Source organism: Streptomyces thermodiastaticus (genome assembly GCF_014656135.1).
Lineage (GTDB): Bacteria > Actinomycetota > Actinomycetes > Streptomycetales > Streptomycetaceae > Streptomyces > Streptomyces thermodiastaticus.
The window spans coordinates 1-57,671 of record NZ_BNBV01000012.1; the positions used below are offsets into that span (position 1 = coordinate 1).

Below are 57,671 nucleotides of genomic sequence, written 5' to 3' on the forward strand. Positions count from 1 at the left end.
CACCTCCCTCAACGGCACGGGGGCCTCGTGCGTTGCGGACACAGATACCCTCACCCGATCGGTGACCACGTTGAAAAAGCTCATTGAAGATGAATAGATAAAAGGAGATTGTTGCGTGGATCGTCGCACTCGATACTTCATGCGTGATGAGAAATTCAGGACTCCCGAATTCATCGGTCCTGCGGATCTAGAGGTCCTAGGGGACTGGGTGACCGAGGACATCCAGCTTGTTCCATACGACATCCTGGAGGCGATCGATCTGGTAAGGCTGGCGCAGGCCAACCCTGATGCCGATCCGGAGGAGCTGAGCGGGAATGCCTTCGCTGCCACTATCGGCCCGCAGGGTGTGACGATCGAGAACCACTTCGTGGAGGACATGCAGGGTGAGTTTTCTCTGGGTACGGTACTGGATGTCTTGCTCGACTTCTGGGACTACTGCGTGCCGGGGCGTCCGCGATATGTCGCTCCTGCTTGGGAAAGATATGTAAAGGAGAGCGGCCGGGATCCGCTCGCAGGGCTTCGACAGGTCACAAACTGATTCTGTTGCTCGAAGATTCTGGGGGTGTTCTAGGTGAGCCGGCGTCCACGCGGGCGCCGGCTGCTGCCTGCTTGTCGTGTCAGGTAAGCAGGTTTGCCCGGGCGATACCCATCACCGAACACACGCCACGGAAAGGTTACACACCGTAAACATGTGTGGGTGTCTCTGAGTCGTTCGAGGGACACCGCAGCAGCCGCTGACGGCAACAAGGAGTGTGATGGCCCGGCTGCCGACCGGACCATCATGGTGCACCGGTCCGGCTACACCCACGTATCCAGCCACATCCTCGCCCGCCAGTCCTCGATCGGGATCGCGGTGCCGGTGTACAGCGGCCAGAAATAAATGAAGTTCCAGGCGATCAGCAGGACCAGGACGCCCGCGCCGGTGGCGCCTGCCACGCGGCGGGTGTCACCGGCGCCGGGCGGGCCGAGGAGCGCACCGATCAGCATGGCCACGGCCAGGCACAGGAACGGCACGAAGACCACGGCGTAGAAGAAGAAGATCGTGCGCTCCTGGTACAGGAACCAGGGCAGATACCCGGCCGCCACACCGCAGGCGATGGCGCCCGCCCGCCAGTCGCGGCGGAAGAACCACCGCCACAGCACGTACACCAGCGCCGCGCACGCCGCCCACCACAGCATCGGGGTGCCCAGCGCGAGGACCTCGCGGGCGCACTTGTCGCCGGCGTCGACCGGGCAGCCGTCCGTGCCGGGCGAGGGGGACTCGTAGAAGTACGACACCGGGCGGCCGTCGACGATCCAGCTCCACGGGTTGGACATGTAGGTGTGCGGCGAGGACAGGCCGACGTGGAACTCGTACACCTCGTGCTCGTAGTGCCACAGGCTGCGCAGCCAGTCCGGCAGGAAGGTCCAGTTCCCGCCCCGGCCCTCGGTGGCCGCCCAGTCGCGGAAGTAGCCGCCGGTGCCGTCGGCGGGGGAGAGGATCCAGCCCAGCCAGGACAGCAGGTACACGGCGAGCGCGACCGGGACCGTGGCCAGGAACGTGATCCCGGTGTCCCGCTTCAGCGCGGCCAGGTACGGCCGGTGGGCCCCCGCCACCCGGCGGGCGCCGGCGTCCCACAGCACGGCCATCACACAGAACGCGGCCAGGATGTACAGGCCGTTCCATTTGGTGCCGGCCGCCAGGCCCAGCAGCAGCCCGGCCGCCCACCGCCACGGCCGCCACCCCAGACGGGCGGTCTCCGCGACGTACGCGTCCGGCCGGAGCTGGCCGTCCGCGTCCACGGGCAGGGCGGCGGCCAGCCGCGCCCGGGAGCGGTCGCGGTCGATCAGCAGGCAGCCGAAGGCCGCCACCACGAAAAACATCAGCACTCCGTCGAGCAGCGAGGTGCGGCTCATCACGAAGTGCAGTCCGTCCACCGCCATCAGCGCGCCCGCCACACAGCCGAGGAACGTGGAGCGGAACAGGCGGCGGCCGATCCGGCACAGCAGCAGCACCGACAGCGTGCCGAGCAGCGCCGTCATGAAACGCCAGCCGAACGGGTCGAACCCGAACATCAGCTCGCCGAGACCGATCACGTATTTGCCGACCGGCGGGTGCACCACGTACGCCGCGTCGTGCGGCACGGGGACGTGCCCACCCGTGCTCAGGATCAGGTCGTTGGCGTTCTTGTCCCAGTTGACCTCGAAGCCGCGGTGGACGAGCGCCCAGGCGTCCTTGGCGTAGTACGTCTCGTCGAATATGACCGCCTTCGGGCTGCCCAGGTGCCAGAACCGCAGCACGCCGGCCAGCAGCGTCACCAGCAGCGGCCCGCCCCAGCCCGCCCAGCGGGCCAGCCGGTCGCCGAGCCGCTGCGGCAGGCCGAGGGCCGCCCACAGCCGCGGGCCCGGCTGCGCGTACGGCGGCACCAGCCGGCCGGCGAGGCCGGCGTCGCGTGCGGGCCCCGCCGCGACGGGCCGGTGGCCGAAGCGGCGCAGCCGCCCCTGCCACGACGGCCGCCGCTCGTGGGGGGCCAGGTCCTTCCGGGTGTCCGTGGAGGACGCGGTACTGGTCACCCGCGCCATGGTAGGGAACCGTGCTGTGCGAGTCCCGTGCTCCGCCCTCACCGGCCGGATGCGCGTCCGGCACCGGCCGTGCCGTAAGGCCCCGGACGGCTTGAGAGGATGAGGGACGTGACTGGAACCCTTGTCTTGGCGGGCACCCCCATCGGCGACGTCCAGGACGCGCCGCCCCGGCTCGCCGCGGAGCTGGCCGAGGCGGACGTGGTGGCCGCGGAGGACACCCGGCGGCTGAAGCGGCTCGCGCAGGCCCTCGGCGTCACCCCGCGCGGGCGCGTGGTGTCGTACTTCGAGGGCAACGAGTCCGCCCGCACCCCGGAGCTGGTCCAGGAGCTGCTGGGCGGGGCACGGGTGCTGCTGGTGACGGACGCGGGCATGCCGTCGGTGTCCGACCCCGGCTACCGGCTGGTCGCCGCGGCCGTGGCCGAGGACGTCCGGGTCACCGCCGTGCCCGGCCCGTCCGCGGTGCTCACCGCGCTGGCACTGTCCGGGCTGCCGGTCGACCGCTTCTGTTTCGAGGGGTTCCTGCCGCGCAAGGCGGGCGAGCGGCTCTCCCGGCTCAAGGAGATCGCCGAGGAGCGGCGCACGCTCGTCTTCTTCGAGTCCCCGCACCGCATCGAGGACACGCTCGCGGCGATGGCCGAGGTGTTCGGCGCCGGCCGGCGCGCCGCCGTGTGCCGCGAGCTGACCAAGACGTACGAGGAGGTACGGCGCGGCGGGCTCGGCGAGCTGACGGCCTGGGCCGCCGAAGGGGTCCGCGGCGAGATCACCGTGGTGGTCGAGGGCGCGCCCGAGAAGAAGCCCGAGGAGATCGACGCGGCCGAGCTGGTGCGGCGGGTCCGTGCCCGCGAGGAGGCCGGCGAACGCCGCAAGGAGGCCATCGCGGCGGTCGCGGCCGAGGCCGGGCTGCCGAAGCGGGAGGTCTTCGACGCGGTGGTGGCGGCCAAGCACGCGGGGTGAGGACCGGCGAGGTCGCTGGTCGTCCTGAGCCGGGCCGGGGCGTGCGCCAGGGGAGCGCGGCGTGATGCCTGAGCCGGCGGGTGGGGCGCTGTGCGGCCGCTGCGCGGCGCAGGCGCCGTGAAGGGGCTCACAGCTGCTCTGAGCAGGGCGTATCCCGTCTGAGCGGGCGCCCCAAGCGCGGGCAAAGCCCCGTTTCCGGACGGCAAAGCGGCAGCCGCCGTCCGGGGCGTCCGGGCAAGCACGGCCCAAATCGCCGCCAACACTCGACAGGTCGGCTGCGCCTGGCCCGGCGCGGTCGTCCACTGGAGCGCGGGGAGACGCACCGCCACCCCCATCTCCAGCGGCAACGTGAGGAGCCGGTATGAGCGAGATCACCGGACGGGCCGGTCACCGGCAGGCGGCGGACGCCGTCGTCGAGGAGTCCTACTCCTTCGCCTGCATGCGCTGCGGGCACGGATGGGAGCAGACCTTCCAGATAGAGCACTACACCGACGCCGACGGCAACGCGTTCGTGGTGTGGGTGGCCGACGGCCGTGTCGTGCCGTCGCCGCTGAGCCGGCCCGCCTGCCGCAATTGCGACGGCCACCTGGTGCGGATCATGCGCCCGGGCAGGGTGGCCCGCGCGCAGAGCCACCTGCACAGTCATCCGCACGAGGACGAGAACCGGTGGCAGCGCCCCGTGGCGTCCGCGGCGGACCCGGCGTCCAGGGCCGCGTCCGGCAAGGAGGCGACGGCCCGCGAGCCCGGGGAGCACCACCACTGGCACCTGTCGGACCTGCTGCATCCGTTCCACCGCAAGGCCGGCTGACCGGCAACGCCGACCGGATGGGGAGCCGTGCGGGAGCGGGCGGCGCCGGCGCCTTCCGTAGGATCGGGGGTATGCCTTCGAACGCCGACAAGGCCGACAAGAACGCGGCGCCCCCGCTCCCCGAGCCCCTGAGGACACCGGTCGCCGACTCCCACACCCACCTCGACATGCAGCTGGGCACCGTGGAGGAGCAGCTGGCCAAGGCGGCGTCGGTGGGCGTGACCACGGTCGTGCAGGTCGGATGCGACCTGGCCGGCTCGCGCTGGGCCGCCGAGACCGCGAAGGCGCACCCGAACGTCCACGCCGCGGTCGCCCTGCATCCCAACGAGGCACCGCGCATCGTCCACGGCGACCCCGACGGATGGTCCCGGCAGGGCGCCCGGGAGCCCGGCGGGACGGCGGCCCTGGACGAGGCGCTCGCCGAGATCGACCGGCTCGCCGCCCTGCCCGAGGTCAAGGGCGTGGGCGAGAGCGGCCTCGACTACTTCCGCACCGGCCCGGAGGGCATACAGGCCCAGGAGCAGTCCTTCCGCGCCCACATCGAGATCGCCAAACGGCACGGCAAGACCCTGGTCATCCACGACCGCGAGGCCCACGCCGACGTCCTGCGCATCCTGAAGGAGGAGGGCGCCCCCGAGCGCACGGTGTTCCACTGCTACTCCGGCGACGCGGAGATGGCCGAGGTGTGCGCCCGCGCCGGCTACTTCATGTCCTTCGCCGGGAACGTCACCTTCAAGAACGCGCAGAACCTGCGGGACGCGCTCGCCGTGGCCCCGCTGGAGCTGGTGCTGGTGGAGACCGACGCGCCGTTCCTGACCCCGGCACCGTTCCGCGGGCGGCCCAACGCGCCGTACCTGATCCCGGTCACCTTGCGCGCCATGGCCGAGGTGCGGGGGGTCGACGAGGACACGATGGCCGCGGCCCTGGCCGCCAACACGGCCCGCGCCTTCGGCTACTGACGCGGCACTCCGCGCCTTCGGCTGTGTGCCGGGGCGCCCATGACTGCTGACGGGCTCGCCCGGCGTTGCAGTACAGGCGCCGGGGGAACGCACCGGGCGGCCCCGGTGACCGGCCGAGGCGGTTCCTGCCGGGGCGGTCCCGGGCGGGCGGCGCCGCCCGCCCCCGTACCCTTGTGCCGTGAGCAGCCCCACCCCCGACGCCCTGCTGGGCCCCGCCGACGTCCGTGAGCTGGCGGCAGCCCTCGGCGTACGCCCCACCAAGCAGCGCGGCCAGAACTTCGTCATCGACGCGAACACCGTCCGCCGCATCGTCCGCACCGCCGATGTCCGCCCCGAGGACGTGGTCGTCGAGGTCGGGCCGGGGCTCGGCTCCCTCACTCTGGCCCTGCTGGAGGTCGCCGGCCACGTCACCGCCGTGGAGATCGACGGCGTGCTGGCGGCCGCGCTGCCCGCGACCGTGGCGGCGCGCATGCCCGGCCGCGCCGACCGGTTCGCGCTGGTCCACTCCGACGCCCTGCACGTCACCGAGTTGCCCGGCCCCGCCCCGACCGCGCTGGTCGCCAACCTGCCCTACAACGTCGCCGTGCCCGTGCTGCTGCACATGCTCGACACCTTCCCGAGCATCGAGCGCACCCTCGTCATGGTGCAGTCGGAGGTCGCCGACCGGCTGTCCGCCGCCCCCGGCTCCAAGGTGTACGGGGTGCCGTCGGTCAAGGCCGCCTGGTACGCCGATGTCAAGCGGGCCGGGGCCATCGGCCGCAACGTCTTCTGGCCCGCGCCGAACGTCGACAGCGGCCTGGTGTCGCTGGTGCGGCGCACCGAGCCGGTCAAGACCACGGCCACCAAGGACGAGGTCTTCGCCGTCGTCGACGCCGCCTTCGCGCAGCGCCGCAAGACCCTGCGCGCCGCGCTGGCCGGCTGGGCCGGGTCGGCGGCGGCCGCCGAGGCGGCGCTCGTGGCCGCCGGTGTCTCGCCGCAGGCGCGGGGCGAGGCGCTGACGGTGCAGGAGTTCGCGCGCATCGCAGAGCACGCGCCCATCGCGGAGCACAAGGAGCCCGGAAACCAGTGAGCGTCACCGTCCGTGTCCCGGCCAAGGTCAACGTCCAGCTCGCGGTGGGCGCCGCCCGCCCCGACGGCTTCCACGACCTGGCGAACGTCTTCCTGGCGGTCGGCCTGTACGACGAGGTCACCGTCACCGAGTCCGACGAGCTGCGCGTGACCTGCGAGGGCCCGGACGCCGGCCAGGTCCCGCTGGACCGGACGAACCTCGCCGCCCGCGCGGCGCTGAAGCTCGCCGAGCGCCACGGCCGCAGCCCCGCCGTGCACATCCACATCGCCAAGGACATCCCCGTGGCCGGCGGCATGGCGGGCGGCAGCGCGGACGGCGCGGGCGCCCTGGTGGCCTGCGACGCGCTGTGGGGCACCGGCGCCTCGCGCGAGGAGCTGCTGGACATCTGCGCCGAGCTGGGCAGCGACGTGCCGTTCAGCCTGGTCGGCGGGGCCGCGCTGGGCACCGGGCGCGGGGAGCGGCTGGAGCCGCTTCAGGTGGGCGGCACCTTCCACTGGGTGTTCGCCCTCGCCGACGGCGGGCTGTCCACCCCGGCGGTGTACGGCGAGTTCGACCGTCTGACGGCCGGACGGAACGTCCCCGAGCCCCAGGCCTCGCCCGAGCTGCTGGCCGCGCTGGCCAAGGGCGACGTGGACGCGCTGGCGGCGACGGTCTCCAACGATCTGCAGCCCGCGGCCCTGTCCCTGTTCCCGTCGCTGACCGGAACCCTGCGGGCCGGACGCGAGGCCGGTGCGCTGGCCGCGCTGGTCTCCGGATCGGGGCCGACCACGGCGTTCCTGGTCCGGGACGCCGACGCGGCGGACACGGTGGCCCGGGCGCTGCTCGCCTCCGGCACCTGCCGGTCGGTGCGCACGGCAGCCGGCCCGGCGGCAGGCGCGACGCTTGTGTGAGGCCGCCGGCCCTCTGGGCACACCGGTCACGTGAGGCCGCCGGCCTTCTGAGGGCAGCACTCCTGCGAGGCGGCTGGACGTAGCGCTGCGGGCTCACGAGGACCAGGCTCCCGTCGATCAGCTCGGTGTGCGGCGGGAGATCCGGCATCGTGAGCAGATCGTCGACGGTGTAGCCGTCCATCGGGGGGCATGCGCCATCCGGACTGCTCAGCATGCTCGGCCGTCATGGTTCCTTCCAGGGACAACAGCCTGGCGCCTGCCCTCCACGGTGGCGGCGCATCACACCCGCGTCACCACGAAGAGTGACGATCCCCTCGCGCGTCGCCCGCGCCCCCCGAGGCCCTACGCTTGAAGGCTGTCCCACCCCCGGCTCAGGAGCGACATGGCCGTCAACCTCGTCAATGTCGAGAACATCAGCAAGGTCTACGGCACCCGAGCCGTGCTCGACGGTGTGTCACTCGGCGTGTCCGAGGGCGACCGGATCGGCGTCGTCGGCCGCAACGGCGACGGCAAGACCACACTGATCCGGACGCTGGCCAGGCTGGAGGAGCCCGACACCGGGCGGGTCACCCACCTGGGCGGGCTGCGGCTCGGCGTGCTCACCCAGCACGACTCCCTCGACCCCGAGGCCACCGTGCGGCACGAGGTCCTCGGCGACATGGCCGACCACGAGTGGGCGGGCGACGCGAAGATCCGCGACGTCCTCACCGGCCTGTTCGGCGGGCTGGACCTGCCCGGCTTCCCGCAGGGCCTGGACACCGTCGTCGGCCCGCTGTCCGGTGGTGAGCGGCGGCGCATCGCGCTGGCCAAGCTGCTCATCGCGGAACAGGACCTGATCGTCCTCGACGAGCCCACCAACCACCTCGACGTCGAGGGCATCGCCTGGCTGGCCCGGCATCTGCGCGAGCGCCGCTCGGCACTGGTGTGCGTCACCCACGACCGGTGGTTCCTGGACCAGGTGTGCACCCGCATGTGGGACGTGCAGCGCGGCACCGTCTACGAGTACGAGGGCGGCTACTCCGACTACGTCTTCGCCCGGGCCGAACGCGAGCGCATCGCCGCCGGCGAGGAGGCCAAGCGGCAGAACCTGATCCGCAAGGAGCTGGCGTGGCTGCGGCGCGGCGCGCCCGCCCGCACCTCCAAGCCGCGTTTCCGCGTCGAGGCGGCCAACGAGCTGATCAAGGACGTGCCGCCGCCCCGGGACCGCAGCGAGCTGATGAAGTTCGCCTCCTCCCGGCTCGGCAAGACCGTCTTCGACCTGGAGAACGTGACCGTCCAGGCCGGCCCCAAGGTGCTGCTCAAGCACGTCACCTGGCAGCTCGGCCCCGGCGACCGGGTCGGTCTGGTCGGCGTCAACGGCGCGGGCAAGACGTCCCTGCTGCGGGCCCTGGAGCGGGCCGCGCGCACCGAGGGGGAGGAGCAGCCCGCGGGCGGGCGGATCGCCGTCGGCAAGACCGTCAAGCTGGCCTGCCTGTCCCAGGAGATCGGCGAACTCGACCCCAGCTGGCGGGTCCTGGAGGCCGTGCAGCGGGTCCGTGAGCGCGTCGACCTCGGCAAGGGGCGGGAGATGACCGCCGGGCAGCTGTGCGAGACCTTCGGTTTCGGCAAGGAGAAGCAGTGGACGCCGGTGGGCGACCTGTCCGGCGGCGAGCGGCGGCGGCTGCAGCTGCTGCGGCTGCTCATGGACGAGCCCAACGTCCTCTTCCTCGACGAGCCCACCAACGACCTCGACATCGAGACCCTCACTCAGCTCGAGGACCTGCTCGACGGCTGGCCCGGCTCGATGATCGTCATCTCCCACGACCGGTTCTTCATCGAGCGCACCACCGACACCGTCTACGCGCTCCTCGGCGACGGCACGCTGCGGATGCTGCCGCGCGGCATCGACGAATACCTGGAGCGCAGGCAGCGCATGGAGCAGCAGGCCGCGGTCGCCGGTCCGGCGCCCGCCGCGCGGAAGGCCGCGCCGCCGACGGCGCACAAGCCGCAGAAGAGCGCCGCCGAGCAGCGCGCCGCGAAGAAGGAACTGCAGAAGATCGAGCGGCAGCTGGACCGGATCGCGGAGAAGGAGTCCGCGCTGCACGCCCGGATCGCCGAGCACGCCACCGACTTCGAGAAGGTCGCCGAACTGCACGCGGACCTGCGCACCCTGACGGCCGAGCGGGAGGAACTGGAACTGCGGTGGCTGAATCTCGCCGAGGACGCATAGCCCCCGAAGACGCGTGAAGGCCGGCGCGTGCGCCGCGTGAAGGGGGCGTGAAGGACCGTAACGGGGCCATCACGACCCGGTCCGCGCCCGGGCACAGGCGTGGTCACAGCCGGTGGGCCGTCGGTCACGGGTGATATGAAGGACGCGTTGGAGAACTGTCCGATTTCGATGAGCAGTACGACTCTGGGTCCTTCGCGAACCTCAGGGCGTGGCGAAAAATCAGTGAACGAGGGGGAAACGCGCTGATGACTCAGCCGCCCGGCCAGCCGCCGCAGGGCCACTCGGGAGCACCGCAGTCACAGGACCGGCCCCCGCAGCCGGCCACGCCGCCCGGCGGTGGATTCGGCCCCCCGCGGATACAGCCCGCCCACCAGGACGCGTCGGGCACGCCGTCGCAGGACCCCGCCCCCCAGGACGCGGGCCAGGCCACGCCCGCGCAGGGCGCCGGGCAGACCCCGCCCGCCCCGCCGGCCGCTCCGCCGCAGCCGGCGCCCGGCTACGGCTACCCGCAGCAGCCGGCCGGCCCGTACGCTCCGCCGCGGCAGCCGGGTCCGTACCAGCAGCAGCCGCAGAACCCGTACGCGCAGCCGGGCCCCTACGCGCAGCCGGGCCCGTACGACCAGCCGGGCCCGTACGCGCAGCCGGGCCCGTACGACCAGCCCGGTCCGTACGGCCGGCAGCCCGGCTACGGCTACCCGCAGCCGCAGTTCCCTGGCGGCCCTGCCACCCCGCCGCCCGCCGCCGGCTCCCGCAACCCCTTCACGGGGCGGCCCGCGGCCGTCATCGGCGCGGCCGTGGCCGGTCTGCTGGTGGTCGGCGGCGCCGTGTGGGCCGTGGCCGGCGGCGGTGACGACAAGAAGCAGCAGAAGAAGCCGGTCGCCGGGCACAGCTCCGCGAGCGCACCGGTCAACCCCGGCGACGGCCGCGGTGCCGGCGACGAGGATCCGGAGGATTTCAACGAGGGCCGCAAGCCGGGAGAGGCCCGCGTGCTCTGGTACAAGACGGCCCCGGACGCACCCAAGGACGGCGCCGACGCCCCCGGCATGTGGATCACCGACAAGACGGTGGTCAAGCCCGCCTACAAGCAGCTCTTCGCCTACAACGTCGACGACGGCAAACCGACCTGGGACCCGGTCTCCTTCCCGCAGCAGATCTGCGCCGTGACCCCGGTCAAGTCGGCCGACGACAAGGTCGTCGTGGCCTACGAGAGCCACAGCGGCGATCGCACCGCCTGCGACCAGCTCCAGCAGATCGACCTGAACACCGGGAAGAAAGGCTGGAGCATGAAGGTGACCAGGGGTGACGACATGTTCGACAACACGGTCACCATCAGCCTGGCCGTCAGCGGCAGGACGCTCGTGGTCGGCCGCCAGCTGTCCGGTGTCGCCTACGACATCGACACCGGCCGCAAGCTGTTCGACAAGGAGAAGTACGGCGCCGGCTGCTTCCCGGCCGGGTTCGCGGGCGGCACCCGGCTGATCCAGGTCGCGTCGTGCGGCGCCGGCGGCAGCAACGAACACGACGAGGTGCAGGAACTCGACCCGGCCACCGGCAAGGTGAAGTGGACCCGCGTCCTCCCCGAGGGCTGGAGTGCCCAGCGCACCTTCTCCCTCGATCCGCTGGTGCTGTACTCCACCCACGAGGACGGCAAGCGCTACAACATCTCCGTCCTGGACACCAAGGGCGGCATCCGCAGCCAGGTCGACGTCAAGGGCAGCTTCGAGCCCCAGTGCGCCTGGCCGGGGCTCAACCGCAACCTGCAGGGCTGCTCGGGCGTGGCCGCCGACGCGAACACCCTGTACCTGCCGACCGCGGTGACCATGGGGGCCAACGAGATCGTCGCGGTCGACCTGGACACCGGCAAGGAGAAGTGGCGGGTGAAGTCCCCGACCGACACCTCCATGCAGCCCATCAAGACGGAGAACGGGAAGCTCATCGCCTACGTCGAGCCGTCGTACGACCAGGGCGGCCAGGTGGTGTCCATCGCGTCGGCCGGTTCCTCCCACACCCCGGTCAAGCTGCTGCAGAACCCGGAGAACACCGCGGAGATCGAGAACGGGTTCTTCCGCAAGAACATCGACTGGGTCGGCGGGCGCTTCTACATCTCCAGCGCCCGGCTGGACGGCAGCGACGACGCCAAGGAAAAGCTGATGATGGCCTTCGGCAAGTAGCCTGCCCCACCGCAAGCAGCCTGCCGCACTGCTCGTCCCGGCCGGTGTGCCGTCCGGCCCCGGGGTGTGGCCTTTGACTGTGGTCCGCCGCCGATGCCGCACCCCCGCCGTGCCGTGCCCCGTCCTTCGCCGTCCCGTTTCGCCTGTAACCGCTTCCCCGAGGTACACGTGTCATGACCCAGCCGCCCCCGCCACCGGCCGGTTTCGGCCCGCCGCCGGACGACTCCTCCGGCGACCGCCCGTCCCAGCCCCCGCAGCCGCCGTCCGCCCCCCAGATGCCGCCCACGCCTCCGCAGGGCACGGGGCCGACTCCGCCCACGCCTGTGCAGAACGCCCGGCCGACCCCGCCTGCCCCACCGGCCGGTCCGCCGCAGCCGGCGCCGGGTTACGGCTACCCTCAGGCACCTCAGCCGCCCGCACCGCCCGCCGGTTACGGCTACCCTCAGGCCCCCCAGCCGCCCCAGCCGGCGCCGGGTTACGGCTACCCGCAGGCCCCCCAGACCCCGCAGCCGCCCGCAGGTTACGGCTACCCCGGGCAGCCGGCCGCGCCGAACCCGTACGCCCAGCAGCCGGGACCGTACGGCGGCTCCCCGTACTCCGGCTACGGCTACCCCGGGCATCCGGGCGCACCGTCCACCGCGCCGATGGCGCCGCAGGCCGGGGGATCGGGCGGCGGATCGCGCGAGAAGAAGAAGCAGCTGACGATCATCGTGGCGGCCGTGGCCGCGATCGCGCTGATCGTCGGCGGCGGCATCTGGTACACCGCCTCATTCGGCGGCGACACGAAGCACAGCGCCGACTCCGACGGCACCACGGACGACAAAGGCGGCGCGTCCGCGGGCAGCGCCAAGGAGAAGGTGCCCGCCGATCCTTCCTCCACGGTCCTGTTCCAGGTGCCGAGCCCCACGGTGTCGGACACGATCAACGCCCCCGGCTCCTGGCTGACCGACACGGTCTATGCCAAGAGCGGTGTCGCCGAGGTCGTCGGCTATGACCGTGACAAGGGCACCAAGCTGTGGACGATCAAGCTGCCCGGCCCGGTCTGCGAGGCCAGCACGCACATGACGGCCGACGGCCGCACGGCGATCGTCTACGAGCCCGCCATGCCCACCAAGGACGATCCCACGCACGGCTGCAGCCAGATAGCGGCGCTCGACCTCAAGGCCGGCAAGAAACTGTGGACGCAGACCGTGAAGGCCGGTGACGAGCTGGAGACCTTCGACAACATCACGGTCAGCGCGGACGCCGTGGCCGTGGGCAGCTCCTCCGGCGGGGCCGCCTTCGGCATCGCCGACGGCAAGGCCCGGTGGCTGCCGAAGCCGGACGGAGACTGCTACGACTCCGGGTACGCCGGCGGCGCCAAGCTGGTCGCGGTGCGCAAGTGCGGCACGTACGGCGAGCGCGTCCTGCACATCCAGACCGTCGACCCGAAGACCGGCAAGGTGCTCTCCGACTACACGATGGCGCAGGGCATCGAGGACGCGGCGGTGATCTCCACCGACCCGCTCGTCGTCGCGGCCGACGCCGGCGGCACCGCCAAGGGCAGCGCCATCTCCGACTTCTTCTCCATCGACAACACCACCGGCAAACTGCGCACGCACATCTCGGTGACGGGCGACATCTACGCCGTCGACTGCGACAGCATCTATCACGCCGAGGACTGCACCAACGCCGTCGTCGGCAACGACCGGCTGTACGTGTCGACCGAGCGGCACGGCGGCAGCGCCGACTCCGACACCAACGAGATCGTCGCCTTCGACCTGGCCACCGGCAAGCAGACCGGTCAGCGCGCGGACGCCGGTGACGACTGGGAGATCTATCCGCTGCGCATGGACGGGCCGGACATCATCGCCTACAAGTCGCCGCCGTGGGACAAGGGCGCGCAGGTGGTCAGCATCGACGGCGACACCTTCAAACAGACCGTCCTGATGCAGAACCCGGCCACCGATGAGGTGCGCGACATCGAGATGGACTTCTCCCCGGACACCTCCGAGTTCCGCTACGGACAGGGCCGTCTGTTCATGGCGGAGGACTACGTCCATGAGCCGTCCTCCTACGGCAAGGACTACCTGGTGGTGGCCTACGGCACCGACAGCTGACCCGCCCGGCCACCGCCTCACGGCCCCGCCCTCCCGTCCGGGGGGCGGGGCCGTGCGCGTACCGGGGCGGGGCCGGGACGCGTACCGGGTGCCGGTCCGCCGGCCCGCAAGCCGTCCGTGTGCCGTCCGTGCGCGGCCGCCGGCCGGCCAAAGTCCGCCGATCCGGGGCACTTTGCGCCGGTAGGGGCAGCGCGATGGGCGGCGAGCGTGTAGCTTCCGGGACATGGAGGGCCGGTGTGCCGGGGGCCACCGGGTGTGGGGGTGCCGGCGGCTCCTTCGGGGGATCCGGCGGGCATCCCCGGCTGCGTACGCAGGGGGGACTGGGGGGTTGTGCGATGGGAGTGCGGCTCATGGTGGTCGACGACCACCGACTGCACGCCGAGGCGCTGGCCTCGGCGCTGAAGCTGCGCGGGCACAGGGTGCTGGCCGCCGCGGCGCCGGCCGCGGGCGCGGCGGACCTGGTGATCAGCCGTGCGCCGGAGGTGTGCCTGCTGGGCACGGCGACCCCCGCCGAGCCGGGCATGTTCGAGCCTGTCGTCCGGATCAAGCGGGAGCGTCCGCAGATCGCGGTGGTCGTGCTGGGGCCGGTGCCCTCGCCGCGCGGTATCGCCGCCGCGTTCGCCGCGGGTGCCTCGGGCTATGTGCGGCACGACGAGCGCATCGAGGGCGTGGAGCGGGCGATCACCAAGGCGCGGGCGGGGGAGGCCGCGGTGGCCCCGCAACTGCTGCAGGGGGCCTTCGGCGAGCTGCTGAACCCGTCCGACCAGGCCGACGACGAGGGGCAGCGGCTGCTGCGGTTGCTCACCCCGCGGGAGGCGGAGGTGCTGGTCAGGATCGCCGAGGGCGAGGACACCCGGCTGATCGCGGCGGGCATGGGCATCGCGCCGAGCACGGCCCGCACCCATGTGCAGCGGGTGCTGATGAAGCTGGGGGTGGGTTCACGGCTGGAGGCCGCGGCCCTGGCGGCCCGCACGGGGCTGCTGGACCGTGCGAGCCGGCGCAGAGGATGAACCGAGGCCCCGCCGTGGCCCGCGTCCGCCGCGCGGGCGGGGGATGCGGGGCCGACGGCAGGGCCTCGGTCGTGAAGGTGCTGTGACGGATCGGGATGCTACTCGGACTCCGGCTCCTCCGCCGTGGTCGTGGGACGCAGTTTCAGCCACACCAGGAAGAACGCGCCCAGGATCAGCATGCCGATCCCGGTCCACAGGTTGATGTTCACTCCCTGCGCCTTGTCGATGGCCTTCTGGGAGTCGGTGATCCCGGTGATCGTGATGATGACGCCGTACACCACGAACAGCCCGCCGATGATCCGGCGCAGGTCGAAGATGCGTGCGGCGGTCGCGGACTTGCTCTGCAGTTCCTCGACCTCGCGCTGGACGTCGTACTCGGCGCCCGCGGGGCGGTGTGCGGAGTTCTCGGACTCGGACATGGTCTTCCAATCCTCCCGCGATCAGATCGAGAACGGGATGTAGCAGACGGCGGCGAGGACGACGGCGCCCCAGCCGAGCAGCGCGGGCCGGCGGTACCAGGCCTCGTCACCGGGCGCGGGCGGCTCGGCCGCACCCGGCGACCTGGTGCCGTAGACCAGGCCCTGCAGCTCCTGTTCCGGCTTGGGCTTGGTGAACAGCGACACGGCCACCATCACCACCGCACCGGCGACGAACCCGGCGATCGCGGAGACGAAGTTGGCGCCCTGGTCCGACGGGATGTCGACGATGCCGTTCTTGTACAGCACGAAGTAGTTGACCATCGCGGCGACGGTGCCGGCGAGCAGACCCCAGAAGCCGGACCTCATCGAGGCGCGCTTCCAGAACATGCCGATGATGAACACCACGAACATCGGCACGTTGAAGAAGGAGAACAGCGTCTGCAGGTAGCTCATGATGTTCGAGAACGACGACGCCAGGAACGCCGTCCCGATGGAGGCGAGCACGCCGATCGCGGTGATGAGCCGGCCGAAGCGCACGTAGTAGCCGTCCTCGCGGTCCTTGACCACGTACCGGGCCCAGATGTCGGTGGTGAACACCGTGTTGAACGACGACACGTTGGCCGCCATGCCCGCCATGAAGGCGGCGAGCAGACCGGTGACCGCGATGCCCAGCACGCCGTTGGGCAGCAGTTCCTGCATCAGGTAGGGGATGGCGTCGTTGTACTGCAGCCCGGAGGCGGAGGTGCCGATCTCGGGCACCAGGACCGCGGCGGCCAGACCCGGGATCATCACCAGGAAGACGATGAAGATCTTCGGGAAGGCGGCGATCAGCGGGGTGCGCTGGGCGGCGGAGAGGTTCTTCGCCGACAGGGCGCGCTGCACCTCGGCGAAGTTGGTCGTCCAGTAGCCGAAGGACAGCACGAAGCCGAGGCCGAGGACGATGGTGAGCCAGTTCGCGCCGAGCGGGTTGGCGTGGCCGATGCCGGTGCCGCCCCACGCGGTGGTGAAGTCATGTCCGTGGGCGGCGGTCAGCTTGTCGGTCAGGCCGTCCCAGCCGCCGACCTTCTTCAGGCTCAGCACCACGATCGGGATGAGGGCCGCGAGGATCACGAAGAACTGCAGCACCTCGTTGTAGATCGCGGAGGACAGGCCGCCGAGGGTGATGTAGGCCAGCACGAAGAAGCCGGCGACCACGATCGCCACCCACTGCGGCCAGCCCAGCAGGGCCTCGACCACGATCGCGAGGGCGTAGAGGTTGACGCCCGCGATCAGGATGGCGGCAAAGGCGAACAGGATCGAACTGAGCAGGTGCGCGCCCTTGTCAAAACGCAGCAGCAGGAACTCGGGGACGGAGCGGACCTTGCTGCCGTAGTAGAACGGCATCATCACCAGGCCCAGGAACACCATGGCCGGGATGGCGCCGATCCAGTACCAGTGCACGGTGTAGGCGCCGTACTGCGCGCTGTTGGCGGCCATGCCGAGGATCTCGGTGGCGGCCAGGTTGGCGGAGATGAACGCCAGGCCGGTGATCCAGGCGGGCAGCGACCGTCCGGAGAGGAAGAAGTCCAGGCTGGTCTTCACCGAGCGGCGCGCGGCGAAGCCGATGCCCAGGACGACGGCGAAGTAGATGGCGAGGATCGCGTAGTCCAGCCCGTTGGTGGGGAGACGTAGCTCCGCCGCCAGGTACGCGGGCGCGTGTGTGGGGGTGTGCATGAGTACTCGCTTCGTTGCGCGAACTGATCCAGGCGGAACCTACGCCCTTGCCTTCAGAAATTGAACACTTGTGTTGGTGGTCTTTGTTTGATTGTGATGTAAGCGTGGCGTAAACGAGCGGTGATCTTCGCCTGGCGTGCCGGAGTCGGAGGGTGACAGGGGGTGATCTTTGATGATTGGTTGTGGCGTGTTATGTTTGATTGTGTTGGTTGATGGAGCGTGGAGCTAGGCCTCCAGTGGGGAGTCCACCCGTGAAGAAGACCTCGACCCGGCTCGCCGACGGTCGTGAGCTCATCTACTACGACCTGCGGGACGACACCGTGCGGGACGCGGTCGACCGGCGGCCGCTGGAGCGGACCGTCACCACCTCCGAGATCCGCCACGACGTCCTGCTCGGCGACGCGGTCGCCGTGGCCTCCCACCGCCAGGGCCGCACCTACCACCCGCCGGCCGACGAATGCCCGCTGTGCCCGACCCGCGGCGACCACCTCACCGAGATCCCCGACTCGGCCTACGACGTGGTGGTCTTCGAGAACCGCTTCCCGTCCCTGGCCGGCGACTCCGGCCGCTGCGAGGTGGTCTGCTTCACCTCCGACCACAACGCCTCCTTCGCCGACCTGACCGACGAGCAGGCCCGCCTCGTCCTCGACGCCTGGACCGACCGCACCGGCGAGCTGTCCCAGCTGCCCTCCGTCACGCAGGTGTTCTGCTTCGAGAACCGCGGCGAGGAGATCGGCGTCACCCTCGGCCACCCGCACGGCCAGATCTACGCCTATCCCTTCGTCACCCCGCGCACCACGCTGATGCTGCGCTCCCTGGCCGCCCACAAGAACGCCACCGGCGGCGAGAACCTCTTCGACGCCGTGCTGCGGCGGGAACTGGCCGGCGAGCGGGTCGTGCTCACCACCGACCACTGGGCCGCCTTCGTCCCGTACGCCGCGCACTGGCCCTACGAGGTCCACCTCTACCCGCGCCGCCGCGTCCCCGACCTGCTGGCGCTGGACGAGGCGGCCCGCACAGAGTTCCCCCAGGTCTATCTGGAACTCTTGAGGCGCTTCGACCGGATCTTCGACGGTGAGGACGGGCAGAGCACCGGGAGCACACGCCCCACGCCCTACATCGCGGCCTGGCACCAGGCCCCGTTCGGCGCGCTGGACGGCTTCCACGGCGTGGTCCGCGATGACTTCGCCCTGCACCTGGAGCTTTTCACCATCCGCCGCACGTCCGGCAAGCTGAAGTTCCTCGCGGGTTCCGAGTCGGGCATGAGCGTGTTCATCAACGACGTGCCGCCGGAGCGCGCGGCCGAGCGACTGCGAGAGGTGGCCAGCTGATGAGCGGCACATATCTGGTGACGGGCGGAGCGGGGTATGTCGGGAGCGTGGTGGCCCAGCATCTGCTGGAGGCGGGGCACGAGGTCGTCGTGCTCGACAACCTGTCCACGGGCTTCCGCGAGGGCGTGCCCGCCGGCGCCGCCTTCATCGAGGGCGACATCCGCGACGCCGGCCGGTGGCTGGACGACTCCTTCGACGCCGTCCTGCACTTCGCGGCCTTCTCCCAGGTCGGCGAGTCGGTGGTGAAACCGGAGAAGTACTGGGAGAACAACGTCGGCGGCACCATGGCGCTGCTCGCCGCGATGCGCGAGGCGGGCGTGCGCACCCTGGTGTTCTCCTCCACCGCCGCCACCTACGGCGAACCCGTCAGCGTCCCGATCACCGAGACCGACCCGACCGCCCCCACCTCCCCCTACGGCGCCTCCAAGCTGGCCGTCGACCACATGATCACCGGAGAGGCGGCCGCCCACGGCCTCGGCGCGGTCTCGCTGCGCTACTTCAACGTCGCCGGCGCCTACGGTGCCTTCGGCGAGCGCCACGACCCCGAGTCCCACCTCATCCCGCTCGTGCTGCAGGTCGCCCTCGGCCGCCGCGAGACCATCTCCGTCTTCGGCGACGACTACCCCACCCCGGACGGCACCTGCGTCCGCGACTACATCCACGTCGCCGACCTCGCCGAGGCCCACCTGCTGGCCCTGCGCGCCGCCCGCCCCGGCGAGCACCTGATCTGCAACCTCGGCAACGGCAACGGCTTCTCCGTCCGCGAGGTGATCGACACGGCCCGCAAGGTCACCGGCCACCCCATCCCCGAGGTCGTGGCCCCCCGCCGCGGCGGCGACCCGGCGGTCCTGGTGGCCTCGGCCGCCGCCGCCCGTGAGAAGCTCGGCTGGAACCCCTCCCGTGCGGACCTCGCGGACATCATCGCGGACGCCTGGGAGTTCGCACAGCACATCGCGAAGGAGCGGTAAGTGGCGGCAGAGCAGGCTCAGCAGGTGCGGGACGGCTTCACCGCGCTGTACGGCGCCGAACCGGACGGCGTGTGGGCCGCCCCGGGCCGGGTCAACCTCATCGGCGAGCACACCGACTACAACGACGGCTTCGTCATGCCGTTCGCCCTGCCGCACACGGCCGTCGCCGCCGTCGCGCTGCGCCACGACGGCGTGCTGAGGCTGCACTCGGCGGACATGCCGTCCGACCCGGTCGAGCTGCGCGTCGCCGACCTCGCACCCGAGACCGCCCAGGGCTGGACCGCGTACCCGGCGGGCGTGGTGTGGGCGCTGCGCGAGGCCGGCCACGAGGTGCCCGGCGCCGACGTGCACCTGGCCTCCACCGTGCCCTCCGGGGCCGGCCTGTCCTCCTCGGCCGCACTGGAGGTCGTCGTCGCCCTGGCCCTGAACGACCTGTGCGAACTGGGCCTGAAGCGCTGGCAGCTGGCCCGCCTGTGCCAGCGCGCCGAGAACATCTACGTCGGCGCCCCCACCGGCATCATGGACCAGACGGCCGCCGCCTGCTGCCAGGCCGGCCACGCCCTGTTCCTCGACACCCGCGACCTGTCCCAGCGTCAGATTCCCTTCGACCTGGCCGCCCAGGGCCTGCGCCTGCTGGTGGTGGACACCCAGGTCAAGCACGCCCACAGCGAGGGCGAGTACGGCAAGCGCCGCGCCGGCTGCGAGAAGGGCGCGGCCCTGCTGGGCGTGGACGCCCTGCGCGACGTGCCCTACGACGGCCTGGACACCGCCCTGGCCCAGCTCGGCGACGAGGAGGAGGTCCGCCGCCTGGTGACGCACATCGTCACCGAGAACCGGCGCGTGGAACGTGTGGTGTCCCTGCTGGAGTCGGGCGAGACCCGCGCCATCGGCCCGCTGCTGACCGAGGGCCACGCCTCGCTCCGCGACGACTTCCGTATCTCCTGCGCGGAACTCGACCTGGTCGTCGACACCGCGCTCGCCTCCGGCGCCCTGGGCGCCCGGATGACCGGCGGCGGCTTCGGCGGCTCGGCGATCGTCCTGGCCGAGGCGGACGACGTGCCCGCCCTCACCAAGGCCTTCGAGGAGGCCTTCGCGAACGCCGGTTTCACGGCCCCGCGCGTCTTCGAGGCCGTGCCGTCGGCGGGCGCACGACGCCTCGCGTGACGGTTCGTCGCACGGGCTGACGGTGCCGGACGCCGGCCGGGCGATGCCGTGCCCGGCCGGCTCCGCGCTCCTGCCGCATGACGATCGGGCGGTTCCCCGCGCGAGAAGCCATGACCGGTGACCGCCGTCCTCCCTCCGTTCCCCCTCCGCCGTCCCGTGCCGCCTACCCCAGCCGCTTGATCATGGTGTACTCGGTGACGCCCGGCGGATAGTCGGGGATCGCGCACGCCACCGTGTAGCCGTGCCGGCGGTAGAAGTCCGGGGCCTGGAAGTCCCAGGTCTCCAGGCGGACACCGATGCACGTGCGCTCCTCGTGGGCGATGCGCTCGGCGTGCCGGAGCAGCCGCGAACCGAGACCCGCGCCCCGGTGCGGGGCGCCCACCCAGAGGAGGCCCACATGCAGCCAGCGCGCCCAGGTGTGGCCCACCAGGCCGCCGGCCAGGGCGCCGGAGTCGTCCGTCGCCCACACGTGCAACGGCTCCTCGTGCCGGTCGGGGGACGTCCGTAGCGCGGCCAGCACCGGGGAGGCGGCGGTGTTCGTGTCGCGGAGGCGGGAACGCAGCAGTTCGCGGCGCTCTGCGTCCACTTCGGCTTCGATACGGAACATGCGGCACACCATAGACCGCACCACGTGGTCAGTTCCGGGGAAACGCCTTCTCGTCCCGGCGCCCGGCCGTACTCTGAAGAGCGGTACCGGTGGGGGCCGGTACCGATCAGGGGGCGAGACAGCCGGGTACGGCGCCTCGAGCGGGGGTAGCCATTCCGCATGGCGGCGGCCGTGCGTCGTGGCGGCCACCCGGACGCCGTGCCCGGGCCCTGGCCGGCCGTACGTCCGCCCGTCCTGATGACCGCGGTCCCCTGCTCCGCCGGGAGCTCGGGGAAGGGGGGGTTCAGTGCGTCGTATCCGAGTCCTGGTCGTGGACGACCACCGCATCTTCGCCGAGTCGCTCGCCGCCGCTCTGGCCGCCGAACCGGACGTCGAGGTGTTCGCGGCCGGTTCGGGACCGGCGGCGCTGCGCTGCCTGGAGCGGGCGGCCGCCGACAACCGCCGTTTCGACGTGCTGCTCGTCGATGCCGACCTCGGCCAGAGCGCCCCCGGCGGGCGGGACACCGTGCCGGTGCAGCCGGTGCCGGAGGGCGACGCCGGGCAGCTGGTGGACGGCATCTCCCTGGTCGCCGGGGTGCGCGAGGCGCAGCCGGGGGTGCGGACGGTGGTGCTCGCCGAGAAGGACGACCCGCGCCGGGCCGCGCTCGCCCTGCAGGCCGGTGCCTCGGGCTGGGTGGCCAAGGAATGCTCGCTGTCCCGGCTGCTCACCGTCATCCGCGGGGTGCTGCGCGACGAGACGCATCTGCCGCCGGCCCTGCTCACCGGCGTGCTGCGCGAACTGACCACCGCCCGCAAGCACCGCACCGAGAGCGAGCGTCTGGTGGAGTCGCTCACCCCGCGCGAGCGGGAGGTGCTGCGGTGCATGGTGGCGGGACTGGGGCGCAAGGCCGTCGCCGAGCGCCTGTATCTGTCCCCGCACACCGTCCGCACCCATATGCAGAACGTGCTGGGCAAGCTCGGGGTGCACTCCACGCTCGCCGCGGTGGCGCTGGCCCGCCGGGCCGGCGTGGGCCCGGCCGAGCTGAACGGCAGCGGGTCAGCCGGGGACGTTGTCGAACGGGGCGGTCAGCCGGCGTAGCAGCCCGGCCAGCTCCGTGCGCTGGGCGGGGGACAGCTGGCTCAGGATCGCCCGCTCCTGCTCCAGCAGCCCCGCCAGCGCCCGGTCCGCGCGGTCGCGGCCCTCGTCCGTGAGCCGGACCAGCACCCCGCGCCGGTCACTGGGGTCGGGCAGCCGCTCCACCAAACCCTTCTGCGCCAGCCGGTCGATACGGTTGGTCATCGTGCCCGAGGTGACCAGCGTCTGGGTCAGCAACTGCCCCGGCGAGAGCTGATACGGCGCGCCCGCCCGCCGGAGCGCGGTCAGCACGTCGAACTCCCACGGCTCCAGGCTGTGCTCGGAGAAGGCCAGACGACGTGCACGGTCCAGGTGCCGAGCCAGCCTGCTGACCCGGCTGAGCACCTCGAGCGGTTCCACGTCGAGGTCCGGGCGCTCCCGGCGCCACGCTGCGACCAGCCGATCGACCTCGTCCTCCATACCGGTCAGTGTAGTGGTTGTGTCGACATAAAGTCTCTTGATGTAGGTCTTCTTGACGTCGAGATAATCCGTGGCAGGGTGGATGCAGACCGCAAGGAGGCCGTCATGCCCGAGCACAGCCCCGCCTGGGACCCCGCCCAGTACCTGCGTCACGCCGACCACCGCGCCCGCCCCTTCACCGACCTGCTGGAGCGCATCCCCGACCTGCCCGCGCAGAAGCAGGGCAGGCCGCCCCGCATCGCCGACCTCGGCTGCGGCCCCGGCAACGTCACCGCGCTGCTCGCCACCCGCTGGCCCACCGCACACATCACCGGCTACGACAACTCTCCCGAGATGCTCGACCGGGCGGAAACGGAACACGCCGGCCCCACCCCGGGCGGCGGCCGCCTGGACTTCGCCGCCGCCGACGCCCGCACCTGGACCCCGGCCGAACCCTGCGACCTGATCGTCAGCAACGCCACCCTGCAGTGGGTTCCGGGTCACCTGGAACGCTTCGCGGACTGGGTGGCGGCTCTGCGGCCCGGCGGCACCTTCGCCTTCCAGGTCCCCGGCAACTTCACCGCACCCAGCCACAGCCTGATGCGCGAGCTGGCCGGCTCCGCCCGCTACCGGCACCGCCTGGCCGGCGTGCTGCGCCACGCGGACGCGGTGCACACCCCCGAGACGTACCTGGAGCACCTGACCGCGCTGGGCTGCACGGCGGACGTGTGGGAGACCACCTACCTGCATCTGCTGCCCGGCGAGGACCCGGTCCTGGACTGGGTGAAGGGCACCGGCCTGCGGCCCGTGCTGACCGCGCTGGCCGACGAGCCGGAGCTGCGCGAGGCGTTCCTCGCGGAGTACACCGACGCCCTCCGCGCGGCCTACCCGCCCGGCCCGCACGGCACGGTGTTCCCCTTCCGCCGCATCTTCGCCGTCGCCCGCAAGGAGGGACGAGCGCCGTGATCACCGCCCTCGGCCACGTCCAGCTCGCCGCCCCGCCCGGCATGGAGGACCGGCTGCGCGCGTACCGCACGCGCCGCGGCCGTGGGCCGCGCGGCGGACGAGGTCTCCGAGCCGGCCACGGGCGGCACTGATCTCGATCCCGGTCATGTCCGCCTGATCACACCACGTCACCGGTGTGCACATGCGGTCAGTTCTTCCGGTGTCCTATCAGCCGCGGCTTCTGCTCCAGCCCGTCCAGGCCGTGCCACGCCAGGTTCACCAGATGGGCCGCCACCTCCGCCTTCTTCGGACGGCGCACGTCCAGCCACCACTGCCCGGTCAGCGCCACCATGCCCACCAGGGCCTGCGCGTACAGCGGGGCCAGCTTGGGATCGAAACCGCGGGACTTGAACTCGCGGCCCAGGATGTCCTCCACCTGGGTGGCGATGTCCGAGATCAGCGAGGCGAAGGAACCCGTGGACTGGGGGATGGGGGAGTCACGGACCAGGATCCGGAACCCGTCCGTGTACTCCTCGATGTAGTCCAGCAGGGCGAACGCCGCCTGCTCGCACAACTCACGGGGATGGCCGGCGGTCAGCGAGCCGGTCACCATGTCCAGCAGCCGCCGCATCTCGCGGTCCACCACGACCGCGTACAGCCCCTCCTTGCCGCCGAAGTGCTCGTACACCACCGGCTTGGACACCCCGGCCTTCGCCGCGATCTCCTCCACCGAGGTGCCCTCGAAACCCTTCGCCGCGAAGAGGGTGCGCCCGATCTCCAGGAGCTGCTGGCGGCGCTGGGCGCCCGTCATCCGGGTGCGGCGCGCCCGCCGCGGCTTGTCGTTGCTCGGGATGCTGCTGGAGTCGGTCGCCACGGCTCCATCATGCCGCCTTGACCGGAGTCCTCCGCCGCCGGGAGCCGCCACCGTCGGTGTTGCGGCGCGAATCGATACGCGAGCGTGACGGCCAGCGCACGTCGTACGCCCAGCCGAGCCGCTCGAACCAGCGGATGATCCGCGCCGAGGAGTCCAGCTGCCAGCGCTCCACCCCGTGCCGGGCGGAGGTCGGGTCGGCGTGGTGCAGGTTGTGCCAGGACTCGCCGCAGGACAGGATCGCCAGCCACCACACGTTGCCCGAGCGGTCCCGCGACTTGAACGGCTGCTTGCCCACCGCATGGCAGATGGAGTTGATCGACCACGTCACGTGGTGCAGCAAAGCCACCCGGACGAGCGACCCCCAGAAGAACGCGGTGAACGCACCCCACCACGACCAGGTGACCAGTCCGCCGATCAGCGGAGGCGTCAGCAGCGACACCGTCGTCCACAGCACGAACTGCCGGGAGATCCGCCGCATCGTCGGATCCTTCAGCAGATCGGGCGCGTACTTGTCCTGCGGGGTCTGCTCCTCGTCGAACATCCAGCCCACATGCGCCCACCACAGGCCCTTCAGCAGCGCCGGAATCGTCTCCCCGTACCGCCACGGCGAGTGCGGGTCCCCCTCGTGGTCGGAGAACTTGTGGTGCCGGCGGTGATCCGCCACCCAGCGCACCAGGGGCCCCTCCACCGCCAGCGACCCCGCGATCGCCAGCGCGATCCGCAGCGGCCGCCGGGCCTTGAAGGACCCATGCGTGAAGTGACGGTGGAAGCCGATCGTGATGCCGTGACAGCCCAGGAAGTAGAAGAGGACGAGCAGGCCCAGATCCAGCCAGCTCACCCCCCAGCCCCAGGCCAGCGGCACCGCCGCCAGCAACGCCAGGAACGGCACGACGATGAACAGCAGCAGCGTGATCTGCTCGATCGAACGCTTCTGCTCACCGCCCAGCGTCCCGGAGGGCAGCGGGCCGGCCGCCGTTCCGCTTTTGTCGATCACGTCGGAGGAGCTTGTGGTCATGGGCGTCCCCTGGGGGGTCGAGGGTCGAGACAGGCGCCGGAGGTTCGCAACCCACCAGCTTCCTACGGTTCCGTAACCTACGGCTTCGTAAGTATGGCAGTGCGTCGCCTCCCATCAAGAGCCCCTGGCCTGCGCGTCCCACCCGACACCTAGACTTGGGGTCGGTCGGACAGCGCGGTCCGCTCTGAAGATTTGTTCCCGGATGCCCGGCCCGTATGCGGTTGCCGCCTTGCGGCACCCGTCCGGGTCCCCCTCCCAGACGACCCCGCCCGTCGCCCCTCACCGCCTCCTTCACGAGGAGCCGCCGGTGCGACGGACCTTCTGAGACTGCAAGGAGCCGCACCTGTGAGCAGTGCCGACGACCAGACCACGGCCAGTAGCGAGCTGCGCGCCGACATCCGCCGGCTGGGGGACCTCCTCGGGGAGACCCTGGTACGACAGGAGGGTCCCGAACTCCTCGACCTGGTGGAGAAGGTCCGCCGACTCACCCGGGAGGACGGTGAAGCCGCCGCCGAACTGCTGCGCGGCACCGAACTGGAGACCGCGGCCAAGCTGGTGCGCGCCTTCTCCACCTACTTCCACCTGGCCAACGTCACCGAACAGGTGCACCGCGGCCGCGAGCTGCGCGCCCGCCGCGCCGCCGAGGGCGGCCAGCTCGCCCGCACCGTCGACCGGCTGAAGGACGCCGACCCCGAGCACCTGCGCCGGACCGTGCGGAACCTCAACGTCCGCCCGGTGTTCACCGCACACCCCACCGAGGCCGCCCGCCGTTCGGTGCTCAACAAGCTGCGCCGCATCGCCGCCCTGCTGGAGACCCCGGTCGTCGCCTCCGACCGGCGCCGCCTGGACCGTCGCCTGGCGGAGAACATCGACCTGGTCTGGCAGACCGACGAACTGCGCGTGGTGCGCCCCGAACCCACCGACGAGGCCCGCAACGCCGTCTACTACCTGGACGAACTCCACGCCGACGCCGTCGGCGACGTCCTGGAGGACCTCACCGCCGAACTCGAACGCATCGGCGTCACCCTCCCGGACGACACCCGCCCGCTCACCTTCGGCACCTGGATCGGCGGCGACCGCGACGGCAACCCCAACGTCACCCCCGAGGTCACCTGGGACGTGCTGATCCTCCAGCACGAACACGGCATCAACGACGCGCTCGACATGATCGACGAGCTGCGCGGGTTCCTGTCCAACTCCATCCGCTACACCGGCGCCACCGAGGAACTCCTCGCCTCCCTCCGGACCGACCTCGACAACCTTCCCGAGATCAGCCCCCGCTACAAGCGGCTCAACGCCGAGGAGCCCTACCGGCTCAAGGCCACCTGCGTCCGCCAGAAGCTCGTCAACACCAAGCAGCGCCTGGCCAAGGGCACCCCGCACGAACCCGGCCGCGACTACCTCGGCACCGCCGAACTCCTCGCCGACCTGCGGCTGATCCAGAACTCGCTGCGCGCCCACCGCGGCGGCCTGTTTGCCGACGGGCGTCTGGCCCGCACCATCCGCACCCTGGCCGCCTTCGGCCTGCAGCTGGCCACCATGGACGTCCGTGAACACGCCGACGCCCACCACCACGCCCTCGGCCAGCTGTTCGACCGGCTCGGCGAGGAGTCCTGGCGCTACGCCGACATGCCCCGCGAGTACCGCACCAAGCTGCTCGCCAAGGAACTCCGCTCCCGCCGCCCCCTCGCCCCCACCCCCGCACCCGTCGACGCCGCCGGGCAGAAGACCCTCGGCGTCTTCCAGACGATCAAGCGGGCGCTGGAGGTGTTCGGGCCCGAGGTCGTCGAGTCCTACATCATCTCCATGTGCCAGGGCGCCGACGACGTGTTCGCCGCCGCCGTCCTCGCCCGCGAGGCCGGGCTGATCGACCTGCACGCCGGCTGGGCGAAGATCGGGATCGTGCCGCTGCTGGAGACCACCGAGGAGCTCCGCGCCGCCGACACCATCCTGGAGGACATGCTCTCCGACCCCTCCTACCGGCGCCTGGTCGCCCTGAGGGGAGACGTCCAGGAGGTCATGCTCGGCTACTCGGACTCCTCCAAGTTCGGCGGCATCACCACCTCCCAGTGGGAGATCCACCGCGCCCAGCGCCGGCTGCGCGACGTCGCCCACCGCTACGGGGTGCGCCTGCGCCTCTTCCACGGCCGCGGCGGCACCGTCGGCCGGGGCGGCGGCCCCACCCACGACGCGATCCTCGCCCAGCCCTGGGGCACCCTGGAGGGCGAGATCAAGGTCACCGAGCAGGGCGAGGTCATCTCCGACAAGTACCTCATCCCGTCCCTGGCACGGGAGAACCTGGAGCTGACGGTGGCGGCCACCCTGCAGGCGTCCGCCCTGCACACCGCGCCCCGCCAGTCCACCGAGGCCCTGGCCCGCTGGGACGCCGCGATGGACGTCGTCTCCGACGCCGCGCACGCCGCCTACCGGCGTCTGGTGGAGGACCCGGACCTGCCGGCCTACTTCTTCGCCTCCACGCCCGTCGACCAGCTCGCCGACCTCCATCTCGGCTCCCGGCCCTCCCGCCGGCCCGACTCCGGGGCCGGTCTGGACGGGCTGCGGGCCATCCCGTGGGTGTTCGGCTGGACCCAGTCCCGGCAGATCGTCCCGGGCTGGTACGGCGTCGGTTCCGGTCTGCAGGCGCTGCGGGAGGCCGGCCTGGACACCGTGCTGGAGGAGATGCACCGCGAGTGGCACTTCTTCCGCAACTTCATCTCCAACGTGGAGATGACACTGGCCAAGACCGACCTGCGTATCGCCCGGCACTACGTCGACACCCTCGTGCCCGACGAGCTCACGCACGTCTTCGAGGCCATCAAGGCCGAGCACGAGCTGACCGTCGCGGAGGTGCTGAGGGTCACCGGCGAGCGCGAACTGCTCGACCACCAGCCGGTCCTGAAGCAGACCTTCGCGATCCGCGACGCCTACCTGGACCCGATCTCCTACCTCCAGGTCGCCCTGCTGAAGCGGCAGCGCGACGCCGCGGCCGCCGGCCAGGACCCCGACCCGCTGCTCTCCCGCGCCCTGCTGCTGACCGTCAACGGCGTCGCCGCCGGCCTGCGCAACACCGGCTGACCACCGCCGCCACCACACACCGGCGCCCCCGGGGCCACCCGCCCCGGGGGCGCTTGTCCGTGCCGTACGGGTCCGTGCCGTACGGGCTACGTGCCCCGCGGCTCACAGCGCGGCGAACGCCGCCGTCAGCAGCGCCACCCCCGCCCCGGCGAGCACCCATGCCGTGCGGACCAGCCGCAGCCCGCCCGCCACCACCACCGACGCCAGCAGCAGCGCACCGCCCAGCGGAGCCCACGCGTACAGGATCCCGGCCGGCCCCGACCGCAGCACCCGGTCCGTGCCCGGCTTCACGACCACGCTGTACGTCTCCCCCTTGCGCACCGCCACCGCGGAGACCTCCACCCGGTCACGCGCCGTGGACCCCGGCGAGACGGGGGTGTACCGGCCGGTGCACGTGTCACCCGCGCAGTGCGTCACCTCCACCGTGCCGCGCTCGCGGCCCTTGGGCAGCATCACGTACGGCGCACTGCTCCACGACGCCCACACACCGGCGATCAGCAGCAGCACCGCCACCGTGCCCATGGTCATCACCCGGCCGATGCGCAGCGCGGCGAACGACGCCCGGCGGGCGGCCGTACGCCCCTGCCGCGCGGGCCGCGACGAACGCGAGGGCCGGACGGGACGCGAGGACCCGGCGGAGCGCGACGACCGGGCGGGACGCGAGGACCGGGCGGAACGACGGGCGGCTGCGGGGGCGGCGGACATGGCCGGGATCATTGGCCATACCCCTTCGCACGGTCAACACCCCTGGCGGCCCGGCGCCCGCAACGTCACGAGTTGTACGCGCTCTGCGCCCGCTCCAGACCCTCCGTCAGCAGACACTCCACCGCGTCCGCCGCCCGGTCCACGAGGTAGTCCAGCTCCTTGCGCTCCGCCGCGGAGAAATCCTTCAGCACGAAGTCCGCCACCGGCATCCGCCCCGGCGGACGCCCGATCCCGAACCGCACCCGGTGATAGTCCCGGCCCACCGCCTTCGTCAGCGACTTCAGCCCGTTGTGCCCGTTGTCCCCGCCGCCCAGCTTCAGCCGCAGCGCGCCGTAGTCGATGTCCAGCTCGTCGTGCACCGCCACGATGTTCACCGGCGGCACCTTGTAGAAATCCCGCAGCGCGCCCACCGGCCCGCCCGACAGGTTCATGTACGACATCGGCTTGGCCAGCACCACCCGGCGGCTGCCCGGACCCGGCGGACCGATCCGCCCCTCCACCACCTGGGCCTGCGCCTTCGCCGCCCGCTTGAACCGGCCCCCCATGCGCTCGGCCAGCAGATCCACCACCATGAACCCCACGTTGTGCCGGTTCCTGGCGTACTCCGGACCCGGATTGCCCAGGCCCACGATCAGCCACGGCGCCTGCGCGGAACTCGCCGGAGTGCTCACGTGCATGTCTCCTTGATACGCGCCGGCCGCCGCCCCCGCACACGTGTACGGAAGCAGCGGCCGGCGGAACGACGGCGAAAGAGAGGATCAGGCCTCGGTCGCCTCGGCCTCACCCTCGCCCTCGGCGGCCTCGGTCTGCGCCTGCAGCACCTGCAGCACGACCGCGTCCTCCTCGATGGCCAGCGACACACCCTGCGGCAGCGGGATGTCCTTGGCCAGAACCGAGGCACCGGCGTCCAGGCCCTCGATCGACACGGTCACGTGCTCCGGGATGTGCGTGGCCTCGGCCTCGACCGGCAGCCCGTCCAGGATGTGCTCCAGCAGGTTGCCACCCGGGGCCAGGTCGCCCTCGGTGTGCACCGGAACCTCGACCGTGACCTTCTCGCCCCGCTTGACCAGCAGCAGGTCCACGTGCTCCAGGAAACCCTTGATCGGGTCACGCTGCACGGACTTCGGGATCGCCAGCTCGTTGGTCTTGCCGTCGATGTCCAGGGAGATCAGGACGTTCGGCGTACGCAGCGCCAGCAGCAGGTCGTGACCCGGGAACGTCAGGTGCACCGGCTCGGAACCGTGCCCGTACAGCACACCCGGAACCTTGTCGGCGCGACGGATACGGCGAGCAGCACCCTTGCCGAACTCGGTACGGGTCTCGGCGGACAGCTTCACCTCAGACATGTTTCTCACTCCTCGTAGAAGGAAGTACGTGGACAAAAGGTCGGGGTCACCCGGCCAACGAACGGCCTGCTACGAAGAGCGCGTCGATAACGGACCGCCGCACCCGTCCAGCCTGAACGGCCACGGCCTCCCTCGCCGAGCAACTGCAGCAGTTTACCCAGCAAGGGAGACCGGACCCAAAATCGGTCGTCGGGAGACCCCAAAGACCAAAAGAGTGATCGTTACTGCGCGGCGATCACTGCTCGTCGAACAGGCTCGTCACCGAACCGTCCTCGAACACCTCACGCACCGCACTCGCGATCGTCGGCGCGATCGAAAGCACCGTGATCTTGTCCAGCTGCAGCTCGCTCGGCGTCGGCAGCGTGTTCGTGAACACGAACTCGCTCACCTTCGAGTTCTTCAGCCGGTCCGCCGCCGGACCCGACAGCACACCGTGCGTCGCCGTCACGATGACGTCCTCCGCACCATGCGCGAACAGCGCGTCCGCCGCCGCACAGATCGTGCCGCCGGTGTCCACCATGTCGTCCACCAGCACACAGATCCGGCCCTTCACATCACCGACGACCTCGTGCACCGTGACCTGGTTCGCCACGTCCTTGTCCCGGCGCTTGTGCACGATCGCCAGCGGCGCGCCCAGCCGGTCGCACCAGCGGTCCGCCACCCGCACCCGGCCGGCGTCCGGAGACACCACCGTCAGCTTCGAGCGGTCCACCTTGCTGCCCACATAGTCCGCCAGCAGCGGCAGCGCGAACAGGTGATCGACCGGGCCGTCGAAGAAGCCCTGGATCTGGTCCGTGTGCAGATCCACCGCCAGAATGCGGTCCGCACCGGCCGTCTTCATCAGATCCGCCACCAGACGCGCCGAGATCGGCTCACGCCCACGGTGCTTCTTGTCCTGCCGCGCATAACCGTAGAACGGCACGATCACGGTGATCGACCGAGCCGACGCACGCTTCAGCGCGTCGATCATGATCAGCTGCTCCATGATCCATTTGTTGATCGGAGCAGTGTGGCTCTGGATCAGAAAGCAGTCCGCGCCACGGGCCGACTCCTGATAGCGCACATAGATCTCGCCGTTGGCGAAGTCGAACGCCTTCGTCGGGACGACCCCGACACCCAGCTCGTGGGCGATTTCCTCGGCAAGCTCGGGGTGGGCGCGGCCGGAGAAGAACATCATCTTCTTCACGCCGGTCGTCTTGATCCCGGTCACAGCAGTGTCTCCTCGAAGGGGGTGTTCGCAGCTGGATGTCGAGATGACCTCGTCAACCGTGTCAAACCGTGCGCCAGAGGTCGTCTCAGCTGGTAGGGGTGCGGGTGTGCACTTATCACCGTACGCCGAGTCCGGCGCACTTGTGTCCGGTCAGTCCTCCGCGGACACCTGCCCGGATGCCGCCTCGGCCGCCTTCGCCGCCGCGCTCCCAGGACGCTTCCGCGCCACCCAACCCTCGATATTCCGCTGCTGACCACGCGCCACAGCCAGCGAACCGGGCGGCACGTCCCGCGTGATCACCGACCCGGCCGCCGTGTACGCACCGTCCCCGATCGTGACAGGCGCCACAAACATGTTGTCCGAACCGGTACGGCAGTGAGAGCCGACCGTAGTGTGGTGCTTCTCCTGCCCGTCGTAGTTCACGAACACAGTCGCCGCACCGATGTTCGTGTACTCGCCGATCGTCGCGTCCCCGACGTACGACAGGTGCGGAACCTTCGTCCCCTCCCCGATCCGGGCGTTCTTCGTCTCGACGTACGTGCCCACCTTGGACTTCAGCCCCAGCCGCGTACCCGGCCGCAGATACGCGTACGGCCCCACCGACGCCTGCGGACCCACCACGGCCTGATCGCAGACCGCGTTGTCCACCCGCGCACCAGCACCGACCTTCGTGTCGGTCAGCCGGCTGTTCGGGCCGACCACACAGCCCTGGGCCAGATGCGTCGACCCGTGCAGCTGCGTCCCCGGCAGCACGGTCACGTCCTGCTCGAACGTCACCGTCACATCCACCCAGGTGGTCGCCGGATCCACGACCGTCACCCCGGACAGCATCGCCGCCGTCAGCAGCCGGTCGTTCAGGATCCGCCGCGCCTCGGCGAGCTGCACCCGGTTGTTGATGCCCGCGATCTCCCGGTGATCGGCGGCCACACAGGCCCCCACCCGGTGACCGGCCTCACGCAGGATCCCCAGGACATCGGTGAGGTATTCCTCACCCTGGCTGTTGTCCGTCCGCACCTTGCCCAGCGCGTCGGCCAGCAGCCGCCCGTCGAACGCGAACACCCCGGAGTTGATCTCCCGGATGGCGCGCTGCTCCTCGGTGGCGTCCTTGTGCTCCACGATCGCGGTCACCGCGCCGGTGCCCGGGTCGCGCACGATCCGGCCGTAGCCGGTCGCGTCCGGCACCTCGGCGGTCAGCACGGTCACGGCGTTGCCGTCCTCGGCGTGGGTGGCGGCGAGCCGGCGCAGGGTCTCGCCGGTGAGCAGCGGGGTGTCGCCGCAGACGACGACCACGGTGCCGTCGACGGCACCACCCAGCTCCTCCAGGCCCATCCGGACGGCGTGCCCGGTGCCCTTCTGTTTCTCCTGCACGGCGGTGCGGACCTGCGGGTCGGCCTCGGCCAGATGCGCGGTCACCTGCTCGCGTGCGTGTCCGACGACGACGACCAGGTTCTCCGGCTCCAGTTCGCGCGCAGCGGCGAGCACATGCCCGACCAGGGATCGGCCGCAGATCTCGTGCAGGACCTTGGGTGTGGCCGACTTCATACGGGTGCCCTCACCCGCTGCGAGAACGACGACGGCTGCCGGGCGGATGACGCTCACGGGATGCCCTTCGGCTGTGGGGTGGGGTGGACATCCGCAGGATAGCGGGGCGTGCGGGGGGTGATACGAGACCGGGTCCCGGCCGTGCGGCCAGGACCCGTACCGAGCAGCTCCGCCAGCTGGACTCGAACCAGCACTACAGGGATTCAAAGTCCCGCGGGCTACCGATTACCCCATGGCGGATGGCTGCGTCAGACCTTACCGGAGACGTGCTGGAGCCTGAGCCACCATCCCGCTCCACCACCCCTCGATGCGGCGGTAGAGCTCGGCGCCCCGTGACACCCGGATCACCAGACATCCCCGGAAGTTCTCGCCCACGTTCCGGCGCACCGTCTTCGGGTTGTGCTTCTTGAGCGTCGTCCTCTGGAGGGCGGAGCCGTCGACGCCGACGAGGCCGGCCCAGTAGCGCTCGGCCGCCTCGACGTCCGCCGAGGCGTGGATCATCACGCGGTACCGCAGCCGCTCCTCCTCGACGCCCAGCATCCTCAGCCAGGCGAGGTAGAGCTGGATCACGCCGGGGTCGCTGTTGACGAAGACGACGTCTTCCCGCCGGTCGTACGCCTTGTCCTTCGCGCCTTCCGCCCAGTAGAGGGCCACTCCCGCCATGAAGAGATTCCGGTCGGACATCTCGCCCACCTCCCGCGCGGCGGCGGCCTTGGTCTGCTGCCGCGCGCGGTCCCGCACGGCGAGCTCGTGCTCCCACCGCTTCCGTGCCGCCAGCCTGGCCTGTTCGGACGGGGCGCGCCGCTCGGGCTTCGGCAGATCACGCACCCACAGCGAAATCGAACTCTTCGAGCAGCCCAGCTCCACCTGGATCCGGTCGTAGGTCCAGCCCTGAAGGCGCAGCTCGCGCGCCTTGTCGCGCATCTCGTCCCTGGCGCGCGGGCGCTTCGTCCACTCCGGTGCGGGCCCGCCCTCCAGGAGGCGGTTGAGGATGTCGTTGTTGTCCACGCGCAGGCGGTCGCGGATCTGCCGCCGGCTGAGCCCGGCCCGTCGAAGTGCCACCGCCCGTTCCCGCAGCGCCTCGAAGTCGGTGTCCGCAGCGGACGGATCGCCGGACGGACGCCTGGACGGATCGCCGAGTGGAAGTGCCATAGCCGTACCGTCCGGCAGGAATGGCGGGTTCCGGTATCGAACGGCGCATGTTCACCAGTTCGAGGGAAACAGGGGGTTTTCGATGGCGTCGCTGGCCGCATGCGCTCACGTCCGGTGATCGCGGTCTGTGCCGAAAGTCGCCGGAGAAGGCCGCTCGGCCGCCCGTACGCTGGAGGGCATGACCAGGACGGGGGATGACCACCAGGCGGCCGGGACCGGGCCGTGGTGGTGGGCGCGGTGGCGCAGTGCGGTGCTCGACGTGGGCCTGGCGCTGGTCTCCGCGGCGGAGTGCGGTGCCGAGGGGGTGCCGTTCGCCCGGGAGGCGGGGGTGCCGGCGGCCGTCGGTGTGGTGTTCGGGGTGCTGGCCGGTTCCGTGCTGCTGGTGCGGCGGCGCTGGCCGATCGCCGTGGTGCTGGTGGCCATCGCGGTCACGCCGGCCCGGATGGGGTTGCTGCTGGGGGTGGTCGGGCTGTACACGCTCGCCGCGTGCGAGCTGCCGCGGCGGGTCATCGGCGCGCTGGCCGGGATGTCGTTCCTGGGCACCATGATCGTGACTTTTGTCCGGGTCGGACAGGAAACGGCCCGGGGGGACTTCACCGTCGGCAACTGGTTCGTGCCGTTCGCCGCGGTGACGACCTCGATCGGGCTGACCGCTCCTCCGCTGCTGCTGGGGCTGTATGCCGGCGCGCGGCGGCGGCTGATGGAGTCGCTGCGGGAGCGGGCGGACAGCCTGGAGCGGGAGTTGCAGCTGCTCGCCGAGCGGGCGGAGGAGCGGGCCGAGTGGGCGCGCAGCGAGGAGCGGACCCGGATCGCGCGGGAGATGCACGATGTCGTGGCGCACCGGGTGAGTCTGATGGTGGTGCACGCGGCGGCGTTGCAGGCGGTGGCCCGGAAGGATCCTGAGAAGGCGGTGCGCAATGCCGCGCTGGTGGCGGACATGGGCCGGCAGGCGCTGACGGAGCTGCGGGAGATGCTGGGGGTGCTGCGCAGTTCGGACGGCGGGCAGTCGGCGCGCCGGGAGCGGGCCGCGGTGCCGGCCCCGGCCCCGGCTCCGGCGCAGGAGTCGGTGGTGCCGGCGGCGGTGGGTAAGGCCGCGGCGGTGGCCGTGGCGTCCGGGTCCGGTGATGCGAGGGCCGGTGAGGGTCCGTCGCTGGCGGAGCTGGAGGAGCTGGTCGGGCAGTCGGCGGCGGCGGGGATGACCGTGGATCTGTCGGTGGAGGGGGAGGCGCGTTCCTACGGCCGGGAGATCGAGCAGACCGCCTACCGGGTCGTGCAGGAGGCGCTGACCAATGTGCACAAGCATGCGGCGGGGGCGAAGACCCATGTGCGGCTGGCGCACCGGGGGTCGGAGATCGCGATGCAGGTGGAGAACGAGCCGCCGCCGGAGCCGGCGTCCGCGGAGTCGGCGGGGCTGCCGTCGGGCGGCAACGGCCTGGTGGGGATGCGGGAGCGGGTCGTGGCGCTGGGCGGGGTGTTCGTGTCGGGGCCGACGGAGGCGGGGGGTTTCAAGGTGTCGGCGGTGATTCCGGCGTCGTCGTGATCCCGGTGATCCGGGGGCGTCGTGGTCCCGGTGGTCCCGGGGGCGTCGTGGTCCCGGTGGTCCCGGGGGCGTCGAGGTCCCGGTGTTCCGGGGGCGTCGTGGTCCCGGCTCGTCGCGCTGGGCGGGTGTGCCGGTCCGGCCGGCCCGTGGGGGTCAGGACGCGGTGAGGCGTACGGGGGCGACGCCGCAGACGAGGTCGGTCAGGGCGTGGTCGATGTCGGGGCCGAGGTACCAGTCGCCGGTGTGGTCGAGGGCGTAGACGCGGCCTTCGGCGTCGATGGCGAGGAGGGACTGGTTGTCGGTCTCCAGTCCGAGGGGGGCGACCTCGGTGTCCAGGGCGCGGCCGAGGTCGCCGAGGGTGCGGGCCATGTGGAGTCCGTGCAGCGGGTCGAGGTCGACGGTGGCGGGGGCGATCTGGCGGCCGGGGCCGGTGGGGGTGACGGTGAGGCCGCCGAATTCCGCCCAGGCTTCGACGGCGGCGGGGAAGACGGCGTGGCGGTGGCCGCCCGGTGAGGTGTGGGCGCGCAGGGTGTCGGCCCAGATCTCGGCCTGTTCGATGTGCCGGCGTCCGGGTTCCCAGCCGGCGGCGCGCAGTGCGGCGTCGACGGGTTCGGTGAAGCGCGGGGCGGTTCCGCCGGGCACGCGGGGGTCCGGGTGCCGGGGGGTGGTGGTGCGGTCGGCGTGCATCGGGCCCTTCGTTCGTCCGGGGTGTCCGGGGGTGTCGGTGACGGTGGTGTCGGTGACGGTCGGGTGGTGGTGAGGGCCGGGGCGTCAGCGGGTGTCGTCGGTGGGGTCGACGATGCGGATGCCGAAGTGGGCGCTGAGCGCTGTGCAGGCGCGGCAGGGGGCGGCGAAGGTGCCGTGCAGGGGGTCGCCGTCCTCGCGGATGCGGCGTGCGGTGAGTTTGGCGTGTTTGAGTGCTTTGCGGGCTTCGCCGTTGGTCATGGGCCGGCGGGAGGCGCGTTTGCTGCGGCCGGCGTCGGCGGCGGTGATGTGCCGGGAGATGAGGAGGGTTTCGGCGCAGCGGCCGGTGAAGCGGTCGCGTTCGGCGCTGGTGAGGGTGTCGAGGAAGTCCTGGACGAGGGGGTGCAGGGTGGGGGGTTCCTCGCCGCGTGCGGCGGTGCCGGTGAGGGTTTCGCCGCGTACGGACAGGGCGGCGGCGATGGTGGGGAGGATGCCGTCGCGCCGGTGGCGGAGGGTGGGGGGCGGCGGGGTGTCGGTGCTGCTCCAGCCGATCCGCGGGTCGCCGAGGGGGTCGGCCTGCGGATCCGTCTGTGTGGCTTCCATGATCATCATTCCCCTCCCGAGCATCCCCCCGAAGCACTCAGAGTGCCAAATCGGAAGGCGGCAGTGGTAGCCGGGTCGGCGTGGAACGCCCGTGCGGGGCACAGCGTCCCAAGGGGGTGACGGCTGGTCATGGTGGTGTGGGCGGCCGGCGGCCGTGGGCGGGGCCGAGGCCCGGTGACCGCTGTGGGTGTACCGCATAGGCTGTCGGGCACGCCGCGATGTGCGGCCGACGCGTGAAAGAGAAGTAGTCGATACGGGTCTGGGTGGGGTGGCGCGGGATGCCGTCCCGCCGTGGGCCTCACTGAGCGCCGCAGGGGGCAACCGCCATGACATCAGGTCGGCTCGGGCAGCAAGCCGCGCCGCCGAACGCGGCCTATGCCGGGCAGGTCGTGCACTTCCCCGACCCGGTCCGGGCCGCCCGTCATCCCAGAGGGGTACGGGTGGACGAGCGCGGCTACCCCGACTTCTCGCCCTATGCGCGGGCGGCGGCCCGGATCGCGGAGCCCCCGGCGGGTTTCGGGGTGGACGAGCTGCGGCTGACGGACTATGTGTCGGCCAATGCGGCGCTGGCGGCGTCCGGGCACGAGCTGTGGGACACGGTGCCCGGTGTGGCGACTCCGCACGGCTGGACGTGGCATCACGTGGCCGGGACGCGGCGGCTGGAGCTGATCCCGGTCGAGGTGAAGGCGCTGCTGCGGCATCACGGCGGGATCGCGACAGCGAACGTCGACCAGACCAAGCGCGGGACGCGTCCGCTGCAGGAGCCCCGTCCGGCGCACTTCCAGCTGCCGAAGTCGGGCCCGGCGGTGACGGAGCTGCAGGTGCAGGGCGTGGAGGAGGACCTGGGGTACCGTCTGCCGGGTGCCTACCGCTCGTTTTTGAAGGCGGCGGGCGGCTGTGCCCCGGTGGGCACGGCGATGGACGCGCAGCTGGGCCTGCTGGTCGACCAGCCGTTCTTCACGGTGCGTGAGGAGGCGGCGGTCAACGATCTTGTGTACATCAACAAGTGCCTGCGCGATCACCTGACCAAGGACTATCTGGGGGTCGCGTTCGTGCAGGGCGGTCTGCTCGCGGTGAAGGTGAAGGGCGAGCGGACCGGTTCGGTGTGGTTCTGCCCCTACGACGACGTGCGGGACGTGGATCCGTCGTGGTCGCAGGCCGAGCGGGTGGAGCGGCTGCTGCTGCCGTGCGGGGACGACTTCGACGCGTTCCTGTCGCGGCTGGCGGGGTCCGCGCCGGAGCTGGAGACGGTGGCGAATCTGATGGTGGACGGCGGTTTCGCGCGTGCCGTCCCGGTGTCTTCCGGGTCGTCGGTGGGGGAGTGAGCGTGCGATGGTGACGTTCGCGCAGGCGCAGGAGCGCGCGGAGGAGTGGATCAACGGGGACGTCCCGGCGTACCAGCACCGTGAGGTGCGGGTGCGGGAGTTCGACCTGGGGTTCGTGGTGTGGGCGGAGGACCGCGCCGACGGCCCGCGGGTGGACGGGGGCGCGCAGCGGCTGGTGATCGCCCGGGACAGCGGGGAGGCCACGCTGTGGCCGGCGCTGCCGGTGGGTGAGGTGATCCGCCGGTACGAGGAGGAGTACGGCCGTACGGCCGCGTCCGCCGCGGCCGCACCGGCGCCGCCGGCCCGGGTGGACCTGAATCAGACGTCGTTCCTGCTGACGCCTCCGCAGTGGCTGCAGGAGGCGGCGGACAAGCAGGGTGTGCCGGGCCGCCGGGAGGGTGCCGAGGCTCCGGGCGGGCCCGCGGACGGCGGCGGGGCCGGCTCCGGCGGAGCAACGCAGTCCGGGGCCGCTGCTTCCGCCGGCGGGACGGGGGCCGGGGCCGCGGCTTGTGCTGCCGGTGACGGTGCGGGGGCGGCGGCTGCCGCCGCTGGTCCGGGCGGTGCGGCTCCGGGCGGGGACGGCGGTGGTGTGCCGCGTCAGCGGGCCGGGGCACCGTCGGGCACGCCCTCGGCGACGGACGGGAGCGCTCCTGCCGGGCCGGGTGCGCCGTCTTCGGACCGGACGCCGCCTGCGGGAACATCCGCCGCGCCTATGTCCCCGGCCACCCCTGCCGCCGGTGCGCCCGCCGCGCCCGTGGGGGCGACGCCGTGGGCCGGGACGGACACGACCGCCGCCGACGACGAGGACGACCGTTCGGTGCCGCTGCCCAAGACCGTGTTCGCGCCGCCGCTGAGCGGTGTCGACGAAGGCAGCACCCCGCCGCCCGCCGTCCCGGACGCCAAGACGACGCTGATGGGGACCGGCAGCCGGCCGGCCCCGGAGCCGAAGGACGCCGGCGCGTCCCCGGCGCAGGGCACGCCGTCCGGGCGGGGTGACGTGCCGGGTGCGTCCGGCGCGCCCGCGGGGCCGCAGGCGAGCACCCCGCCGTCTCCGTCGGCTCCGTCGGCCGGCTCCGGGCAGCCGCTGCCGCCGGACGCCGGTGACAGCGCCGGCGCCGCACCGGAGAAGGCCGCGGGCAAGGACACACCTGGGCCGGACCGGGGGCAGGGCGGTGCCGCCGCGCCGACCCCGTCGGCCGCCGCCGCGGGCGGGTATGTGCCGACGCAGCTGGTGCCGTCCACGAGACCGGGCGCCCCCGGGGCGCCGCAGGACGCCGCGGGCCAGGCCGCGCCGCAGCCGCCGGCCGCTCCGGGCGCCCCGAATCCGCCGGGCACGGCGGGCTCCACGCCTCCGGGCGGGGTCCATCACGCGCCCACGATGCTGGCCGCGCCGCCGCCCGGCGGTCCCGGTGTCCCGCCTCCGCCCGCCCCTCCGGGCGCCCCGGGGGCGCCCAAGCCGCCAGGTGCCCCGAATCCGCCGGGCACTGCGGGCTCCACGCCTCCGGGCGGCGTCCACCAGGCGGCGACGGTGCTGGCCGCGCCGCCGCCCGGCGGTCCGGCCACCCCGCCTCCGCCGGGTGCCGTTCCGCCTCCGCCGGGTGCCGTTCCGCCTCCGCCGCCTCCGCCGGGTGCCGTTCCGCCTCCGCCTCCGGGTGCCGTGCCTCCGCCGGGGGCTGTGCCGCCGCCCGGTGCGGTGCACACGCCTCCGGGTCCGGTGCCCGCCGTCGGCCGGCCGGCCTACGGCTACCCCCAGCAGGGCCGGCCGACCGTGGGCCCCGGGTATCAGGCCGTGCTGCGCTACCGCGCCCAGGACGGCTCCGAGCAGCAGCTGATCCGGCGTTCCGCGCCGGGCCTGCCGCACCCGGAGTGGCAGATCTTCCACGAGCTGCGTGCCCTGAACGTGCCGCCGGACCAGGTGCTGGAGCTGCACACGGAGCTTGAGTCGTGCATGCTGCCGGGTGCCTACTGCGCGCGGATGATCCGTGAGCAGTGGCCGCAGGCGCGGATCACGTCGATCGCGCCCTACGGCACCGATCACGCCGGCCGCCGGCAGGGCATGCAGCAGCTCCTGGCGCACCAGGGCGAGCTGCACCAGGTCGCGGACGGTCCCGCGCGTCCGGCTCCGGTGCGGGCACCGCTGCCGCCGGTGCAGGCCGCGCCGCCGATCCCGCCGGAGGCGATCGCGCAGGAGCTGAACGCGGCGTTCGGTCCGGGTGTCTTCCGGTTCGAGCAGGCGGCCGTCCAGCGGCAGGGGGTGCCGCCGGTGGTGGCGCAGACGCTGGTCGTGGCGGGTCTGCCCATGGGCATGGGGCCGTTCTTCTGGGCGCAGGCCCAGCCGGGGCGCCCGGTGCCGACGCTGGCGGAGCTGGCGGCCGAGCGCGGGGTGCAGCCGGCGTCGGACGCGGGCTCGTACCTGGTCGTGGGCAGCGACTTCGGCAAGGCGATCTGCGTGCAGTACGGCACCGCGAACATCGTGGCCGTGCCGGTGGAGGCGGGTCCGGGCGGGGCGCCGGTGCCGCCGCAGTTCGTGAACACCGGGCTGCCGGAGTTCGCGCGCTGCCTGGCGCTGCTGGGCCGGATGTGGCGGCTGCGGTACGGGCTGAACCAGGAACAGGCGGGCCGCTGGACCGTCGACTTCCAGGCTCAGCTGGCCAGTCTGGATCCGGCGGCGCTGAACTCGCCGGAGAGCTGGTGGTCGGTGCTGCTGGAGCAGATGTGGGACGGGCTGCTGTGAGCCGCGGCGCGGCGGTCCCCGGTCGGATCCGGGGATCCGAGTGTCCGGGCACCTGAGCGGCTGACGCGTGGACAGGGCCGGGCCCCGGTCGGAGTACCGGGGGCCGGCCCTGTCGCGTCCGTGCCGTCCCCGTGCCCCGCCCTCCTCGGCATACGCCCGGAGTGTCGCGTTATGAGCATTTAGGAGCAATAGCTCAAGATATGCGCGATGTCTTGGTATCGCTCCGTTCCGCTGCTGCGGGCGGCCATCGACGGTGTTCGACGGAGAGGGGCTCGGATGGGCAGCGCCTCCAGATTCCTGGTGCCCGTGAGAATCACGGCCGCTCGGGCCGCGCGTTCGGCGTCGGCCGCACGGCACGGATTCGTGGTCGTCCGCGGCCGCGGCTACCGGCCCGACCAGGTGAACGCCTGCGCCGACGCCCTTTTCGAGGAACGGGACGCCGCCTGGGAGCGCGCCGCCCGGCTGACCGTCCTGGCCAAGAACATGGAGAAGGAACTCGCCTCCCTGCGCGAGACCGTCGCCCGCCTGGGCGAGCAGACCTACGAGTCGCTGGGCGACGGTGCCCGGCGGCTGTACGAGCTGGGGCGGCGCGAGGCGCACGGCATCCTGGAGCGGGCGCGCAGGGAGGCGCAGGAACTGACGGAGTCGGCGCGGGCGTACGCCGATGAGGTGTACCGGGCCGCACAGGAGCAGGCCGAAGCCGTCCGCACCGAGGCCGACGAACGCGCCCGGCGCCGGCTGCTGGCCGCCCAGGCGGAGGCCGAGGAGATCCGGGTCTCGGTCCGCCGGGAGATCAAAACCGGCCGTGCGGAGGCGATGGCGGCGCTGAGGGAGATGCGGCAGCGCACCGCCGGGATGCTCGCCGACCAGTCGCGGGAACACGCCGCCCGGCTGGCCGAGGCGGAACGGGAGGAGACCCGGCGCCGGGCCAGGCTGCAGGCGCAGTACGTGCGGCGGAAGGCCGTCGCCGAGGCGTCGCTGGCCCAGGCGGAACGGTCCCTCGCCGATGCCCGGGAGACGGCGCGGCGCGCACCCGAGGCGGCCCGCGCGCAGGCCGCCGAGATCCTGGCCGAGGCGCGGCTGCGGGCCGACCGGATCGCCCGGGAGACCGAGCGGGTGCTGCGCGAGCACGGTGAACTCTGGGACGACATGAGGGCGCAGATGGACTCGGTGCAGAGCCGTATCGCCGCCCTGAAGGGCAGTGCCCGCGGCCGGGTGTGACGTCTCGGGGCCCGCGCCGGTCACCTGTACGCGGCGGTGACGTCTGCCTGCCCGTGACGCCTCGCCTCACGTCCGGTCATGTGCCCCGGCGGCTCGCTTCTCCACCACGGGGAAGTGCCGTGGCGCCAGCACCAGCAGGACGGCCAGCGCCAGCGCCGCAGCACAGCCCGCGCCGGTGTAGACGGCGTGGACGGCCGCGGCGACGGCGTGACGGGTGCTCTCGGGCACGGTTCCTGTGCCCAGGGAGCGGGTGAGCGCGTCCAGGTCGTGCCTGCCGCCGAGGCGGCGGGCGAGCACATCGTTGGCGACCGCGCCGAACAGGGAGGCGCCGAGGGTCTGGCCGATCTGCCGGCAGAACAGGACGGAGGCGGTGGCGGTGCCCCGTTCGGCCCAGCCCACCGTGGACTGCACGCCCACGATGAGGGGCAGCTGGAACAGGCCGAGGGCGGCGCCGAGCGCCAGCATCAGCACGGTGGGCTGCCAGGCGGCGCCCGGGTACGGCAGGAACGGGAACGCGAACAGCAGCACGGCGGCGGCGCCGATGCCGAGCACGGCGGTGTCGCGGAAGCCGATGCGGCGGTAGACGTGCTGGCTGAGCGCGGCGGACAGCGGCCAGGTCAGCGTCCACACCGACAGCACGAACCCGGCGGCCACCGGGGCCAGGCCCAGCACCGCCTGGGCGTACGTCGGCAGGAAGACGGACGGGGCGACCATGAGCAGGCCCAGTGCGCCCAGGGCGAGGTTCACCGCGGCGATGGTGCGGCGGCGCCACACCCAGCCGGGGACGATCGGCTCGGCCGCCCGGCGTTCGACGGCCACGGTCAGGGCGAGGAGCGCCAGGCCGGTGCCGAACAGGGCGAGCGACGGTGCGGACAGCCACGGCCAGGCCACGCCGCCCTGCACGACGGCGGTCAGCAGGGTGCCGGCGCAGGCGAACACCGCGAGCGCGCCGGCCCAGTCGACGCGCGGCCGGGCGACGCGCGCCCGGTACGGCTCGCGCAGATGACGGGCGATCAGCCACAGCGCGGCCGCGCCGACGGGCACGTTGAGCAGGAAGATCCACCGCCAGTCGGCGTACGCGGCGAGCAGCCCGCCGAGGGCGGGGCCGGCGATCGCGCAGACCGCCCAAACCGTGGACAGCCGGGCCTGGATCTTCGGGCGTTCCTCCAGCGGGTACAGGTCGGCGGCGAGGGTCTGCACGGTGCCCTGCAGCGCGCCTCCGCCCAGGCCCTGGACGACGCGGAACACGATCAGCGCGGTCATGTTCCAGGCGGCCGCGCACAGCAGGGAGCCGGTGAGGAAGAGGGCGGCGCCCGCGACGAGGACGGGTTTGCGGCCGAAGGTGTCGGAGAGCTTGCCGTACACCGGCAGGGTCACCGTGACGGCCAGCAGATAGCCGGAGAACAGCCAGGAGAAGACGGAGAAACCGCCGAGGTCGCCGACGATCTGCGGGACCGCGGTGGACACGACGGTGGAGTCCAGCGCGGCCAGGGCCATGGCCAGCATCAGCGCGGCGACGACCGCGCCGCGCCGGGCGGCCGCGGTGTGCCCGGTGACCTGGTGTATCGCGGGTTCGGCGTGGCCCACCGGCTGGTCCTTTCCCCGTGCACGCGTCTGCCGGCGACAGCTTGGCACGCGATGCGCGTCTTGCGGGAGGGCGGACGCGGGGCGCGCGCCGGGGCGCGGCGACCCTGAGACGACCCCCGGTCCGCGCGGGCGGTGCCCGTAGGGGATGTGCCGTAGTCGGGGTGGGGGCGGCCTCCACCCGGCGGACGACGCGACATCGACCGAATCCTTCCTACCCTGGCTTCACGCCGCTAGGGACGGCGTACCGCACCGCGGGGGGTGGGGTTTCCCCCCGGGCAGGACGGGGCCCGGCACCAGCGCGCGGGACGGCTTCGCCGACCAGACTCGTCCACCGGGCACCGCACCGTGCCGTGCGGCCGGCAGGGCACGCCCGGCCGTGGTGCCGCACCGCAGACGACCGCGCCGGAATCCGGCGCATCACCCGCACGTCGCGCCACCCGGACCACGGGATGCCTGTGCACGCACCGCCGCGGGTGACCGGGCATCCGACCATCGACCGATCGAGGAGACATACCGTGACATCGGCTGTGACCGTTCCCAGGCAGGGGGGTACTGGAGGCCCACGGCCGTCGCCGCGCGGGCGCGGCAGGTCGTGAAGGCGTACGGGGCGGGGGAGACCCGGGTCGTCGCTCTCGACCATGTCGACGTGGACATCGACCGCGGGCAGTTCACCGCCATCATGGGGCCGTCGGGGTCCGGCAAGTCCACTCTGATGCACTGCCTGGCCGGTCTGGACACCGTGACCAGTGGTCAGATCTTCCTGGACGACACCGAGATCACCGGCCTGAAGGACAAGAAGCTCACCCGGCTGCGCCGGGACCGGATCGGCTTCGTCTTCCAGGCGTTCAATCTGCTGCCGACGCTGAACGCGCTGGAGAACATCACCCTGCCCATGGACATCGCCGGCCGGAAGCCGGACCGGGCCTGGCTGGAGCGGGTGGTGGAGACCGTGGGGCTCGGCGGACGGCTGCGGCACCGGCCCAGCCAGCTCTCCGGCGGTCAGCAGCAGCGGGTCGCGGTGGCCCGGGCCCTCGCCGCCCGGCCGGAGATCGTCTTCGGTGACGAGCCGACCGGCAACCTGGACTCGCGGGCCGGCGCCGAGGTGCTGGGCTTTTTGCGCCGCTCGGTGGACGAGCTGGGGCAGACCATCGTGATGGTCACCCACGACCCGGTGGCCGCCTCGTACGCGGACCGGGTGCTGTATCTGGCCGACGGCCGGATCGTGGACGAGATGCGGCAGCCGACGGCCGACCAGGTCCTGGACCGCATGAAGGACTTCGACGCACGGGGGCGCACGTCATGACCGTGCTGAAGACCTCGCTGCGCAACGTCCTCGCCCACAAGGGCCGCATGGCGCTGTCCGCGGTCGCGGTGCTGCTGTCGGTGGCGTTCGTGTGCGGCACGCTGGTGTTCACGGACACCATGAACACGACGTTCGACAAGCTGTTCCAGGCGACGGCGTCGGACGTCACGGTCGGCCCGAAGGATGCCTCCGGCGGCGACGAGGCGGCCTCCCGCACCGGCCGGCCCCCGGTGCTGCCGGCCTCGGTGCTCGCCCGGGTGCGCGGCATTGAGGGGGTCGAGTCGGCCGAGGGCACGGTGTCCTCCTCCGCGGTGACCGTCGTCGACGCCGGCAAGGAGAAGCTGTCGCCGTCCAACGGGGCGCCGACCATCGTCGGCAGCTGGAGCGCCAACGCCGCCCGCGCCATGAAGATCACCTCCGGTGCGGCGCCGAAGGGGCCGGACCAGATCGTGGTCGACGCGGACACCGCCGGCAAGCACCATCTGCGGCTGGGCGACGAGATAGGTGTGATCACGGCGGTCGGCACCCACCGGGCGCACGTCTCGGGCGTGGCCTCCTTCACCGTCACCAACCCAGGCGCGGCACTGTTCTACGTGGACACCCCGACCGCCCAGCGGATTCTGGTGGGCAGGACCGGGGTGTACACGGCCATCGACGTCACCGCCGCCCGGGGCGTCTCCGACGAGGCGCTGAAGCGGAAGGTGACCGCCGCGCTCGGTCCCGGCTGCACGGTCCAGACCGCCGAGGAGGCCGCCGACGCCAACCAGAAGGACGTCGAGGGCTTCCTGGACGTGCTGAAGTACGCGATGCTCGGGTTCGCCGGGATCGCCTTCCTCGTCGGCATCTTCCTGATCATCAACACCTTCTCCATGCTGGTCGCCCAGCGCACCCGGGAGATCGGGCTGATGCGGGCGATCGGTGCCTCCCGCCGGCAGGTCAACCGGTCGGTGCTGGTGGAGGCGCTGCTGCTGGGCGTCGTCGGGTCCGTGCTCGGCGTCGGCGCCGGTGTCGGCCTCGCGGTGGGCCTGATGAAGCTGATGGGCAGCATGGGCATGAAGCTGTCCACCGACGACCTGACCGTCGCCTGGACCACCCCGGTCACCGGTTGCGTCCTCGGCGTGCTCGTCACCGTCCTGGCCGCCTGGCTGCCGGCGCGCCGGGCCGGGAGGATCTCCCCGATGGCGGCGCTGCGTGACGCGGGCGCCCCGGCCGACGCCCGGGCGGGCACCGTGCGCGCCGTGACCGGTGCGGTGCTCACCGCCGCGGGCGCCGTGAGCCTGTATCTGGCCGCCGGTGCGGACAAGGCGTCGGCCGGCTCGGGCTGGCTGGGCGTCGGCGTGGTGCTCACCCTGATCGGGTTCGTCGTCGTCGGCCCGGTGCTGGCCGGCGGCCTGGTCCGCGTCCTCGGCGCGGTGCTGCTGCGCATCTTCGGCCCGGTCGGGCGGATGGCCGAGCGCAACGCGCTGCGCAATCCGCGCCGCACCGGCGCCACCGGAGCCGCCCTGATGATCGGCCTGGCCCTGGTGGCCTGCCTGTCGGTGGTCGGCTCCTCCATGGTGGCCTCCGCCACCGACCAGCTGGACAAGTCCGTCGGCGCCGACTTCATCGTGCAGAGCGACAACGGCGGGGTCATCATCCCGCAGGCGGTCGAGGCGGTGAAGGCCGCGCCGGGCCTGAGCAGGGTCACCGAGTACAAGGTGCTCGACGTGGACCTGACCACCCCGGACGGTGTCACCACGAAGAACGAGACGATCAACGCGGCCGATGCGACGTACGCGCAGGACCTGCGCACCGAGACGGTGGCCGGCTCGCTCGCCGACGCCTACCGGCCCGGCTCGATGTCCGTGCCCGAGGGCTTCGCCGGCAAGCACGGTCTGCGGGTCGGCTCGACGGTGACGGTCGCCTTCCGCGACGGCCGGACGGCACGGCTGACCGTCCGCGCCGTCACCAGCGACGACGTCGTGCTCGACCAGGGGGCGATGTACGCCTCCATCGACACGGTGGCCCGCTACGTGCCCGCCGAGAAGATGCCGCTGGACGTGCTGCTCTTCGCCACCGCGAAGGACGGGCAGGAGACGAGCGCCTACCAGGCGCTGAAGTCGGCGCTGCACGACTATCCGCAGTACACCGTGCGCGACCAGACCGACTACAAGAAGGCGCTGCGGGACCAGATCGGCCGGCTGCTGAACATGATCTACGGCCTGCTGGCGCTCGCGATCGTCGTGGCGGTCCTGGGTGTGGTGAACACGCTGGCGCTGTCGGTGGTCGAGCGCACCCGGGAGATCGGGCTGATGCGGGCGATCGGGATGTCCCGCCGCCAGCTGCGGCGCATGATCCGGCTGGAGTCCGTGGTGATCGCCGTCTTCGGCGCGCTGCTGGGCCTCGGGCTGGGCATGGGCTGGGGCGCGACCGCGCAGAAGCTGCTGGCGCTGGAGGGCCTGAACATCCTCGACATCCCGTGGCGGACGATCGGCGCGGTCTTCGTCGGCTCGGCCTTCGTGGGCCTGATCGCCGCCCTGGTCCCGGCGTTCCGGGCGGGCCGGATGAACGTCCTGAACGCGATCGCCACGGACTAGCCGACGGTCCGGGCCGTGTCCGGTCCGGACACGGCCCGGAACGGCACGGCGACGCCCACCGGGGCGGGCTCGCGGCGGGGCCCGCCCCGGCGCGTGCCCGCCACCGGCGGCGCACGGGGACCGGCGGCGCGTGCACGGGACCGGCACCCGCCCGTCCGTCGTCGTACTCGGGTTCGACTCGGTGGCCGTCCACAGCCCCGCCGTCCCCGCCCGCCGGCGTCGTACGCTGGGAAGGACCCCGGCCCGCCACGCGCGTCGGGCCTTTCGTGGTGCCCGGCACCGCCCCCGTTGCCCAGCTGGACGGAACAAAGCCCCCATGAGCCTGCACGGTCTGCTCGACGCCGTCGTCAAGGACCCCGCCCTCGCGGAAGCGGTCACCGCCGCCGCCGACGCGCGCCGTATGCACCTCGACCTGGTCGGCCCGCCGGCCGCCCGTCCCTTCGCGATCGCGGCCCTGGCCCGCGAGGCAGGCCGGCCCGTGCTCGCGGTCACCGCGACCGGCCGGGAGGCCGAGGACCTGGCGGCCGCGCTGCGCTCCCTGCTGCCGCCGGAGGGCGTCGTGGAGTACCCCTCCTGGGAGACGCTCCCGCACGAGCGGCTCAGCCCGCGCAGCGACACCGTCGGCCGCCGGCTCGCCGTGCTGCGCCGGCTGGCGCACCCCAGCGCCGACGACCCGGAGACCGGCCCGGTCTCCGTCGTCGTCGCCCCCATCCGCTCGGTGCTCCAGCCGCAGGTCAAGGGGCTGGGCGACCTGGAGCCGGTGTCGCTGCGGGCCGGGCAGAGCGCCGACCTGGAGGACGTCGTCGACGCCCTCGCGGCCGCCGCCTACGCGCGCGTGGAGCTGGTGGAGAAGCGCGGCGAGTTCGCGGTGCGCGGCGGCATCCTCGACGTCTTCCCGCCCACCGAGGAACACCCGCTGCGCATCGAGTTCTGGGGCGACGAGGTCGAGGAGATCCGTTACTTCAAGGTCGCCGACCAGCGCTCCCTGGAGGTCGCCGAGCACGGCCTGTGGGCCCCGCCCTGCCGTGAGCTGCTGCTCACCGAGGACGTCCGCGCCCGGGCGCGGGAGCTGGCCGAGCACCACCCCGAGCTGGGGGAACTGCTCGGCAAGATCGCCGAGGGCATCGCGGTGGAGGGCATGGAGTCCCTCGCCCCGGTCCTCGTCGACGAGATGGAGCTGCTGCTGGACGTGCTGCCGCGGGGCGCCATGGCCGTGGTGTGCGACCCGGAGCGGGTGCGCACCCGGGCCGCCGACCTGGTGGCCACCAGCCAGGAGTTCCTGCAGGCGAGCTGGGTCGCCGCGGCCGGGTCCGGCCGCGGCGGCGAGTCGGATGCGGGCGAGGCGCCCATCGACGTGGGCGCGGCCTCCCTGTGGTCCATCGCCGACGTCCGCGACCGGGCCCGCGAGCTGGGCATGATGTGGTGGTCCATCTCCCCGTTCGCCGCCGATCAGTCGGCCTACGACGGCGAGGGCGACGGCGACACGCTCACTCTGGGCATGCACGCCCCGGAGACCTACCGCGGCGACACCGCCCGCGCCCTCGCCGACACCAAGGGCTGGCTCGCCGACGGCTGGCGGGCGGTCTACGTCACCGAGGGCCACGGTCCGGCCGCCCGCACCGTGGAGGTGCTCGGCGGAGAGGGCATCGCCGCCCGCCTCGACTCCGACCTGGGTGAGCTGTCCCCGTCGGTGGTGCACGTCTCCTGCGGCTCGCTCGACCGCGGTTTCGTCGCCCCGGCGCTGAAGCTGGCCGTGCTCACCGAGACCGACCTGACCGGGCAGCGCACCGCCGGCCGGGACGGCGCCCGGATGCCGGTCCGCCGCCGCAAGAGCATCGACCCGCTCACCCTGGAGCCGGGCGACTACATCGTCCACGAGCAGCACGGCGTCGGCCGCTACATCGAGATGGCGCAGCGCACCGTGCAGGGCGCCACCCGCGAGTACCTGGTCGTGGAGTACGCCCCCGCCAAACGCGGCCAGCCCGGCGACCGGCTGTACATCCCCACCGACCAGCTGGAGCAGATCACCAAGTACGTCGGCGGCGAGGCGCCCACCCTGCACCGGCTGGGCGGCGCCGACTGGACCAAGACGAAGGCACGGGCGAAGAAGGCGGTCAAGGAGATCGCCGCGGACCTGATCAAGCTGTACTCGGCGCGCATGGCGGCGCCCGGCCACGCCTTCGGCCCGGACACGCCCTGGCAGCGCGAGCTGGAGGACGCCTTCCCCTACGCCGAGACCCCCGACCAGCTGACCACGATCGCCGAGGTGAAGGCGGACATGGAAAAGCCGGTCCCGATGGACCGGCTGATCTGCGGCGACGTCGGCTACGGCAAGACCGAGATCGCCGTGCGCGCCGCCTTCAAGGCCGTCCAGGACGGCAAGCAGGTCGCGGTGCTGGTCCCGACGACCCTGCTGGTCCAGCAGCACTACAGCACCTTCTCCGAGCGGTACGCCCAGTTCCCGGTGCACGTCAAGGCGCTGTCCCGGTTCCAGACCGACGCCGAGGCCAAGGCGGTCCTGGACGGGCTGCGCGACGGCTCGGTGGACGTGGTCATCGGCACCCACCGGCTGTTCTCCTCCGAGACGAAGTTCAAGGACCTCGGCCTGGTCATCGTGGACGAGGAACAGCGCTTCGGCGTGGAGCACAAGGAGCAGCTGAAGAAGCTGCGCGCCAACGTCGACGTGCTCACCATGTCCGCCACGCCCATCCCGCGCACCCTGGAGATGGCGGTCACCGGCATCCGCGAGATGTCCACGATCACCACCCCGCCGGAGGAGCGGCACCCCGTGCTCACCTTCGTCGGACCGTACGAGGAGAAGCAGATCGGCGCGGCGATCCGCCGCGAGCTGCTGCGCGAGGGCCAGGTCTTCTACATCCACAACCGGGTGGAGTCCATCGACCGGGCCGCGGCGAAGCTGCGCGAGATCGTCCCCGAGGCCCGCATCGCCACCGCGCACGGCCAGATGTCGGAGGCCGCCCTCGAACAGGTCGTGGTCGACTTCTGGGAGAAGAAGTTCGACGTGCTGGTCTCCACCACCATCGTCGAGTCCGGCATCGACATCTCCAACGCCAACACCCTGATCGTCGAACGCGGCGACACCTTCGGCCTGTCCCAGCTGCACCAGCTGCGCGGCCGGGTCGGCCGGGGCCGCGAACGCGGCTACGCCTACTTCCTCTACCCGCCGGAGAAGCCGCTGACCGAGACGGCCCACGAACGCCTGGCCACCATCGCCCAGCACACCGAGATGGGCGCCGGCATGTATGTCGCGATGAAGGACCTGGAGATCCGCGGCGCCGGCAACCTGCTGGGCGGCGAGCAGTCCGGGCACATCGCCGGCGTCGGCTTCGACCTGTACGTCCGCATGGTCGGCGAGGCGGTCGCGGACTACCGCCGCCAGCTGGAGACGGGCGAGGTGGAGGAAGAGGCCCCGCTGGAGGTCAAGATCGAGCTGCCGGTCGACGCGCACGTCCCGCACGACTACGCGCCCGGCGAGCGCCTGCGTCTGCAGGCCTACCGCTCCATCGCCTCCGTCAACAGCGAGGAGGACATCAAGGCCGTCCGCGAGGAGCTCACCGACCGCTACGGCAAGCTGCCCGAACCGGTGGAGAACCTGCTGCTGGTGGCCGGCCTGCGGATGCTGGCACGGGCCTGCGGCGTCGGCGAGATCGTCCTCCAGGGCACCAACATCCGCTTCGCCCCGGTGGAGTTGCGCGAGTCCCAGGAGCTGCGCCTCAAGCGCCTGTACCCCGGCGCGATCCTGAAGCCGGCGACCCGTCAGGTCCTGATCCCCCGGCCCAAGACCGCGAAGATCGGCGGGAAACCGCTGACCGGCCGTGAACTGCTGGCCTGGGTCGGAGAGTTCCTCACCTCGGTGCTCGACTCGTAGCCCGTCCGGCTGGCCGGATCCAGCCGCTCGGTACGCCCTCGCTTGCTCCCTTTGCCTCTCTGCGCCCCAAGAGCCTTGTCGCTTTGTCGACTACGGTGGGCACGATCGGATCGACAGGCCGCGCGTGCCAGGGCGGGGCCGGAAAGGCAGGGGAGGAATCTCGATGGGCGTGCAGGCGGGCCGTGGCGGACGGAGGGAACGACGCCGCGGCAGGGCGGGGAGCCTGGTACGCGGGGGACTCGCGGTGTGCGCCGCCATGGTGCTGGTGGCCGGATGCAAGGGCGGCTCGGACGACAAGGACGGCGCCGGCGCCTCCGGCAGCAAGGCGCCCGCCCCGTCCGCGTACGGCCGCGCGGTCAGCCCCCTGGACAACCCGGACGGCACCAAGCCGGGCCTGGCACCGGTGACGAGCGAGAAGGACAAGGCCGCCGCACGCAAGCTCATCGCCCGCGTGGCGACCAAGGGCCGCGGACCCAAGACGGGTTACGAACGCGACAAGTTCGGCTACGCCTGGATGGACTCCGCCGACGGCGTCCCGTGGGCCCACAACGGCTGCGACACCCGCAACGACCTGCTCAAGCGTGACGGCGAGAACCTGAGTTACCGTCAGGGCTCCGACTGTGTGGTCGTCTCCCTGACCCTGCACGACCCGTACACGGACAAGACGATCCACTGGACCAAGTCCCACGCCACCACGGTCCAGATCGACCACGTCATGCCGCTGTCCTACGACTGGCAGATGGGCGCCGCCCACTGGACGAAGGACAAGCGCGAGCAGATCGCCAACGACCCGCTCAACCTGATCCCGGTCGACGGCTCCGCCAACTCCGCCAAGAGCGACTCCGGCCCCGCCTCCTGGCTCCCGCCCAACAAGGAGATCCGCTGCGCCTACAGCGTGCGCTTCGCCCAGGTCTCCCTGAAGTACGACCTGCCGGTGACCGAGGCGGACAAGGAGATGATGCTCCACCAGTGCGGTGGGTGAGGGGGTTCTGAGACGGTGGCCGGCGGCGGTGGGAGCATCCACCGCCGCCGGTGCTGTTCTGTCGGCAGGTTGATCGGGGGCGGCGCGCGGAATGGCGGAACGGGTGTCGTTCCCTGAGACCGGCGGGGGCGGGGAGTTCGTGTGCGGCTCCGTCCTGCCGGATCGTCGCTGCGGGGGCGTTTTGCTGACGACCGGTCGGCGACCGCGGGACGGCACGCGGCCGCGTGAGGATGCGCGACTCGGCCACCGATGGCCGGACGGGCCGGAGACGCCGGGCGCGCACGGAATGCGCTGTGTCCGGTTTCACACGCGCCCCGAAGTCGAAGTCGCATGCGTTATGTTCATCGTGTCACTTTCACGAGTTGACCACGAGGCGTTCACGCACTGGTCATACCGCTGGTCATGACCGCGCCTCGCCGGTCACCGGTCAGTTCGGCCTCTTCCGGAAGTCACGGGGGGTGAGGCGCCGGGGCCTTGCCGGCCGGGCCGACGACGGCCCGCCGTCCGCCCTGGGCGCCCACGGAAAGGCTGCGGTGTGCTCGCGCGACTTCCACTTCCATGGCTGCTGCTCATGGCGGCGTTCGCTACTTTCCTGATCGCCTGGGAGGCGCATGCGCTCCTTCGGATGCGCAAGTTCACAGCGGCGATGGTCGCGATCCCGGTCGTGTCCTGCCTCGGCATGATCGCCGAAGGCAGGGCTCAGTACCACCCGCACAGTGCCCGGCAGATGCTCGTCCTGTACTCCTTCGCCTGGACCGGCCTGGCCATCGGCCTCTTCTGGACTCGACGCCTGTGGTTCGAATGGTGCGAGGACTGGCGCAATGGCGTCCGAAGGGACTATGTGCTGCCCCGGCGACACAAGGTGATCTTGGATACTTCGGTCATGGTGATGATGCTTCTGGCGGTCGTTCTCGACGGCTGAGCAAGGCCGCGTCGGGCATGCCCGGACTTCGCCGCCGTCCGGCTCCGCGTATCGTCGGCGTGCACAGTGCTGCCTGCAGACGGCTCAGACCTGGCTGACGTCCGTGCTGCGGTCGGCTTCCGCGCTGGGGCACCCTCGGTCAGGCGGCGAACAGGGTCGTTTGGTCCGTCGGACCTGTTCGCGCGGCTGAGACGTGTCACCGGTCGACGGCACTGTCGTCAGCGACCGTGTGCCGTGGCTCCCTCGCGCTTCAGCGCTTCGAGAAAGGCAGTGAATGCCGTAGCGGGGAAGGTGAGGGTGGCGCGGGCCGGGGCCTTCGAGTCGCGGACGGCTGTGCGGGTGGGAGACTGCGCGATCTCCACGCAGGCGTTGCCGTCACCCTCGCCTGAGTGGGACGACTTCCGCCAGTTGCTGTAAGTGGCCATCTACGCCTCACAGCTCCTTCGCCAGCCCGTGGATCAAGTCACGGGACTGCTTGGGGTCGAGTGCCAGTTCCTTCACTTCACGGAAACGTGCGCGGTAAGCGTTCAGTTGAGCTTCGACATCGATGAAAACTGATCCATGGGGCGTGTCGCGCACCACGGTGTCCAGCTTGGGCACGGGGCCGCACGCGTACGTCATAGTGCTTGAAGCTCTGGAAAAGTTGTCCAGGTCGAAGGGGATGACGCGCAGTGTGATGCGATCTGAGTCAGACAGTTCGAGAAGCCGGCCGAGCTGAGCCCTTGAGGTGGCGCGGTCGCTGACTCTGATCCGAAGTGCGGCCTCGTGAATGATCACCTCGTAGGGGATGGCGAGACGTTGGCGCTCCATGCGGAAGTGCACGCGCAGTTCCAGCTCTTGAGGCGTGAGTAATGGAACCCGGGAAGAGAAGACGGCGCGTGCGTGGTCTTCCGTCTGCAGGAGGCCTGGGACGAACAGGATGGACACCTCGCGCAGATACGAACTGTGATGATCCAGTTCGGCCAGGTCCAGGAAGGGCGTCGGCAGCAGGCCGCGGTACTCCTCCCACCATCCCCGCGTGCGGTCGACGGCCATCGCTGCGGGTGCGCTGGGCGGCAGGAAAACCGAGGATCGGGGCGTGGGACGCGGATCCCGCGCCGCCGGAGCCGCCCGTGCCGTTGGAGCAGGTGGCCGAGCTGGAGGACGGACGCGGGTTGGCGCTGGTCGAAGCGTGCGCGGACGTCTGGGGGTGGCAGCCGTTGTCCCGGGAGGGCAACCGGGGCAAGGTCGTCTGGTGTGAGCTCGCCGCCGCCTGAGCGTGTCGGCGTGTCACCGGACGCGGGTCCGCGCAGGGCGGTCGGTGCGAGCGGAACGTGGAAGAAGAGGGGCGGCCGGTGACGGCGCGGCGGACGTGACGTGGAGGCAGTACCTCGAACGCCTGGGGAATCGTTGGTCGGATGGGTTGGCCGCGCATCCCCCGCTGCCTACCATCGATCACCGCAAGACTTTGTGCCCCGATGCACGATCTCCCCTCAGGAGGTTTCCTTGCACCGCCGCCGTCGCACCGCGCTCGTCCTGTCCGCCGCGATCGCCGCGGCGGCCCCCCTCCTTGCTGCCTGCGGAAACGACGCGCATCCCGGCGCGGCGGCCGTCGTGGGCGGCCGGCGGATCACCGTCGCGCAGCTGCAGAGCCGCGTGGACGAGGTCCGCCGGGCGCAGCGGGCGGCGGTGGCCGACGAGACGCAGTACCAGCAGGCCGTCGCCGCGACCGGTGCCCTCACCCGGGACACGCTGCACCAGATGATCCTCGACCGGGTGCTGGACCGGGCCGCTCGCGACGCGGGGGTCACGGTGACCGTCCGCGAGGTGCAGACGATGCGCGACGGGCTGGAGAAGCAGGCGGGCGGTGCCGAGGCGCTGCGCAAGGTATGGCTGCAGCAGTACGGGGTGCCGCCGCAGCGCCTGGACGAGAATCTGCGCCTGCAGGTCGAGGCGCAGAAGCTGGCGGCGAAGCTGCACACCGACCCCAGCCGGCCGGCCTTCTGGAAGGCCCTGTCCGCCGCCTCCGACCGGCTGCACATCGACCTCAACCCCCGCTACGGGTCCTGGGACGTGCAGAAGAGCGGCGCGGACGCGAAGACGCCGTGGCTGCGGGAGACCGCGGCGGCGGGACAGCAGGCCGCCTGACGCGGCGGACGTGAGGGGCCCCGGCCCACCCGTGACGGGCGCCGGCCTACGCATGACGGGCGCCGGCCCACCGCCTGTGGACAACTCGGGGCGGGTCGGCCCAGTGCCTGTGGACAACTCGGGGGTGCGTCGGCGCGGTGCGTTACGTTCGAAGCGTGAACACCAACGCCGCCGCCCCCGCCTCCGACACCGCGTCCCCCGGCCGTGTCGTCCTGCTCACCACCAGCCACCGGGTCGCCCCCGGCCTGCTGTCCTGGCCCGCGTGGCAGGCGCTGCGCGCCGCCGACCGGGTGCTGTGCGCGGACGGCGCGCATCCGCAGCTGCCGTATCTGCGCGAGGCCGGCATACCCGTCGACGAGGCGTCGCCGACCGCCGAGGAGCTGGTCGCCGCCTGCGCGGGCGGCCGCACGATCGTGGTCGTTGCCACGGGCGAGGGCGAGCCGGCGCTGACCGACGGCCTGGCCCGGCTGGCCGGCTCCGGGCGGGTGGCCATGCCGGAGCTGGAGCTGCTGCCCGCCTCCTACGACCTGCCCGGCGCCCGGCTGCTCGACCTGGTGCAGGTCATGGACCGCATCCGCGCCGAGTGCCCCTGGTCGTCCCAGCAGACCCACAAGGGTCTGGCGAAGTACGCCATCGAGGAGGCGTACGAGCTGGTGGAGTCCATCGAGGACGGCGACCGGGAGGAGCTGCGCGAGGAGCTGGGCGACGTACTGCTCCAGGTCGTCTTCCACGCCCGGATCGCCGAGGAGGACGCCGAGGAGCCGTTCTCCATCGACGACGTGGCCGGCGGCATCGTGGCCAAGCTGATCCGCCGCCACCCGCACGTCTTCGGCGACGCGGCCGCCGAGACGCCGGAGGAGGTCCGGGAGCAGTGGCTGCGCACCAAGGCCGAGGAGAAGCAGCGCGACTCCGTCACGGAGGGCGTGCCGCTGCACCAGCCCGCCCTGGCCCTCGCCGCCAAGCTCGCCTTCCGGGCCCGCACGGCCGGCCTGGACGTGCCGCTGCCCGCGACGTCCGGCATCGGCTACGACCTGCTCGCCCTGGCCGTGCGGGCCGAGGAGGAGGGCGTGGACCCGGAGGCAGCCCTGCGGGCCGCGGCCCGCGCCTACCGGGACGCGATACGGGCGGCGGAGTCCGGGGCCGCCGCGCACGGGTAGCGCGGCGGAGTGCCGGGCCGCCGCGCGCGGGTGAGGCGGCGGAGCCCGGGCCGGCGAGCACGGGCACAGCTGTGGCCCCCGTGGAGCGGCGGGAACCGGACCCCCAGGCTCCGGCGGGGCGGCGGAAGCGGGACCCCGGGGTTCCGGTGGGGCCGGTGACGGCGGTTACTGTCGGCCCCATGCACGACCAGCCCCCGACCCCCGACGACACCGCGCCCGCCCTGTTCACCTGGGAGTTCGCGAGCAACCCGTACCCGGCGTACGCGTGGCTGCGCGAGCATGCCCCGGTGCGCCGCACCCGGCTGCCCAGCGGTGTGGAGGCCTGGCTGGTCACCCGTTACGCCGACGCCCGCCAGGCCCTGGCCGACCCGCGCCTGAGCAAGAACCCGGAGCATCACGACGAGCCCGCGCACGCCAAGGGCAAGACCGGCATCCCCGGCGAGCGCAAGGCCGAGCTGATGACGCACCTGCTCAACATCGACCCGCCGGACCACACCCGGCTGCGCCGCCTGGTCAGCAAGGCGTTCACGCCCCGCCGGGTCGCCGAGTTCGCGCCGCGCGTGCAGGAACTCGCCGACGGCCTCATCGACGCCTTCGCCGGGCGCGGCACCGCCGACCTCATCCACGAGTTCGCCTTCCCGCTGCCCATCTACGCCATCTGCGACATGCTGGGCGTGCCCCGTGAGGACCAGGACGACTTCCGGGACTGGG

Annotated in this window: 45 protein-coding genes, 1 tRNA gene and 3 pseudogenes (1 of these 49 running past the window's edge); 29 read left to right on the forward strand and 20 right to left on the reverse strand. The window is 72.1% G+C overall.

What is annotated here, in order from left to right:
- Nucleotides 1–115 precede the first annotated feature (115 nt).
- Entirely contained in the window at nucleotides 116–538 is a 423-nt protein-coding gene (locus IE286_RS13325; RefSeq protein ID WP_189796905.1) for a hypothetical protein, read from the forward strand.
- Between the two features lie 260 nt (nucleotides 539–798).
- On the opposite strand, the gene IE286_RS13330 is transcribed toward IE286_RS13325, so the two are convergent.
- A complete protein-coding gene (locus IE286_RS13330) occupies nucleotides 799–2,553 on the reverse strand; it encodes a dolichyl-phosphate-mannose--protein mannosyltransferase (protein ID WP_189796906.1) in 1,755 nt (584 codons plus the stop codon).
- Nucleotides 2,554–2,670: 117 nt separating this feature from the next.
- On the opposite strand from IE286_RS13330, the gene rsmI reads away from it, so the two are divergent.
- From rsmI to IE286_RS13355, 5 genes are all read left to right on the forward strand, one after another.
- Nucleotides 2,671–3,516: a 16S rRNA (cytidine(1402)-2'-O)-methyltransferase gene (gene rsmI / locus IE286_RS13335; RefSeq protein ID WP_189796907.1), complete on the forward strand. Its 846-nt coding sequence runs from the start codon at nucleotides 2,671–2,673 to the stop codon at nucleotides 3,514–3,516.
- Between the two features lie 361 nt (nucleotides 3,517–3,877).
- Nucleotides 3,878–4,324, forward strand: coding sequence for a hypothetical protein (locus tag IE286_RS13340; RefSeq protein WP_189796908.1), 447 nt, complete (start codon nucleotides 3,878–3,880; stop codon nucleotides 4,322–4,324).
- Between the two features lie 71 nt (nucleotides 4,325–4,395).
- On the forward strand, nucleotides 4,396–5,283 hold the full coding sequence (locus IE286_RS13345; RefSeq protein WP_189796909.1) for a TatD family hydrolase: 888 nt from the start codon (nucleotides 4,396–4,398) through the stop codon (nucleotides 5,281–5,283).
- 178 nt (nucleotides 5,284–5,461) lie between these two features.
- Complete coding sequence (gene rsmA, locus IE286_RS13350; RefSeq protein ID WP_189796910.1) at nucleotides 5,462–6,352, forward strand: 16S rRNA (adenine(1518)-N(6)/adenine(1519)-N(6))-dimethyltransferase RsmA; 891 nt, start codon at nucleotides 5,462–5,464, stop codon at nucleotides 6,350–6,352.
- A complete protein-coding gene (locus IE286_RS13355; protein ID WP_189796911.1) occupies nucleotides 6,349–7,242 on the forward strand; it encodes a 4-(cytidine 5'-diphospho)-2-C-methyl-D-erythritol kinase in 894 nt (297 codons plus the stop codon). Before rsmA ends, IE286_RS13355 begins: the two co-directional genes overlap by 4 nt.
- Before the next feature lie 82 nt (nucleotides 7,243–7,324).
- On the opposite strand, the pseudogene IE286_RS27190 reads toward IE286_RS13355, so the two are convergent.
- Nucleotides 7,325–7,469: pseudogene (locus tag IE286_RS27190) on the reverse strand (Uma2 family endonuclease); the annotation flags it as partial.
- 155 nt (nucleotides 7,470–7,624) lie between these two features.
- On the opposite strand from IE286_RS27190, the gene IE286_RS13360 reads away from it, so the two are divergent.
- From IE286_RS13360 to IE286_RS13375, 4 genes are all read left to right on the forward strand, one after another.
- Nucleotides 7,625–9,451 carry an ABC-F family ATP-binding cassette domain-containing protein gene (locus IE286_RS13360; protein WP_189796912.1) on the forward strand — a complete coding sequence of 609 codons (1,827 nt, stop codon included), beginning with the start codon at nucleotides 7,625–7,627 and terminating at the stop codon, nucleotides 9,449–9,451.
- 245 nt (nucleotides 9,452–9,696) lie between these two features.
- Nucleotides 9,697–11,622 (forward strand): outer membrane protein assembly factor BamB family protein, encoded by a 1,926-nt coding sequence (locus tag IE286_RS13365; protein ID WP_189796913.1) that lies wholly within the window; start codon nucleotides 9,697–9,699, stop codon nucleotides 11,620–11,622.
- A gap of 173 nt (nucleotides 11,623–11,795) precedes the next feature.
- Nucleotides 11,796–13,721 carry an outer membrane protein assembly factor BamB family protein gene (locus IE286_RS13370; RefSeq protein WP_189796914.1) on the forward strand — a complete coding sequence of 642 codons (1,926 nt, stop codon included), beginning with the start codon at nucleotides 11,796–11,798 and terminating at the stop codon, nucleotides 13,719–13,721.
- 335 nt (nucleotides 13,722–14,056) lie between these two features.
- Nucleotides 14,057–14,731 carry a response regulator transcription factor gene (locus IE286_RS13375; protein ID WP_189796915.1) on the forward strand — a complete coding sequence of 225 codons (675 nt, stop codon included), beginning with the start codon at nucleotides 14,057–14,059 and terminating at the stop codon, nucleotides 14,729–14,731.
- A gap of 98 nt (nucleotides 14,732–14,829) precedes the next feature.
- Here IE286_RS13375 and IE286_RS13380 read toward each other — a convergent pair whose 3' ends face one another.
- The gene (locus IE286_RS13380; protein WP_189796916.1) at nucleotides 14,830–15,150 is read right to left on the reverse strand and encodes a hypothetical protein; all 321 of its coding nucleotides are present in this window, start codon (nucleotides 15,148–15,150) and stop codon (nucleotides 14,830–14,832) included.
- 21 nt (nucleotides 15,151–15,171) lie between these two features.
- Nucleotides 15,172–16,863, reverse strand: coding sequence for a sodium:solute symporter family protein (locus IE286_RS13385; RefSeq protein WP_189796917.1), 1,692 nt, complete (start codon nucleotides 16,861–16,863; stop codon nucleotides 15,172–15,174).
- Between the two features lie 251 nt (nucleotides 16,864–17,114).
- On the opposite strand from IE286_RS13385, the gene galT reads away from it, so the two are divergent.
- The 3 genes from galT to galK are packed head-to-tail and all read left to right on the forward strand — an operon-like array spanning nucleotide 17,115 to nucleotide 20,326.
- Complete coding sequence (gene galT / locus IE286_RS13390) at nucleotides 17,115–18,194, forward strand: galactose-1-phosphate uridylyltransferase (protein WP_189796918.1); 1,080 nt, start codon at nucleotides 17,115–17,117, stop codon at nucleotides 18,192–18,194.
- Complete coding sequence (galE, locus tag IE286_RS13395; protein ID WP_189796919.1) at nucleotides 18,194–19,162, forward strand: UDP-glucose 4-epimerase GalE; 969 nt, start codon at nucleotides 18,194–18,196, stop codon at nucleotides 19,160–19,162. Before galT ends, galE begins: the two co-directional genes overlap by 1 nt.
- Nucleotides 19,163–20,326: a galactokinase gene (galK, locus tag IE286_RS13400; protein WP_189796920.1), complete on the forward strand. Its 1,164-nt coding sequence runs from the start codon at nucleotides 19,163–19,165 to the stop codon at nucleotides 20,324–20,326.
- Nucleotides 20,327–20,489: 163 nt separating this feature from the next.
- Here galK and IE286_RS13405 read toward each other — a convergent pair whose 3' ends face one another.
- The gene (locus tag IE286_RS13405; protein WP_189796921.1) at nucleotides 20,490–20,945 is read right to left on the reverse strand and encodes a GNAT family N-acetyltransferase; all 456 of its coding nucleotides are present in this window, start codon (nucleotides 20,943–20,945) and stop codon (nucleotides 20,490–20,492) included.
- Between the two features lie 274 nt (nucleotides 20,946–21,219).
- Between IE286_RS13405 and IE286_RS13410 the strand changes: the two genes are divergently transcribed.
- A complete protein-coding gene (locus tag IE286_RS13410) occupies nucleotides 21,220–22,011 on the forward strand; it encodes a LuxR C-terminal-related transcriptional regulator (RefSeq protein ID WP_189796922.1) in 792 nt (263 codons plus the stop codon).
- On the opposite strand, the gene IE286_RS13415 is transcribed toward IE286_RS13410, so the two are convergent.
- The gene (locus tag IE286_RS13415) at nucleotides 21,970–22,467 is read right to left on the reverse strand and encodes a MarR family winged helix-turn-helix transcriptional regulator (protein WP_189796923.1); all 498 of its coding nucleotides are present in this window, start codon (nucleotides 22,465–22,467) and stop codon (nucleotides 21,970–21,972) included. The two genes, IE286_RS13410 and IE286_RS13415, sit on opposite strands and share 42 nt — an antisense overlap.
- Nucleotides 22,468–22,572: 105 nt before the next feature.
- On the opposite strand from IE286_RS13415, the gene IE286_RS13420 reads away from it, so the two are divergent.
- The gene (locus IE286_RS13420; RefSeq protein WP_189796924.1) at nucleotides 22,573–23,412 is read left to right on the forward strand and encodes a trans-aconitate 2-methyltransferase; all 840 of its coding nucleotides are present in this window, start codon (nucleotides 22,573–22,575) and stop codon (nucleotides 23,410–23,412) included.
- Nucleotides 23,413–23,599: 187 nt separating this feature from the next.
- On the opposite strand, the gene IE286_RS13425 is transcribed toward IE286_RS13420, so the two are convergent.
- Together IE286_RS13425 and IE286_RS13430 are read right to left on the reverse strand one after the other, a co-directional pair.
- Complete coding sequence (locus IE286_RS13425) at nucleotides 23,600–24,265, reverse strand: TetR/AcrR family transcriptional regulator (protein ID WP_189796925.1); 666 nt, start codon at nucleotides 24,263–24,265, stop codon at nucleotides 23,600–23,602.
- 7 nt (nucleotides 24,266–24,272) lie between these two features.
- Complete coding sequence (locus IE286_RS13430; protein WP_189796926.1) at nucleotides 24,273–25,280, reverse strand: acyl-CoA desaturase; 1,008 nt, start codon at nucleotides 25,278–25,280, stop codon at nucleotides 24,273–24,275.
- 345 nt (nucleotides 25,281–25,625) lie between these two features.
- Here IE286_RS13430 and ppc point away from each other — a divergent pair, with 345 nt between their 5' ends.
- Nucleotides 25,626–28,355, forward strand: coding sequence for a phosphoenolpyruvate carboxylase (gene ppc, locus IE286_RS13435; protein ID WP_189796927.1), 2,730 nt, complete (start codon nucleotides 25,626–25,628; stop codon nucleotides 28,353–28,355).
- Nucleotides 28,356–28,457: 102 nt separating this feature from the next.
- On the opposite strand, the gene IE286_RS13440 is transcribed toward ppc, so the two are convergent.
- The 7 genes from IE286_RS13440 to IE286_RS13470 form a co-directional block, all read right to left on the reverse strand.
- On the reverse strand, nucleotides 28,458–29,060 hold the full coding sequence (locus IE286_RS13440; RefSeq protein ID WP_229862633.1) for a hypothetical protein: 603 nt from the start codon (nucleotides 29,058–29,060) through the stop codon (nucleotides 28,458–28,460).
- A 65-nt stretch (nucleotides 29,061–29,125) separates the two neighbouring features.
- Nucleotides 29,126–29,737, reverse strand: coding sequence for an aminoacyl-tRNA hydrolase (pth, locus tag IE286_RS13445; RefSeq protein ID WP_189796929.1), 612 nt, complete (start codon nucleotides 29,735–29,737; stop codon nucleotides 29,126–29,128).
- Nucleotides 29,738–29,818: 81 nt separating this feature from the next.
- Nucleotides 29,819–30,406, reverse strand: coding sequence for a 50S ribosomal protein L25/general stress protein Ctc (locus IE286_RS13450; protein ID WP_189796930.1), 588 nt, complete (start codon nucleotides 30,404–30,406; stop codon nucleotides 29,819–29,821).
- Nucleotides 30,407–30,641: 235 nt separating this feature from the next.
- Nucleotides 30,642–31,616, reverse strand: a complete 975-nt coding sequence (locus IE286_RS13455) for a ribose-phosphate diphosphokinase (protein WP_125500687.1) — start codon at nucleotides 31,614–31,616, stop codon at nucleotides 30,642–30,644.
- A gap of 150 nt (nucleotides 31,617–31,766) precedes the next feature.
- Entirely contained in the window at nucleotides 31,767–33,215 is a 1,449-nt protein-coding gene (gene glmU / locus IE286_RS13460; RefSeq protein ID WP_189796931.1) for a bifunctional UDP-N-acetylglucosamine diphosphorylase/glucosamine-1-phosphate N-acetyltransferase GlmU, read from the reverse strand.
- A 110-nt stretch (nucleotides 33,216–33,325) separates the two neighbouring features.
- Nucleotides 33,326–33,398: transfer RNA gene (locus IE286_RS13465), tRNA-Gln, on the reverse strand.
- A 15-nt stretch (nucleotides 33,399–33,413) separates the two neighbouring features.
- On the reverse strand, nucleotides 33,414–34,310 hold the full coding sequence (locus IE286_RS13470) for a hypothetical protein (RefSeq protein ID WP_229862644.1): 897 nt from the start codon (nucleotides 34,308–34,310) through the stop codon (nucleotides 33,414–33,416).
- Nucleotides 34,311–34,488: 178 nt separating this feature from the next.
- Here IE286_RS13470 and IE286_RS13475 point away from each other — a divergent pair, with 178 nt between their 5' ends.
- Nucleotides 34,489–35,850: a sensor histidine kinase gene (locus IE286_RS13475; RefSeq protein ID WP_189796932.1), complete on the forward strand. Its 1,362-nt coding sequence runs from the start codon at nucleotides 34,489–34,491 to the stop codon at nucleotides 35,848–35,850.
- Nucleotides 35,851–36,003: 153 nt separating this feature from the next.
- On the opposite strand, the gene IE286_RS13480 is transcribed toward IE286_RS13475, so the two are convergent.
- The gene (locus tag IE286_RS13480; protein WP_189796933.1) at nucleotides 36,004–36,537 is read right to left on the reverse strand and encodes an SUKH-3 domain-containing protein; all 534 of its coding nucleotides are present in this window, start codon (nucleotides 36,535–36,537) and stop codon (nucleotides 36,004–36,006) included.
- Nucleotides 36,538–36,621: 84 nt separating this feature from the next.
- Nucleotides 36,622–37,146, reverse strand: a complete 525-nt coding sequence (locus tag IE286_RS13485; RefSeq protein ID WP_189796934.1) for a YwqJ-related putative deaminase — start codon at nucleotides 37,144–37,146, stop codon at nucleotides 36,622–36,624.
- Between the two features lie 317 nt (nucleotides 37,147–37,463).
- Between IE286_RS13485 and IE286_RS13490 the strand changes: the two genes are divergently transcribed.
- From IE286_RS13490 to IE286_RS13500, 3 genes are all read left to right on the forward strand, one after another.
- A complete protein-coding gene (locus tag IE286_RS13490; RefSeq protein WP_189796935.1) occupies nucleotides 37,464–38,462 on the forward strand; it encodes an SMI1/KNR4 family protein in 999 nt (332 codons plus the stop codon).
- A gap of 7 nt (nucleotides 38,463–38,469) precedes the next feature.
- Nucleotides 38,470–41,196, forward strand: coding sequence for an SUKH-4 family immunity protein (locus tag IE286_RS13495; RefSeq protein ID WP_189796936.1), 2,727 nt, complete (start codon nucleotides 38,470–38,472; stop codon nucleotides 41,194–41,196).
- Between the two features lie 276 nt (nucleotides 41,197–41,472).
- Complete coding sequence (locus IE286_RS13500; protein WP_229862646.1) at nucleotides 41,473–42,417, forward strand: coiled-coil domain-containing protein; 945 nt, start codon at nucleotides 41,473–41,475, stop codon at nucleotides 42,415–42,417.
- A gap of 66 nt (nucleotides 42,418–42,483) precedes the next feature.
- Here IE286_RS13500 and IE286_RS13505 read toward each other — a convergent pair whose 3' ends face one another.
- Nucleotides 42,484–44,004 carry an MFS transporter gene (locus IE286_RS13505; RefSeq protein WP_229862653.1) on the reverse strand — a complete coding sequence of 507 codons (1,521 nt, stop codon included), beginning with the start codon at nucleotides 44,002–44,004 and terminating at the stop codon, nucleotides 42,484–42,486.
- Nucleotides 44,005–44,596: 592 nt separating this feature from the next.
- Between IE286_RS13505 and IE286_RS13510 the strand changes: the two genes are divergently transcribed.
- The 5 genes from IE286_RS13510 (at nucleotide 44,597) to IE286_RS13530 (ending at nucleotide 53,676) form a co-directional block, all read left to right on the forward strand.
- Nucleotides 44,597–45,307 carry an ABC transporter ATP-binding protein gene (locus IE286_RS13510; protein WP_189796937.1) on the forward strand — a complete coding sequence of 237 codons (711 nt, stop codon included), beginning with the start codon at nucleotides 44,597–44,599 and terminating at the stop codon, nucleotides 45,305–45,307.
- Nucleotides 45,304–47,883, forward strand: coding sequence for an ABC transporter permease (locus IE286_RS13515; RefSeq protein ID WP_189796938.1), 2,580 nt, complete (start codon nucleotides 45,304–45,306; stop codon nucleotides 47,881–47,883). Before IE286_RS13510 ends, IE286_RS13515 begins: the two co-directional genes overlap by 4 nt.
- A 316-nt stretch (nucleotides 47,884–48,199) precedes the next feature.
- Nucleotides 48,200–51,772 (forward strand): transcription-repair coupling factor, encoded by a 3,573-nt coding sequence (mfd, locus tag IE286_RS13520; RefSeq protein ID WP_189796939.1) that lies wholly within the window; start codon nucleotides 48,200–48,202, stop codon nucleotides 51,770–51,772.
- A 163-nt stretch (nucleotides 51,773–51,935) separates the two neighbouring features.
- A complete protein-coding gene (locus tag IE286_RS13525; protein ID WP_372462534.1) occupies nucleotides 51,936–52,754 on the forward strand; it encodes an HNH endonuclease family protein in 819 nt (272 codons plus the stop codon).
- Nucleotides 52,755–53,289: 535 nt separating this feature from the next.
- Nucleotides 53,290–53,676 (forward strand): hypothetical protein, encoded by a 387-nt coding sequence (locus IE286_RS13530; protein ID WP_189796940.1) that lies wholly within the window; start codon nucleotides 53,290–53,292, stop codon nucleotides 53,674–53,676.
- A gap of 218 nt (nucleotides 53,677–53,894) precedes the next feature.
- On the opposite strand, the gene IE286_RS13535 is transcribed toward IE286_RS13530, so the two are convergent.
- Together IE286_RS13535 and IE286_RS13540 are read right to left on the reverse strand one after the other, a co-directional pair.
- Nucleotides 53,895–54,101 carry a DUF397 domain-containing protein gene (locus IE286_RS13535; protein ID WP_189796941.1) on the reverse strand — a complete coding sequence of 69 codons (207 nt, stop codon included), beginning with the start codon at nucleotides 54,099–54,101 and terminating at the stop codon, nucleotides 53,895–53,897.
- A 7-nt stretch (nucleotides 54,102–54,108) separates the two neighbouring features.
- Nucleotides 54,109–54,723: pseudogene (locus IE286_RS13540) on the reverse strand (DUF5753 domain-containing protein); the annotation flags it as partial.
- On the opposite strand from IE286_RS13540, the pseudogene IE286_RS13545 reads away from it, so the two are divergent.
- From IE286_RS13545 to IE286_RS13560, 4 genes and pseudogenes are all read left to right on the forward strand, one after another.
- Nucleotides 54,711–54,932, forward strand: a pseudogene (locus tag IE286_RS13545) (ATP-binding protein); the annotation flags it as partial. The pseudogenes IE286_RS13540 and IE286_RS13545 overlap by 13 nt on opposite strands.
- A 229-nt stretch (nucleotides 54,933–55,161) precedes the next feature.
- Nucleotides 55,162–55,803: a SurA N-terminal domain-containing protein gene (locus IE286_RS13550; protein ID WP_189796942.1), complete on the forward strand. Its 642-nt coding sequence runs from the start codon at nucleotides 55,162–55,164 to the stop codon at nucleotides 55,801–55,803.
- A gap of 155 nt (nucleotides 55,804–55,958) precedes the next feature.
- Nucleotides 55,959–56,960, forward strand: coding sequence for a nucleoside triphosphate pyrophosphohydrolase (locus IE286_RS13555; protein ID WP_189796943.1), 1,002 nt, complete (start codon nucleotides 55,959–55,961; stop codon nucleotides 56,958–56,960).
- A gap of 179 nt (nucleotides 56,961–57,139) precedes the next feature.
- On the forward strand, nucleotides 57,140–57,671 hold the 5' end (the start) of the coding sequence (locus IE286_RS13560) for a cytochrome P450 family protein (protein ID WP_189796944.1). The gene runs 767 nt beyond the window's last position; 532 of the gene's 1,299 nt are visible here — the first part of the coding sequence; the start codon lies at nucleotides 57,140–57,142; the stop codon falls past the right edge of the window.

Excerpts from the sequence above, each read along its gene's own strand:
- IE286_RS13345 (WP_189796909.1), top strand. The coding sequence starts at position 4,396 with ATGCCTTCGAACGCCGACAAGGCCGACAAGAACGCGGCGCCCCCGCTC.
- IE286_RS13375 (WP_189796915.1), top strand. The coding sequence starts at position 14,057 with ATGGGAGTGCGGCTCATGGTGGTCGACGACCACCGACTGCACGCCGAG.
- IE286_RS13360 (WP_189796912.1), top strand. The coding sequence starts at position 7,625 with ATGGCCGTCAACCTCGTCAATGTCGAGAACATCAGCAAGGTCTACGGC.
- IE286_RS13475 (WP_189796932.1), top strand. The coding sequence starts at position 34,489 with ATGACCAGGACGGGGGATGACCACCAGGCGGCCGGGACCGGGCCGTGG.
- IE286_RS13440 (WP_229862633.1), bottom strand. The coding sequence starts at position 29,060 with ATGTCCGCCGCCCCCGCAGCCGCCCGTCGTTCCGCCCGGTCCTCGCGT.
- IE286_RS13500 (WP_229862646.1), top strand. The coding sequence starts at position 41,473 with ATGGGCAGCGCCTCCAGATTCCTGGTGCCCGTGAGAATCACGGCCGCT.
- IE286_RS13450 (WP_189796930.1), bottom strand. The coding sequence starts at position 30,406 with ATGTCTGAGGTGAAGCTGTCCGCCGAGACCCGTACCGAGTTCGGCAAG.
- IE286_RS13490 (WP_189796935.1), top strand. The coding sequence starts at position 37,464 with ATGACATCAGGTCGGCTCGGGCAGCAAGCCGCGCCGCCGAACGCGGCC.
- IE286_RS13365 (WP_189796913.1), top strand. The coding sequence starts at position 9,697 with ATGACTCAGCCGCCCGGCCAGCCGCCGCAGGGCCACTCGGGAGCACCG.
- pth (WP_189796929.1), bottom strand. The coding sequence starts at position 29,737 with ATGCACGTGAGCACTCCGGCGAGTTCCGCGCAGGCGCCGTGGCTGATC.
- IE286_RS13385 (WP_189796917.1), bottom strand. The coding sequence starts at position 16,863 with ATGCACACCCCCACACACGCGCCCGCGTACCTGGCGGCGGAGCTACGT.
- IE286_RS13415 (WP_189796923.1), bottom strand. The coding sequence starts at position 22,467 with ATGGAGGACGAGGTCGATCGGCTGGTCGCAGCGTGGCGCCGGGAGCGC.
- IE286_RS13525 (WP_372462534.1), top strand. The coding sequence starts at position 51,936 with ATGGGCGTGCAGGCGGGCCGTGGCGGACGGAGGGAACGACGCCGCGGC.
- IE286_RS13430 (WP_189796926.1), bottom strand. The coding sequence starts at position 25,280 with ATGACCACAAGCTCCTCCGACGTGATCGACAAAAGCGGAACGGCGGCC.
- IE286_RS13485 (WP_189796934.1), bottom strand. The coding sequence starts at position 37,146 with ATGATGATCATGGAAGCCACACAGACGGATCCGCAGGCCGACCCCCTC.
- IE286_RS13480 (WP_189796933.1), bottom strand. The coding sequence starts at position 36,537 with ATGCACGCCGACCGCACCACCACCCCCCGGCACCCGGACCCCCGCGTG.
- IE286_RS13495 (WP_189796936.1), top strand. The coding sequence starts at position 38,470 with ATGGTGACGTTCGCGCAGGCGCAGGAGCGCGCGGAGGAGTGGATCAAC.
- IE286_RS13340 (WP_189796908.1), top strand. The coding sequence starts at position 3,878 with ATGAGCGAGATCACCGGACGGGCCGGTCACCGGCAGGCGGCGGACGCC.
- IE286_RS13470 (WP_229862644.1), bottom strand. The coding sequence starts at position 34,310 with ATGGCACTTCCACTCGGCGATCCGTCCAGGCGTCCGTCCGGCGATCCG.
- IE286_RS13535 (WP_189796941.1), bottom strand. The coding sequence starts at position 54,101 with ATGGCCACTTACAGCAACTGGCGGAAGTCGTCCCACTCAGGCGAGGGT.
- IE286_RS13370 (WP_189796914.1), top strand. The coding sequence starts at position 11,796 with ATGACCCAGCCGCCCCCGCCACCGGCCGGTTTCGGCCCGCCGCCGGAC.
- mfd (WP_189796939.1), top strand. The coding sequence starts at position 48,200 with ATGAGCCTGCACGGTCTGCTCGACGCCGTCGTCAAGGACCCCGCCCTC.
- IE286_RS13420 (WP_189796924.1), top strand. The coding sequence starts at position 22,573 with ATGCCCGAGCACAGCCCCGCCTGGGACCCCGCCCAGTACCTGCGTCAC.
- IE286_RS13405 (WP_189796921.1), bottom strand. The coding sequence starts at position 20,945 with ATGGTGTGCCGCATGTTCCGTATCGAAGCCGAAGTGGACGCAGAGCGC.
- IE286_RS13380 (WP_189796916.1), bottom strand. The coding sequence starts at position 15,150 with ATGTCCGAGTCCGAGAACTCCGCACACCGCCCCGCGGGCGCCGAGTAC.
- IE286_RS13515 (WP_189796938.1), top strand. The coding sequence starts at position 45,304 with ATGACCGTGCTGAAGACCTCGCTGCGCAACGTCCTCGCCCACAAGGGC.
- galE (WP_189796919.1), top strand. The coding sequence starts at position 18,194 with ATGAGCGGCACATATCTGGTGACGGGCGGAGCGGGGTATGTCGGGAGC.